The organism is Bacteroides sp. Ga6A2 (assembly GCF_000702225.1).
Classification (GTDB): domain Bacteria; phylum Bacteroidota; class Bacteroidia; order Bacteroidales; family Bacteroidaceae; genus Ga6A1.
This window is the reverse complement of the sequence record NZ_JNKX01000033.1, coordinates 1-45,528: the sequence shown is the minus strand read 5'-3', so window position 1 is coordinate 45,528 and position 45,528 is coordinate 1. Positions and strand designations below refer to the sequence as shown.

General features: G+C 45.8%; 44 protein-coding genes, 1 tRNA gene and 2 pseudogenes. 20 read left to right on the top strand and 27 right to left on the bottom strand.

Features of this window, described 5'->3' with window-relative positions; all coding sequences use genetic code 11:
* Window positions 1-272, top strand: a 272-nt coding sequence (locus T538_RS18915) for a transposase (RefSeq protein WP_031541094.1), incomplete at its 5' end; no start/stop codon positions are given.
* Between the two features lie 296 nt (window positions 273-568).
* Window positions 569-955, top strand: a pseudogene (locus T538_RS0109505) (group II intron maturase-specific domain-containing protein); the annotation flags it as partial.
* A gap of 122 nt (window positions 956-1,077) precedes the next feature.
* Here the strand turns inward: T538_RS0109505 and folD are convergent.
* The 5 genes from folD to T538_RS0109480 all read right to left on the bottom strand — a co-directional run bounded on the left by folD (window position 1,078) and on the right by T538_RS0109480 (window position 6,765).
* Complete coding sequence (folD, locus tag T538_RS0109500; protein WP_031533542.1) at window positions 1,078-1,956, bottom strand: bifunctional methylenetetrahydrofolate dehydrogenase/methenyltetrahydrofolate cyclohydrolase FolD; 879 nt, start codon at window positions 1,954-1,956, stop codon at window positions 1,078-1,080.
* 25 nt (window positions 1,957-1,981) lie between these two features.
* Entirely contained in the window at window positions 1,982-3,334 is a 1,353-nt protein-coding gene (ffh, locus tag T538_RS0109495) for a signal recognition particle protein (RefSeq protein ID WP_031533540.1), read from the bottom strand.
* A gap of 2 nt (window positions 3,335-3,336) precedes the next feature.
* Window positions 3,337-3,978 carry a DedA family protein gene (locus T538_RS0109490; RefSeq protein WP_031533539.1) on the bottom strand — a complete coding sequence of 214 codons (642 nt, stop codon included), beginning with the start codon at window positions 3,976-3,978 and terminating at the stop codon, window positions 3,337-3,339.
* A gap of 26 nt (window positions 3,979-4,004) precedes the next feature.
* The gene (locus T538_RS0109485) at window positions 4,005-5,762 is read right to left on the bottom strand and encodes a glutamine--tRNA ligase/YqeY domain fusion protein (protein WP_031533538.1); all 1,758 of its coding nucleotides are present in this window, start codon (window positions 5,760-5,762) and stop codon (window positions 4,005-4,007) included.
* Window positions 5,763-5,883: 121 nt separating this feature from the next.
* Complete coding sequence (locus T538_RS0109480) at window positions 5,884-6,765, bottom strand: glycosyltransferase family 2 protein (RefSeq protein ID WP_031533537.1); 882 nt, start codon at window positions 6,763-6,765, stop codon at window positions 5,884-5,886.
* A 245-nt stretch (window positions 6,766-7,010) separates the two neighbouring features.
* Between T538_RS0109480 and T538_RS0109475 the strand changes: the two genes are divergently transcribed.
* Genes T538_RS0109475 through T538_RS0109465 form a run of 3 tightly spaced genes read left to right on the top strand, consistent with a single transcriptional unit; the run spans window position 7,011 to window position 12,666 of the window.
* Window positions 7,011-9,626, top strand: coding sequence for a DUF5686 and carboxypeptidase-like regulatory domain-containing protein (locus T538_RS0109475; RefSeq protein WP_031533536.1), 2,616 nt, complete (start codon window positions 7,011-7,013; stop codon window positions 9,624-9,626).
* Window positions 9,627-9,633: 7 nt separating this feature from the next.
* A complete protein-coding gene (locus T538_RS0109470) occupies window positions 9,634-10,917 on the top strand; it encodes a replication-associated recombination protein A (protein ID WP_031533535.1) in 1,284 nt (427 codons plus the stop codon).
* A 24-nt stretch (window positions 10,918-10,941) separates the two neighbouring features.
* The gene (locus tag T538_RS0109465; protein ID WP_031541090.1) at window positions 10,942-12,666 is read left to right on the top strand and encodes a C10 family peptidase; all 1,725 of its coding nucleotides are present in this window, start codon (window positions 10,942-10,944) and stop codon (window positions 12,664-12,666) included.
* 42 nt (window positions 12,667-12,708) lie between these two features.
* On the opposite strand, the gene T538_RS0109460 is transcribed toward T538_RS0109465, so the two are convergent.
* The 6 genes from T538_RS0109460 to T538_RS0109430 all read right to left on the bottom strand — a co-directional run bounded on the left by T538_RS0109460 (window position 12,709) and on the right by T538_RS0109430 (window position 17,747).
* Window positions 12,709-14,733, bottom strand: a complete 2,025-nt coding sequence (locus tag T538_RS0109460; protein ID WP_051656000.1) for a YgiQ family radical SAM protein — start codon at window positions 14,731-14,733, stop codon at window positions 12,709-12,711.
* Window positions 14,734-14,737: 4 nt separating this feature from the next.
* Window positions 14,738-15,046, bottom strand: coding sequence for a hypothetical protein (locus T538_RS0109455; protein ID WP_031533531.1), 309 nt, complete (start codon window positions 15,044-15,046; stop codon window positions 14,738-14,740).
* A 633-nt stretch (window positions 15,047-15,679) separates the two neighbouring features.
* Window positions 15,680-16,168, bottom strand: coding sequence for a hypothetical protein (locus tag T538_RS0109445; RefSeq protein ID WP_155993094.1), 489 nt, complete (start codon window positions 16,166-16,168; stop codon window positions 15,680-15,682).
* A 127-nt stretch (window positions 16,169-16,295) separates the two neighbouring features.
* Window positions 16,296-16,378 (bottom strand) — tRNA-Tyr (locus T538_RS0109440).
* Between the two features lie 96 nt (window positions 16,379-16,474).
* Window positions 16,475-16,951, bottom strand: coding sequence for a 6,7-dimethyl-8-ribityllumazine synthase (gene ribH, locus T538_RS0109435; RefSeq protein ID WP_031533528.1), 477 nt, complete (start codon window positions 16,949-16,951; stop codon window positions 16,475-16,477).
* A gap of 85 nt (window positions 16,952-17,036) precedes the next feature.
* Window positions 17,037-17,747 (bottom strand): tetratricopeptide repeat protein, encoded by a 711-nt coding sequence (locus T538_RS0109430; RefSeq protein WP_031533526.1) that lies wholly within the window; start codon window positions 17,745-17,747, stop codon window positions 17,037-17,039.
* Between the two features lie 150 nt (window positions 17,748-17,897).
* Between T538_RS0109430 and T538_RS0109425 the strand changes: the two genes are divergently transcribed.
* Together T538_RS0109425 and T538_RS0109420 are read left to right on the top strand one after the other, a co-directional pair.
* Complete coding sequence (locus tag T538_RS0109425; RefSeq protein ID WP_031533525.1) at window positions 17,898-19,004, top strand: DNA replication/repair protein RecF; 1,107 nt, start codon at window positions 17,898-17,900, stop codon at window positions 19,002-19,004.
* Window positions 18,997-19,290: a DciA family protein gene (locus T538_RS0109420; protein WP_031533523.1), complete on the top strand. Its 294-nt coding sequence runs from the start codon at window positions 18,997-18,999 to the stop codon at window positions 19,288-19,290. The genes T538_RS0109425 and T538_RS0109420 overlap by 8 nt, the downstream gene beginning before the upstream one ends.
* On the opposite strand, the gene T538_RS0109415 is transcribed toward T538_RS0109420, so the two are convergent.
* The 6 genes from T538_RS0109415 to T538_RS0109390 all read right to left on the bottom strand — a co-directional run bounded on the left by T538_RS0109415 (window position 19,274) and on the right by T538_RS0109390 (window position 26,226).
* Window positions 19,274-19,810, bottom strand: a complete 537-nt coding sequence (locus T538_RS0109415; protein ID WP_031533522.1) for a 5-formyltetrahydrofolate cyclo-ligase — start codon at window positions 19,808-19,810, stop codon at window positions 19,274-19,276. The genes T538_RS0109420 and T538_RS0109415 overlap by 17 nt on opposite strands.
* Window positions 19,807-21,402 (bottom strand): S41 family peptidase, encoded by a 1,596-nt coding sequence (locus T538_RS0109410; protein ID WP_051655999.1) that lies wholly within the window; start codon window positions 21,400-21,402, stop codon window positions 19,807-19,809. The genes T538_RS0109415 and T538_RS0109410 overlap by 4 nt, the downstream gene beginning before the upstream one ends.
* A gap of 27 nt (window positions 21,403-21,429) precedes the next feature.
* Complete coding sequence (locus T538_RS0109405; RefSeq protein WP_031533520.1) at window positions 21,430-21,861, bottom strand: deoxycytidylate deaminase; 432 nt, start codon at window positions 21,859-21,861, stop codon at window positions 21,430-21,432.
* 3 nt (window positions 21,862-21,864) lie between these two features.
* Window positions 21,865-23,916 carry a M3 family metallopeptidase gene (locus tag T538_RS0109400; RefSeq protein ID WP_031533518.1) on the bottom strand — a complete coding sequence of 684 codons (2,052 nt, stop codon included), beginning with the start codon at window positions 23,914-23,916 and terminating at the stop codon, window positions 21,865-21,867.
* 196 nt (window positions 23,917-24,112) lie between these two features.
* Window positions 24,113-25,687 (bottom strand): Rne/Rng family ribonuclease, encoded by a 1,575-nt coding sequence (locus tag T538_RS0109395; protein ID WP_031533517.1) that lies wholly within the window; start codon window positions 25,685-25,687, stop codon window positions 24,113-24,115.
* Between the two features lie 269 nt (window positions 25,688-25,956).
* Window positions 25,957-26,226, bottom strand: a complete 270-nt coding sequence (locus tag T538_RS0109390; protein WP_031533516.1) for an HU family DNA-binding protein — start codon at window positions 26,224-26,226, stop codon at window positions 25,957-25,959.
* Between the two features lie 184 nt (window positions 26,227-26,410).
* Between T538_RS0109390 and T538_RS0109385 the strand changes: the two genes are divergently transcribed.
* Genes T538_RS0109385 through T538_RS0109375 form a run of 3 tightly spaced genes read left to right on the top strand, consistent with a single transcriptional unit; the run spans window position 26,411 to window position 28,919 of the window.
* Window positions 26,411-26,842: a single-stranded DNA-binding protein gene (locus T538_RS0109385; protein WP_031533514.1), complete on the top strand. Its 432-nt coding sequence runs from the start codon at window positions 26,411-26,413 to the stop codon at window positions 26,840-26,842.
* Window positions 26,843-26,865: 23 nt separating this feature from the next.
* Window positions 26,866-28,227, top strand: a complete 1,362-nt coding sequence (gene gldE, locus T538_RS0109380; protein WP_031533513.1) for a gliding motility-associated protein GldE — start codon at window positions 26,866-26,868, stop codon at window positions 28,225-28,227.
* A complete protein-coding gene (locus tag T538_RS0109375; protein WP_031533512.1) occupies window positions 28,227-28,919 on the top strand; it encodes a 4'-phosphopantetheinyl transferase family protein in 693 nt (230 codons plus the stop codon). Before gldE ends, T538_RS0109375 begins: the two co-directional genes overlap by 1 nt.
* Here T538_RS0109375 and T538_RS0109370 read toward each other — a convergent pair whose 3' ends face one another.
* The 3 genes from T538_RS0109370 to T538_RS0109360 are packed head-to-tail and all read right to left on the bottom strand — an operon-like array spanning window position 28,920 to window position 31,748.
* A complete protein-coding gene (locus tag T538_RS0109370) occupies window positions 28,920-29,954 on the bottom strand; it encodes a type I asparaginase (RefSeq protein WP_369794988.1) in 1,035 nt (344 codons plus the stop codon).
* A gap of 24 nt (window positions 29,955-29,978) precedes the next feature.
* Window positions 29,979-31,169 (bottom strand): threonine/serine exporter family protein, encoded by a 1,191-nt coding sequence (locus tag T538_RS18625; RefSeq protein WP_197025771.1) that lies wholly within the window; start codon window positions 31,167-31,169, stop codon window positions 29,979-29,981.
* A 54-nt stretch (window positions 31,170-31,223) separates the two neighbouring features.
* Window positions 31,224-31,748, bottom strand: a complete 525-nt coding sequence (locus T538_RS0109360; RefSeq protein WP_034538973.1) for an S-ribosylhomocysteine lyase — start codon at window positions 31,746-31,748, stop codon at window positions 31,224-31,226.
* A gap of 138 nt (window positions 31,749-31,886) precedes the next feature.
* On the opposite strand from T538_RS0109360, the gene T538_RS0109355 reads away from it, so the two are divergent.
* The 5 genes from T538_RS0109355 to T538_RS0109335 all read left to right on the top strand — a co-directional run bounded on the left by T538_RS0109355 (window position 31,887) and on the right by T538_RS0109335 (window position 35,856).
* Window positions 31,887-32,672, top strand: a complete 786-nt coding sequence (locus tag T538_RS0109355) for a GIN domain-containing protein (protein ID WP_081834932.1) — start codon at window positions 31,887-31,889, stop codon at window positions 32,670-32,672.
* A 73-nt stretch (window positions 32,673-32,745) separates the two neighbouring features.
* Complete coding sequence (thiD, locus tag T538_RS0109350) at window positions 32,746-33,558, top strand: bifunctional hydroxymethylpyrimidine kinase/phosphomethylpyrimidine kinase (protein ID WP_031533505.1); 813 nt, start codon at window positions 32,746-32,748, stop codon at window positions 33,556-33,558.
* Window positions 33,559-33,931: 373 nt separating this feature from the next.
* A complete protein-coding gene (locus T538_RS0109345; RefSeq protein WP_031533504.1) occupies window positions 33,932-34,255 on the top strand; it encodes a DMT family transporter in 324 nt (107 codons plus the stop codon).
* A gap of 3 nt (window positions 34,256-34,258) precedes the next feature.
* Complete coding sequence (locus T538_RS0109340) at window positions 34,259-34,756, top strand: NimIJ family nitroimidazole resistance protein (protein ID WP_031533503.1); 498 nt, start codon at window positions 34,259-34,261, stop codon at window positions 34,754-34,756.
* Between the two features lie 116 nt (window positions 34,757-34,872).
* Window positions 34,873-35,856, top strand: coding sequence for a DUF3089 domain-containing protein (locus T538_RS0109335; protein WP_051655998.1), 984 nt, complete (start codon window positions 34,873-34,875; stop codon window positions 35,854-35,856).
* A gap of 81 nt (window positions 35,857-35,937) precedes the next feature.
* Here the strand turns inward: T538_RS0109335 and trpA are convergent, their stop codons facing one another.
* The 7 genes from trpA to trpB are packed head-to-tail and all read right to left on the bottom strand — an operon-like array spanning window position 35,938 to window position 42,360.
* Complete coding sequence (gene trpA / locus T538_RS0109330) at window positions 35,938-36,711, bottom strand: tryptophan synthase subunit alpha (protein WP_031533501.1); 774 nt, start codon at window positions 36,709-36,711, stop codon at window positions 35,938-35,940.
* A gap of 24 nt (window positions 36,712-36,735) precedes the next feature.
* Window positions 36,736-37,341, bottom strand: a complete 606-nt coding sequence (locus T538_RS0109325; RefSeq protein ID WP_031533499.1) for a phosphoribosylanthranilate isomerase — start codon at window positions 37,339-37,341, stop codon at window positions 36,736-36,738.
* 3 nt (window positions 37,342-37,344) lie between these two features.
* Window positions 37,345-38,142 (bottom strand): indole-3-glycerol phosphate synthase TrpC, encoded by a 798-nt coding sequence (trpC, locus tag T538_RS0109320; RefSeq protein ID WP_031533498.1) that lies wholly within the window; start codon window positions 38,140-38,142, stop codon window positions 37,345-37,347.
* A 2-nt stretch (window positions 38,143-38,144) separates the two neighbouring features.
* Entirely contained in the window at window positions 38,145-39,140 is a 996-nt protein-coding gene (gene trpD, locus T538_RS0109315; protein WP_031533496.1) for an anthranilate phosphoribosyltransferase, read from the bottom strand.
* Between the two features lie 16 nt (window positions 39,141-39,156).
* The gene (locus T538_RS0109310) at window positions 39,157-39,720 is read right to left on the bottom strand and encodes an anthranilate synthase component II (protein ID WP_031533495.1); all 564 of its coding nucleotides are present in this window, start codon (window positions 39,718-39,720) and stop codon (window positions 39,157-39,159) included.
* Between the two features lie 26 nt (window positions 39,721-39,746).
* Window positions 39,747-41,141: an anthranilate synthase component I family protein gene (locus T538_RS0109305; protein ID WP_031533494.1), complete on the bottom strand. Its 1,395-nt coding sequence runs from the start codon at window positions 41,139-41,141 to the stop codon at window positions 39,747-39,749.
* A gap of 13 nt (window positions 41,142-41,154) precedes the next feature.
* The gene (gene trpB / locus T538_RS0109300) at window positions 41,155-42,360 is read right to left on the bottom strand and encodes a tryptophan synthase subunit beta (protein ID WP_031533493.1); all 1,206 of its coding nucleotides are present in this window, start codon (window positions 42,358-42,360) and stop codon (window positions 41,155-41,157) included.
* A 619-nt stretch (window positions 42,361-42,979) separates the two neighbouring features.
* Between trpB and T538_RS0109290 the strand changes: the two genes are divergently transcribed.
* From T538_RS0109290 to T538_RS0109270, 5 genes and pseudogenes are all read left to right on the top strand, one after another.
* Window positions 42,980-43,588, top strand: coding sequence for a DUF975 family protein (locus tag T538_RS0109290; protein WP_031541076.1), 609 nt, complete (start codon window positions 42,980-42,982; stop codon window positions 43,586-43,588).
* Between the two features lie 69 nt (window positions 43,589-43,657).
* A complete protein-coding gene (locus tag T538_RS17740; RefSeq protein ID WP_031533489.1) occupies window positions 43,658-44,455 on the top strand; it encodes a DUF975 family protein in 798 nt (265 codons plus the stop codon).
* Window positions 44,456-44,555: 100 nt separating this feature from the next.
* Window positions 44,556-44,735, top strand: a complete 180-nt coding sequence (locus T538_RS0109280; RefSeq protein WP_031533487.1) for a hypothetical protein — start codon at window positions 44,556-44,558, stop codon at window positions 44,733-44,735.
* A gap of 27 nt (window positions 44,736-44,762) precedes the next feature.
* Window positions 44,763-45,278 carry a DUF975 family protein gene (locus tag T538_RS17735; RefSeq protein ID WP_081834931.1) on the top strand — a complete coding sequence of 172 codons (516 nt, stop codon included), beginning with the start codon at window positions 44,763-44,765 and terminating at the stop codon, window positions 45,276-45,278.
* A gap of 29 nt (window positions 45,279-45,307) precedes the next feature.
* Window positions 45,308-45,528, top strand: a pseudogene (locus T538_RS0109270) (IS982 family transposase); the annotation flags it as partial.

The window sequence follows — 45,528 nt, the reverse complement described above, 5'->3', positions numbered from 1 at the left end:
CAAAGCGTCCGATAGAACCGGAAGCCGTCTTCGGACAGATGAAATACAACATGCAGTACAAGCGCTTCCGTCACTTCGGCAAGGGCAAGGTCACCATGGACTTTGCCTTCTTCGCCATAGCCTTTGACATCAAGAAAATGGCTGCCGTGATGAGAAAACAGGCACAGAACGGTCTCTCAAAGGCTGTTTTTATACCGATATACCGACTATATAACGCAAAATGCGGCTTCGTGGGTGCTTGTGACAGATTTTACATCAAAAAAGTAGCGTAGAAGGAATCTTTCCACGCCGTGCCTGTAAAAAAACAAATAAGAGGATGTGCCTATTTTGACACACCCTCATTTTGTATGCTCGGCATGAGTATTGTCTAATGGGGGGGAAGTCACCAACAATCCCTGATAGTCTCCTTGCTTTACTGCAGTTACCGTCAGAATCCTGTCCGAAGAGTTGAGAAACCTAAGGACAACGGCAAGATGCGTCAGTTGGGAAAGTAGCCCGGCCTTATACACAAATACCTTCGAAGCGGAATCATTGATAAAGGCCTATGGCATGCAAGCGAGGAAGGTTCTTATTCCTCAGGGAGAACAAGGAAAATACGGTCGTTTCATACATCAAGGGTGTGAAATACCTCGGCTACTCCTTATATGTGAACAAAGGCAAATACCAACTCACCGTACATCCAAAGTCCAAGGCAAAGATGAAGTCACGGCTAAAGTACTGACAAGCCGAAGCAACGGTTGGAGGTATGAAAAGAGGAAGCAGAAACCGAAGAAGTACATACGAGGATGGGCAGGTTACTATCACCTTGCCAATATGAAGCGTCTCTGCCAAAAAAACTATGAGTGGTTAAGACAGCGAATACGTATGTATATGGAATGTTTGGGAACTCCCCAAGACCAGAAAAAGGGACCTCATCAAAAGCGGAGTCAAGGATTACAACGCACGACAATGGGGATATTGTGGGGCTTGTCTTAAGGAGGCTTAGGTGTAGTGTGAATCTAATCAGAGTAGGTTTTATGCAAAAAAATCCCAACACCCGGAAAGTGCTGGGATTCTTCTCTATGCTTAAATATCTGTTTACTTGTAGAACTCTTTTTTGCCTGCGCTAAGAGTGTTCATCATCAGCATGCAGATTGTCATCGGACCAACGCCGCCCGGAACAGGGGTGATGAATGAGCACTTAGGGGCAACCTCGTCGAATTTTACATCGCCGTTAAGACGGAAGCCGTTCTTCTTTGTGGCGTCTGGAACGCGTGTAGTACCAACATCGATGACTGTTGCACCCTCCTTAACCATGTCGGCTGTAACGAAGTCTGGTCTGCCGATTGCAGCAATGATGATGTCAGCCTCAAGACATTCCTTCTTCAGATTCTCTGAGCGGCTGTGGCATACTGTTACGGTTGAGTCGCCGTACTGCTTTTGCATCATAAGCTGTGCCATTGGCTTGCCAACGATATTGCTTCGTCCAAGGATTACGCATTTCTTTCCGCTTGTAGGCACGTTGTAGCGGCGCAGAAGCTCGAGAATGCCCTTTGGAGTGGCTGAGATGTAGCAAGGCAGTCCGATAGCCATACGGCCCACGTTGATAGGGTGGAAGCCATCTACATCCTTGCGGTAGTCGATAGCCTCGATTACCTTCTGCTCAGAGATGTGCTTTGGCAGAGGCAACTGTACGATGAATCCGTCTACATCGGCATCCTTGTTTAGCTTGTCAACCTCGGCAAGAAGCTGCTCTTCGGTGATGTCGTCCTCGAAGCGGAGAAGCGTTGACTTGAATCCGCATTTCTCGCACGCCAGAACCTTGTTCTTAACGTATGTCTCGCTACCACCGTCGTGGCCTACAAGGATGGCTGCCAGATGCGGACGCTTGCCGCCATTTGCAACAATCTGCTCAACCTCGGCAGCAATCTCTTCTTTAATCTTGGCCGCTGTGGCCTTTCCGTCTATTAGTTCCATAAGTTAGTTGTATGTTTTGTTTTTCTTATTTCAGTTTTGGCATTCCCGGCATTCCGCCCATTCGGCTCATCATCTTTGCCATCTTGCCACCGCCGCCGCTCAGCATGTGCATCATCTTACGAGTCTGCTCAAACTGTTTCAGAAGTCTGTTAACTTCCTGAATTCCAGTTCCTGAACCTTTGGCGATGCGGTTGCGTCGTGAACTGTTAAGACATTCAGGATGAGCGCGTTCGTATGGTGTCATTGACTGGATGATTGCCTCGATGCTCTTGAATGCATTGTCGTCGATGTCGATATCCTTGATAGCCTTACCAACGCCCGGAATCATGCTTGCCAACTCCTTTATGTTACCCATCTTCTTTATCTGCTGAATCTGGTCCATAAAGTCGGTGAAGTCGAACTTGTTCTGTGCGAACTTCTTCTGAAGTCGGGCAGCCTCTTTTTCATCGAACTGCTGCTGGGCGCGCTCAACCAACGAAACGATATCGCCCATTCCGAGGATACGGTCTGCCATACGCTCTGGATAGAACACGTCGAGAGCCTCCATCTTTTCGCCTGTACCGACAAACTTGATAGGCTTGTTTACAACGCTGCGGATTGAAAGGGCTGCACCACCGCGTGTGTCACCGTCGAGCTTGGTAAGTACAACGCCGTTGAAGTCGAGTCGGTCGTTGAACTCCTTGGCCGTATTTACGGCATCCTGACCGGTCATGGCATCAACAACGAACAATGTCTCGTCTGGGTTGATGGCGTTTTTGATGGCTGTGATTTCTTGCATCAGAGCCTCGTCGATGGCCAAACGTCCGGCTGTATCGACAAGAACGGTGTCGTAGCCCTTAGCCTTTGCCTCTTTGATACCGTTGAGTGCAATCTGAACGGCATCCTTGCTGTCTGGCTCGCTGTAAACGGCAACGCCAACCTGCTCGGCAAGAACCTTCAACTGGTCGATAGCGGCTGGACGATAGATATCGCAGGCTACAACCAAAGGCTTTTTGTTCTTCTTTGTCTTGAGGAGAAGGGCGAGTTTTCCGGTGAGGGTTGTCTTACCAGCACCGTTAAGACCGGCCATGAGGATTACGGCAGGATGCTGCTTCAGTTCGAGTTCGGCAGCCTGTCCACCCATAAGTTCAGTAAGTTCATCGTGAACAATCTTTACCATGAGCTGGCTTGGCTTTACGGCTGTGAGTACGTTCTGTCCCAATGCCTTTGCCTTTACCGTATCTGTGAATTTCTTGGCAACCAAGAAACTTACATCGGCGTCGAGCAGGGCACGGCGCACGTCTTTCAGAGTCTCGGCAACATTTATCTCGGTGATTTTTCCTTCACCTTTAAGTAACTTGAATGAGCGTTCAAGTCTTTCGCTTAGATTATCGAACATATTTATTTTTCTGTTTTTCTGTTTTTACCAAAAATGTATTTTACTACGAAATAAACAACAAGTGCAGCAACCAGTCCGATGATTACGCACTTGATGTAAGTGCTGTATTCCTCGATTTTGCCGTTAAGTTGAGCCGGCTCTACGATCTTGCTCAGATAGTAGCCAAGAAGAGCAAGGATTGTGTGCCATGCTCCTGCACCGATGGTGGTGTAGAGAAGGAACTTTCCGTAGTGCATCTGAGCCAGTCCGGCAGGGATTGAGATGAGGTGGCGTATTCCCGGAATCAGTCGGCCTATAAGAGTTGATGTTACTCCGTGGTCGTCGAAATATTTTTCGGTGTGCTTTACCTTTTCCTCGTTTAGCAGGCACATCTTGCCAAGTTTGCTGTTGGCAAACTTATATACAACCGGACGACCCAGATATTTTGCTGCAACGTAGTTGATGCTTGCGCCCATGTCGGCTCCGAGTGTCGCGAAGAATATGATGAGGTAGATGTTCATATCTGCGTTCGGACGACAGGCATAGTAGGCTGCCGGGGTTACGACCAATTCAGACGGCACAGGAACGACTGTACTCTCGAGTGTCATCAGGAGAGTAATCATTCCGTAGTCGAGCTGCTCAAGTAGCTGTTGTATGAAATCCATTCAGTTTAAAATGTTTGTTAATGTTATTATTTCTTCTTCCAAGTGTCCTTCAGACCAACGGTCTTGTTGAAAATCAAGTGGTCTGGAGTACTGTCTTGGTCGATGTTGAAGTAGCCGATGCGCTGGAACTGCAAGTAACTCAGAGGCTTCAGTTCGGCAACATACTTTTCGATGTAGCAGTTTGTCTTGATGTGAAGGCTGTCTGGGTTAATCATCTGTTTCATTGCCTCTACAGCCTCGCAGTTCTGCTCCTCGCGGATGCGAGCCAGTTCGTCGCGTGGGTTCTCAACCTTCCACAGACGGTCGTACAGACGTACTTCAGCCTTCAGCGAGTGTGCGCAACTTACCCAGTGCAGAGTCTTGCCCTTAATCTTGCGGTCGGCTCCTGCGCTTCCGCTCTTGCTGTCTGGGTCGTACTCGGCATAAATCTCTACGATATTGCCGTTTTCGTCTTTCTTGCAGAAGTTCTCCTCAAGACACTTGATGATGTAGGCATTCTTCAGGCGCACTTCCTTGCCCGGAGCAAGACGCTGGAATTTCTTCTCGGCAACCTCCTGAAAATCGTCGCGCTCAATCCACAACTCGCGGCTGAACTCGATAGTGTGAGTGCCGTCTGCCTCGTTTTCTGGGTTGTTTATGGCTGTCATCTCCTCAACCTGACCTTCTGGATAGTTTACGATGACGAGTTTTACCGGGTCGAGTACTGCGCTTACGCGTGTGGCGCGGCTGTTGAGGTCGTCGCGGACCGCGCTCTCCATAAGTTCGAACTCATTGAGGGCATCGTATGTTGTGTAACCGATTTTGTTGATGAATTTGATGATTGATTCAGGACTGTAGCCACGACGGCGGAATCCGCAGATTGTAGGCATTCGTGGGTCGTCCCAGCCGTTAACCAAGCCTTCCTTTACGAGAGCGAGAAGATTTCGTTTGCTCATAAGAGTGTAGCTGAGGTTAAGTTTGTTGAACTCGGTCTGATGTGGGCGGTTGTCGTCCATGTCGCCCTCGTCGCCGCGAATCTCTTTCAGCCAGTCGATGAAGAGATTGTAAAGCGGACGGTGAACAACGAACTCGAGTGTACAGAGTGAGTGTGTTACGCCTTCGAAATAGTCGCTCTGACCGTGTGCGAAGTCGTACATCGGGTAAGCGTTCCACTTGTTGCCTGTGCGGATGTGCGGAATGTTAAGCACGCGGTAGATGATTGGGTCGCGGAAGTGCATGTTAGGGTTTGCCATGTCTATCTTGGCGCGCAGAACCATCTTTCCCGGTTCAACTGTTCCGCTGTTCATCTTCTCGAAGAGGGCAAGGCTCTCGTCGATAGGACGGTTGCGGAACGGGCTCTCTGTTCCCGGCTGTGTAGGCGTGCCCTTCTGTGCGGCGATAGTCTCGGCTGACTGCTCGTCGACATAAGCCTTGCCGCGCTTTATAAGCTCAACGGCAAAGTCCCACAACTGCTGGAAATAGTCAGATGCGTAGTATATGTTTCCCCACTTAAAGCCAAGCCATTCGATGTCTTGCTTAATTGAGTCTATGTATTCGGTGTCTTCCTTGATAGGGTTGGTGTCATCGAAGCGAAGGTTGCACACGCCGCCGTATTTCTGGGCTATGCCGAAATCAAGCGCGATTGCCTTTGCATGACCGATATGAAGGTAGCCGTTTGGCTCTGGCGGAAAGCGTGTCTGTACTCTTTTTCCGTTCTTTCCTTCTGCCAACTCTTTCTCAACAATTTGTTCGATAAAATTGAGGCTTTTTTTCTCAGCGGCCTCGTTTGCAATGTTTTCTGCCATAATAAATCAAAAATTTGGATGCAAAAATACAAAATTATGCTGAATTATCGGGCAGTTTTGTCAGATAAAATATTGAAGTAGTCCGCTGATGTTGTATTAGATAGTTTGTGACGCAGAAAAATTACTTTCTGATAGCCGAATAGTAGCACAGTTTGTATATGTTCAGAAGTCTGATGCAAGGGTGGCTGCTGCACAGATTCTTGCGCATCATCGAGCCGAAAATGCGATATGCTATTCTTGCCAGCGGAAGCATGTGAAGGGCGTTGAGTTTGTCTGTCATCTGCAAAAGCCGGGTGTAGAGCCTGAGGTCGTCGCTGAACTTGTAGAGTGTGTGTAGCGATGTCTCGACCTTGTTTACGAATTCCTCGTTTGTGCCCAGTCCGTCGTGCTGCAACGGATTGTCAATTTGATATACGCTGTAGCCTCTGGTTTTCAGGTCGATGCCGAATTTTGCATCTTCGAAACCGTATTCGCTGTATCTTTCGTCGAATTTTATCTGGTCGAAGATTTCTTTCTTTATCAGAAAGTTGAATGTCTTGAACGGTGAGCACGGGTCGCTGTCATCTGCATTCTTTACCACTTTTTTCTCCGATTCGATTTCGTAGATGTAGCGCAGAATCATGTTGGCTGGCGGAGGCGTTGTGGAGTGGCATATTCCGCCGCATACAACATCGTGCTGCTTTGCCGCCTCCAAGTATTTGGCGATGAAGTCGGGGCGTACAACGATGGCGTCGCTGTCCATAAACAAAAGAAGGCCGAATCGGGCTTCGGCTGCCAAGAGATTTCTGATTCTCGACCGTCCCACGTTCTGCGCGTTCTCAATGTATCGGCAATGGCAGAGATTTCGTAGCGTGCGGTTCTTTAGTTTGCTCTCATCGTCGGTAGAGCAGTCGTCCATCACAATGATTTCGAACTCAATACCAAATGCTTCGGCCTGCTTGTGCAGGTCGGAAACAAGTCTGTCGCAACTATTGTTGTAGACTGGTATAAGAATCGAAATCATATATAATTTAGTGGCTTCAATAATAAAAACGGTTCTGCAAAGTTATAAAAAAATAAAACATTATTGGTGTTTGCTTCGCTAATATGTCTAAAAATGTGTGTAAAATGTATGAAAACTTTTGCGCGTGTTTGAGTTTTCATTATCTTTGCGCCGCAAACCGATGCAACGCCTGCACGCAAATGCGTTTTTGGCAGAGTGACTGTGCATCAAATAATTGTTGTTAATATTAAAGGTAAAGATTTGTAATGAAGAAACTATTTATCGCCTTGGTTCTGTGCTTTGTTTATATTGCTGCGTCGGCTCAGGAGATTACCGGCGTTGTAACAGAGTCGACAACCGGCGAGCCTATTCCTTATATGAATATATTCTACGACGGCAAGGGTATCGGTACGATTTCTGATGTTGATGGAAACTTCACGCTGCCGCTTCATCCGGAGTGGAAGAAACTTACGTTCTCTGCCGTTGGATACGTTAAGAAGACGGTAACAATCAGTTCGTCAACGCGCCGACTGAAGGTTAAGATTCAGCCCGACGATGTTCAGTTGAGCGAGGTTGTGGTAAAACCGAAAAAGCAGAAGTACAGCCGTAAGAACAATCCGGCGGTAGAACTGATGAAGAAGGTTATTGCCGCTAAGAAGCAGAGCGATTTGGCTCAGCACGATTTTTATCAGTACAACAAGTATCAGAAGATAACGCTCTCGTTCAACAATATGGATTCGACAAAGATGAATGAGGGAATCTTCAAGAATATGCCGCAACTCAAGAAGCAACTCGAAGTCTGCCCCGAAACGCAGAAGCAGATTCTGCCTGTGTCGGTAAACGAGACGGTTACGCAGCGCATCTATCGCAAAGACCCTAAGAGCGAGAAGGACATCATAAAGGGAATGAACAATCAGGGTGTGAACGAGCTGCTCAACACGGGCGACATTCTCACAACCGTGATGAAGGACGTATTCACCGATGTGAACATCTACGACGATGAGATAAGACTTCTGCAATATCCGTTCAACAGCCCTGTGAGTAACGCCGGAATCGGGTTCTACAAATACTATATAATGGACACGCTGATGGTTGACAACGCCAGATGCATTGACGTTAGTTTCGTGCCTAACAATTCGCAGGATTTCGGATTTTCCGGTCACGTTTATATCTTTGCCGATTCGAGTTATCAGATAAAGAAATGCTACCTCAATATTCCGAAGAAAAGCGACATCAACTTTGTCGATAACATGCAGATTCTTCAGGAGTTCGAAACGCTGCCGTCGGGCGAGCGCGTGCTTGTGTCGGACGATATGCTTGTCGAACTGAAGGTGGCAAACTTCATGAATTCATTTCAGGTTCGAAGAATTACGAAATACAAGGATTTTGCTTTCGACGAACTTCCGAAGCAGCTCTTCAAACGCAAGGGCAGGGAGATTAAGGAGGCTGATGCCATGATGCGCGATGACAGCTTCTGGAAGGAATACCGACAGGTTGAACTGAGCAAGAGCGAGGGCGACATGGATGTGTTTGTAAAGAGTCTTCAGCAGATAAAGGGCTTCAAGTACGTCCTCTTCTGTCTGAAAGCCCTAATCGAGAACTTCGTTGAGACGGGCGACAAAGACCATCCGAGCAAGATTGATATCGGTCCGTGCAATACCATCATCACACAGAATTCGGTTGACGGATTGCGCCTGAGAGCGAGCGGACAGACAACGGCTAACCTCAACAAACATTGGTTCTTCAAAGGCTATGGCGCATACGGATTCCGCGACAGCCGGTGGAAGTACATGGGCGAGGTTGAATATTCGTTCAACAAGAAGGAGTATCTTCCGCGCGAGTTTCCAAAAAACTCTATCGCCTTCCACTATCAGTACGATGTGGTTTCGCCAAACGACAAGTTTGTGCATACCGACAAGGACAATATGTTCACCTCGTTCAAGTTTACCGATGTGAACCAGATGCTTTACGAGCGTTACGGTCAGCTTACATACGAGCGCGAGTACGAGAACGGTTTCAAGATGCAGGTTCAGTTACGTAACAGTAACAACGAGGCTTGCGACCAGCTGAAATATCGTTATCTGCCAAACCACCGCGACGTTAATTTCTACTACGACCGTAAGGATTTCACCACCAGCGAGGCGACGGTCTTCTTCCGCTTTGCGCCGGGCGAGACATTCATCAACACAAAGCAGCGACGAGTGCCTATCAACCTCGATGCGCCGGTGTTCACCATCAGTCACACAATGGGCTTTAAGGATGTGCTTGGCGGAGACTACAAGTACAATTTCTCAGAAGTGACTTTCTACAAACGCTTGTGGCTCACTTCGTGGGGAAAGATTGACACGCACATCAAGGCTGGTGCACAGTGGAACAAGGTGCCTTATCCTCTGCTTATTACGCCGGCGGCGAATCTGTCGTACATCATGGAGGACGAGACTTTCAACCTCATAAACAACATGGAGTTCCTGAACGACCGCTATGTCTCTTTGCAGACTTCGTGGGATTTGAACGGAAAGATTTTCAACCGAATTCCGCTGCTGAAAAAACTTAAATGGCGCGAGTTCATCGGCGTAAACGTGCTGTGGGGAAAGCTTACTGACAAGAACAATCCGTTCCTTGCGCAGAATCAGAATTCTGATATTCTGATGGATTTTCCGGCTTACTATAATGCCGACGGAACATATCGCATCGGCGAGGACGGAAATCCAATCTACCGCAGTTATGTTATGGACCCGAAACGGCCTTACGTAGAGGCCATCGTGGGAATCCACAATATTTTCAAACTTGTCCATGTCGAATATGTCAGAAGACTCAACTATCTCGATCTTCCGACAAGCACGAAGTGGGGCATTAGGTTTATGTTTAGGGTAACTTTCTAAAAAACATATTATGAAGCCATTAGCAGAACGCTTGCGACCTCAGTCGCTCGACGATTACATAGGACAGAAGCATCTTGTTGGCGAGGGTGCTGTGCTCCGGAAGATGATTGACGGCGGACGTATTTCGTCGTTCATCCTTTGGGGACCTCCGGGAGTGGGAAAGACTACGCTTGCCAACATCATCGCCCACAAACTCGAGGTGCCGTTCTACACGCTGAGTGCTGTCACTTCGGGCGTAAAAGATGTGCGCGAAGTAATAGAGAAAGCCCGAAACGGACGCTTCTTCACGCAGGCAAGTCCGATTCTTTTCATTGACGAGATTCACCGTTTCAGCAAGTCGCAGCAAGATTCGCTTCTCGGTGCGGTGGAGCAGGGCGTTGTAACCCTTATCGGCGCAACAACCGAGAACCCTTCGTTCGAGGTAATCCGACCGCTCCTGTCGCGATGCCAACTCTATGTTCTGAAGAGCCTCGAAAAAGACGATTTGCTCGAACTTCTGCATCTGGCAATAAAGAAAGATGATATTCTGAATAAACTGAATATCAGGCTCGAAGAAACCGATGCAATGCTCCGGTATTCTGGCGGTGATGCACGGAAACTCCTCAATATTCTCGAACTTGTCGTTGAGGCCGAAGGCGCGTCAGACGATTCGGAAATCGTCATAACCGACGATAAGGTTGTGAACCGTCTTCAGCAGAATCCGTTGGCTTACGATAAGGATGGTGAGATGCACTACGACATCATCTCTGCCTTCATTAAAAGTATCCGCGGAAGCGACCCCGATGCCGCAATCTACTGGCTTGCCCGCATGATTGAGGGCGGCGAAGACCCTGCATTCATCGCCCGACGGTTGGTCATAAGTGCGAGCGAGGACATCGGTCTTGCCAACCCGAATGCTATGCTTTTGGCAAACGCCGCCTTCGATGCCGTGATGAAAATTGGTTGGCCCGAAGGTCGCATTCCTCTTGCCGAAGCCACAATCTATCTTGCCACAAGTCCTAAGAGCAATTCAGCCTACAATGCCATAAACAGTGCGCTCCAACTCGTAAAGCAGACAGGAAATCTGCCTGTTCCGCTGCATCTGCGCAATGCTCCTACAAAACTGATGGCTGATTTGGGCTACAGCGACGGTTATAAGTACAGCCACGACTATCCCGAACATTTCGTCCAGCAGCAGTTTATGCCCGACGATTTGCAGAACGTAAGAATCTGGCACGCTCAGGAAAATCAGGCTGAGCAGAAGCACCGCGAACGGATGATGAAGTGCTGGGGAAGCCGCTACGAAAAGTAAATTTCAACACAAATAATAATGACTATGAAACGAATACTGCTTGTCTTGTTTGCCGTGCTGACTGTTGCTGTCGGCGCGCGTGCCAGTCAGCGCGATTCTGCTCAGGCACAGAGGATTGCCGTGGCTTTCTTGCAGAAGTATGCACCCGGTAAAAGTTCGTCGCTAACCCTTGCCCACATCGGGCGGAACAGCAAGCATAAGCTCGTCTACATCTTCAATAGGGCAAACAACGGCGGATATATCATGGTCTCTGCCGATACTAATACCGAAGATGTGCTGATGTACAGCGAAAGCGGAAAGTTCGATTGGGACTTGCTACCGATAAGCATGAAGACGATGATTAGCGACTATGGAAGGCAGATTTCTTTCGCTATAGAACATCCCGAACTGGCATCTAAGACGACTTCGACCCTGAAGCCTCAGACTGCCATCAAACCACTCCTGAAAACGGCTTGGGGACAGTACGAACCATATAATTCGGCTTGCCCAGTAAAGGGCGGAAAACGTTGTGCCACAGGCTGCGTTGCTACGGCTATGGCTCAGGTCATGAACTTTTACAAATATCCTGCAACAGGCTATCCGTGGCAGAGTATGCTTGGCTCGTACAATTCAAAGTCTCCGAAGGCGAATGTCGATGCCGTATCGAAACTGATGCTCGATTGCGGTCGCAGTGTCAAGGCTACTTACGGCGAGGAGACGAGTGCGCCGATGGTTGACGTTGTTTCGGCTTTGCGCGATAAATACAGCTACGACCCTTCGATGATGTATGAAGAACGAGTCTTCTATTCCGACGATGAATGGCGGAAAATCATCTGTGCCGAGCTTTCAAACGGTCGCCCCGTGGTTTACAGCATCCGCACGGAACTCGGTGCGCACACTTTTGTCTGCGACGGAATAAACCAACTCGGATATTTCCACTATAACATGGGGTGGGAGGGCGATGAGAACGGATATTATCTGATGTCGGCTCTCAAACCCGGAATGGCCGAGAAATTCACTTTTACGGGATGTCTGCACTATATCATTACAGGCATAAAGCCAAGGGCTTCGAAGTTCTACAAAAGCGAGATGCGTTGCTTCGAATCGCTCACCGGAGGTGTTGTAAAGGAAGGCGGTTCTGATGTTTTTGAACTGAAGGGAAAATTCCAGAACTATTCGATGTTCGACATGAGCGGAACATTCGGCAGCATCGTTGTAAACGAGGCTACAAAGGTTGAGACTTTCATTCCATATCAGAAATTCAGCAAACTCGAATCGCGTCATTATTTCAGTCGCATAAAACTCAGGAGCGAGGATATAACCGAGGGTGGCTCGTACCTCGTCTATCCAGCTTATATGCTCGACGGAACGAGCGTTGCCAAGAAGATGAGGCTTCAGCGTGGTTTGCAGCCTCCGCGTCTCAATATCAAGGCTGAAGGCTTCGGGGTGGTTCTCACAAGCGGCATAAAGGCTGTGAAAGGCGTTGGAAACAAAGTTGAGGTGGTTGTAAATCTGAAGGCGAACAAGCCTTTGCCCGATGCCGAAATCTACGCCTTTGTTTTCCCTGTCGAAGGTGGTAACTCGCTTGCTTACACCGTTCCGCTGAAAATCAGCATGGAGCAGGGAATGCAGAAGAATTTCGTCCTTCGCGGCGATTTTACGAGCGGAAAACCCGGACAGAAATACAACGTTGCCGTCTTTCTCGAACTTGCCGGCGAACGTATAAAACTCGCTCCAAACTACATGAATTCTACAGAATTGAAGTGGTAAGAAAAAACTCGCAACCAGACATTTAATTGGTTGCGAGTTTTTTTACTTTTTATAGCTTTTGTGAATCCTCTTTTCGAAATCCTTGTGGTAGTCGAAGTGCGACTTCTTTTTGTCTTGCTCCTTCTTTCCCTTTTTGTTGTTCGACTTTGATTTCTGAGGCTCATCGCGTCGCTTTCTATCATCCCTGTAATCTTGCGGTTGCACATCATGATAGAGCTTGTCCAGAAGGTCTTTGCGGTTCATTCGGCGGAGAGCGTTTGCAATGTTTCGTCTCTCCTCAGGCTTGTACCAAAAGAAGAATTGCCTCTGCTCAAGTTTCTCCTGCGGATTCTTCGCGCTGAAAACCTCCTCCATCGTGTACGGATGATAACCGGTGTACCAAGCCTCTGTACTCACGGTCATTGGGGTAGGAGTGAAGTCTTGAACCTGTTCCAGATGGAAGTCTAGGTCTTTCGTCAGAACCGCCAACTCTGCCATGTCTTCGGCAGTACAACCCGGGTGACTGCTTATGAAGTACGGAATAATCTGTTGGTGCATTCCCGTCTCCTTGTTTATTTGGTCGAAGATGTGCTTGAATTCGTAGAACTGCGTGAACGAAGGCTTGCGCATCAGGTACAGAACCTTGTCCGAAGTGTGTTCCGGTGCTACTTTCAGACGTCCGCTTACATGCTTTGTTATCAGTTCCTTAGTATATTCGCGATTCACTTTGTTTACTTTCTCGTCGCCCGAATCGTGTAGCAGAAGGTCGTATCGCACGCCGCTTCCAATGAAACTCTTCTTTATGCCCGGAATCTTGTCCACAGACTTGTAAATGTCGAGAAGTTGACTGTGGTCGGTGTTCAGATTCTTGCATACCGAAGGGTGGATGCACGACGGACGCTTGCACTTGTGGCAGATGTCGAGATTCTTGCCGTGCATTCCGTACATATTTGCTGACGGACCGCCCAAATCTGACAGATTTCCCTTGAAGTCGGGCATCTCGGTTATGGCTTTCACCTCTTTCATGATGCTCTCCTTGCTTCGGCTCGTAATGAATTTTCCCTGATGAGCCGAGATGGTACAGAAGGCGCATCCGCCGAAACAGCCTCGGTGAAGGTTTACCGAGAATTTAATCATGTCGTACGCCGGAATGCGCTTTCCCTTGTATTTAGGGTGGGGCAGACGAGTGTACGGAAGGTCAAAGCAGGCATCAAGTTCGCCTTGCGTCATTGGCTGGAATGGCGGAGTTACAACGACATATTTGCCGTCGGTTTCCTGAAGTATTCGCTGAGCCGAATACTTGTTGCTTTCTTCCTCGATATGGCGGAAGTTCTCGGCCTCGAACTTCTTGTTTTTCAGACACTCTGCATGCGAGTGCAGAATTAGGTCGTCGCTCCTTATTCCACCGGGAATACGGTCTTCTTTCAGCCACATAACGGTCTGGTTGACAGGGTGTCTGAAAAGAATATCGTTAAAAAGTTCGGTCGTTACCTTCTCTTCGTCGTAATGAAGTCCGTCGAGAAGAGCACGGCATAGAGCCACCGTGTTTTTTTCGCCCATTCCGTAGAGAATCATATCGGCTCCGCTGTCGCATAAAATGCTTCTGCGCAGCGAATTCTGCCAATAATCGTAGTGGGTGAGTCGGCGCAAGGATGCTTCTATTCCGCCCAAAACAACAGGGACATCGGGCCAGAGTTGCTTCAGAATCTTTGAATATACGATGCTCGGATATTCCGGACGTTTGTCGTGCCGACCATCAGGAGTATAGGCATCTTCAGAGCGAAGACGCTTGTTTGCAGTATACTTATTAACCATGGAGTCCATGCAGCCCGGCGAGATGCCGAAGAACAGACGCGGTCTGCCCAACTTGCGAAAGTCGCGCAGGTCGTCTTGCCAGTTGGGTTGCGGCACAATGGCAACTCTCAGCCCCTCGGCTTCGATTATTCTGCCAATTACTGCCGCTCCGAACGACGGGTGATCAACGTATGCATCTCCACTGAACAGGATGACATCAAGCTCATCCCATCCCCTCAAATCTAATTCCTTTTTTGTTGTAGGAAGCCAGTCTGATAATTTGAACTCCTTCATTTAGTTAATTTTGTTCTGTAGCCTTGCCGCACCACTCAATGTAAAGCAAAATGAGGTTGTGCAGTCCAAAGGCTTTCATATCGCTATTGTAAATAACGTCGAAGCAGAGGTCGAGCAGGTCTTTTCTGTCTTCTGTCTGCGACTCTATCATCGAGCGTATTGTCATTTTCAGTTTGTCAAGAACCCCTTCGTCAACGATTCCATTACTGTCTATAAGGTTCTGAAACAGTGAGTATTTGTGGATTGTGTTAAAGTGCTCGTCAAGAATGTTGATTGAGCGTGTACCTGATTCGTTAGCTTGTATTGTGTACATAATTTATTATGGTTATAGTTATTTTGTTTTAGCAAAGATAGCAATAAATTTGAACTTTATGTGGAAAATATGTAAAAAGAGTACAAAAAAGCCGTAATCAACATTCTTTGTGTGATTACGGCGCATTAGTTTTCAACTGCGTTGGTGCATTGACCAACCTGATGTCCTGCTCTCTTAGATTGCATAAGGGTTGTTCATTAAGTTCATACCATTAGCGTTCAAGCCCTTGAAAAACTCCTTTGCAAATCTTACTGCGAATTTAATCATTGTATTCATATCTCTTAAAATTTAAATTGTTTGTAACTCTTTTTTCTTCTCTTCTTCTTTCTTAATACATTTTTTGCTTCTGTCAGCCCACTTCTCTTAGAAGTTGTAAGGATACATCATGTAGTTCTTACCGTTCTCGTTAAGACCTTCTTTGATGATCTTCTTAACCTTAGCTGCTACAAATTTCATTTTCTTCATAAAGGTTCTTTTTTTAGTTAATACTCAATGTCTTTCTGTTTGACATTGCAAAGATATGAATAAAATATGTTTTACAACATAAAACAGCGAGAAATATATAAAAAAGCACCGTTTTTTTGATTATTATCAAGAAAATGGTGCTTTAAGAGTATGTTTTATAACATTATTTTATCTTTTCCGTTGTGCAATGGTCAGCGATGCATATTCATCCCACTCGTTGTATGTAACGTCAAAGTCGCCTTCGTTGTTTACGTATTCAACTCGGATTCCGCCTGCTCTTTCCTGTTCTTCGCCTGGCTCATAGCCGCGTCCCTTAAAATATTTCAGAATCTGCTTGAATGCTTTCTTGTTTGAGTGCATGTAGTTAATTTGATTTCCCTGAACCGGGTCGTATTCTATCGTAACGGTTGCGTATGGCGAATCGTTAACCTTCATGCTGTTGTCTTCGGAAACTGTAACGTTCTTTGCCCATACAATTCGCTTCGGACCATTCTCTTCGGTCTGAAACTGATATTGCAGACCTCGTGGACTAAGGAAGTTTGTTGCCTGTCTCAGCGATTTGTCCATCAGTGCAATAAGGTCTTCGGCATAGATGTCCTGAGCCTGAATAAACGTAGACGATAGGCAGAATATAAGGAGTGCAATGTATTTTTTCATCTTCTTAAACTTTTTAGAGTTGTACAATAGTTCGTTTTAATGCGCATATGCAAATATACAAATATTTTTTCATTTGCTTGTTTTGAAAAATAAAAAACACCAACAAAGTTATTGTTGATGTTTTCTGTGGGCAGGGACGGATTCGAACCGCCGAAGCCGTGAAGCAACAGATTTACAGTCTGCCCGTTTTAACCACTTACCTACCTACCCGGCCGCTTTATTTTTCAAAAGCGATGCAAAGATAGCACTTATTTTTGAAACAGCCAAGAAAATATTGGTATATTTTTCAGAATAATGCTTTTCAAATTAAAAGTTCACCATTTTTATGGCAGTAACGGCGCATTCATCGCCCTTGTTTCCAAGTCTTCCACCTGCGCGTTCTTCGGCTTGCTCCATGTTGTTGGTTGTAAGAAGTCCGTAGATAACAGGAATCTCGCCCTCGGTATTGAGTTGAGCCAATCCCTGAGTTGTGCCAGCGCAGATGTAGTCGAAGTGCGGAGTGTCGCCTCTAACAACGCAGCCTATGGCGATAACGGCGTCGAACTTTCCGCTCTTGCTCATCTTCTGAGCACCGTAGATAAGTTCGAAACTTCCCGGAACCATCTTCATTTCAATGTCGTCTTCCTTAACACCATGCTTCAGGAGAGTGTTGCGTGCTCCCTCGGCAAGTGCAAATGTTATGTTGCTGTTCCACTCGGCAACAACGATGCCGAACTTCTTGCCCTCGGCATTTGGAACTGAATCGAAGTCGTAATCCGACAGATTGTGATATTTTGTAGCCATATTAGTTTTTTGTTTGTGGGTTGAAAAATTAAAAGGTGCGTTCTATAGTCAGAGCGCACCTTTGGTATTTATAATATAAGGTATATTATTTAATATTTGCCTTTGCGCGCTCAATGTACTTGTCGATATCCTGAGCCTGCATTGACTGAACATACTTTGTCTTGATCTGCTCGTAGCACTCAAGAGCCTCCTTGTAGTTGTTCTGACTTTCGAGAATCTCGCCTGCCTGAACAAGGAAGATTGGGCTGAGAGAGTTGTTGTCGGCCTTGCTTGCAGCCTTCTTGAGGGTGCTTACTGCCTTGTCGTACTCTTTGAGTTGTGCGTAGCAGTTGCCCAGTGTTCCGAGTGCTGAAGGACCAACCATCTGGTCTTTTCCGTCGAAGTCCTCAAGATATTTTACAGCCTCTTTGTACTTGCCTGTCTGTGCGTAGCAGATGCCTGCGTAAGCGTTTGCAAGGTTTGCAGCATCGGTGCAGCCGTATGTGTCGATGATTGAAAGGAAGCCCGGAGTGCCTTTGTCGCCCTTCAGAGCCTTCTCAAAATCGCCCTCGTTAAAAAGTTGCTGTGGCTTTGCAAGCTCTGTTGATGCCTTAATCTCGCGAGGACCGAAATAAAATTCCTTGCTAAGGAAGAAGGCCGCAATCACTGCAAGAACAGCGCCTGTTCCTATAAGCAGACCCTTCTTGTGGTCACTGATGAATGCCTCAGACTTAGAGATGGTTTCTGCAAATCCGTTGCTCTCATCATTGTGCTGCTCGTTAGCAGCAGTCTCTTTCAGATTGTTATTTTCTGCCATTATTTTTTATTTTTTATTATTTTCTTAGTTTTAGCCTCTATGTCGGCGTGCAAAAATAGTTTTTTTATTCCGATTGATGAAATTTATTTGCAGTTTTTTTACTTTTTCTTGAAGATTAAGTTTATTTTTGCAGTCCGAACAAATGATGATATGCAGTTAAACCATATTTCGATTTTAAACTACAAGAATATACAGGAAGCAGGTTTGTCGTTGTCGCCCAAACTGAATTGTTTCATCGGCAGCAACGGCGAGGGAAAGACGAACATACTCGATGCGGTGTATTTCCTCTCATTCTGCAAGAGCGCAAACAATTCTGTAGATTCGCAGGTAATCCGCCACGGTGATGACTTCTTCGTTATTCAGGGACAGTATGTCTCTGAACAAAATGATGCCGAGGATATATACTGCGGAATGAAGCGCGGCACGAAGAAGCGTTTCAGACGTAACAAGAAGGATTACAAAAAGTTGAGCGAGCATATCGGACTTATTCCGTTGGTGATGGTGTCACCCGACGATGCTGAACTTATCTCGGGCGGAAGTGAGGTTAGGCGTAAGTTTATGGATGTCGTAATATCGCAGTACGACCGCGAATATCTCGACGCGCTAATCCGCTACAACAAGGCCCTTTTGCAGCGAAACACTCTGCTGAAGATGGAAGAAGAGCCTGACTGGACACTCGTCTCGTTGTGGGAAGAACAGATGGCTATCGAGGGTGACAAGATTTTCAGGGCGAGAACCGAGTTTATCTCGGCGTTCATGCCTATTTTTCAGAAGTTTTATCAACTAATATCGTCAGAGCACGAGACTGTTGAACTCGAATATGTTTCGCACGGACAGAGAGGCAATCTGCTTGATGTAATACAGCGCGACAGGGCCAAAGACAGAATCGTTGGATATTCGCTTCACGGCGTTCACAAGGACGATTTGATAATGTCGCTCGGCGGATTTCCGCTAAAGAAGGAAGGCTCGCAAGGACAGTGCAAGACATTTGTCGTTGCGCTGAAGTTTGCGCAGTTCGATTTTCTCCGCCGAACAGGTAGAAAGACGACTCCGATTCTGCTGCTCGATGATATTTTCGACAAACTCGATGCGCGTAGGGTAGAGCAGATTGTAAAACTTGTGGCGAGCGATGAATTTGGTCAGACATTTATAACCGACACAAACAAGGATAATCTCGATGCCATTCTGTCGAGCATGAATGGCGAGTATAAACTGTTTGATGTGTCGGCAGGCGAAATAAAAGAAAGACATGTTTAGACGAAAGGAACAGTCGATAGGCGAGGTGCTGAATTTTTTCTTGCGCCAGAATGGACTTGAATCTCCGCTAAACGAGTTTCATTTGATGAACTCGGCATGGCGCGATGTTTTAGGCAATGCCATTATGCGCTACACGGGCGATATGTTCATCAAAAATCAGACTTTGCATGTCGAGATTAAGTCGCCGGCTCTGAAGCACGACTTGTTTCTGCGTCGCGACAGACTTGTGCAGCAACTCAATGAAAAGGTTGGCGCTCAGGTTATTACGTCTATAATGTTCCACTGATGATTTCGTGCATCTTGATGTCGTGCTCTTCGTATGGCAGTTTGTCAAAAAACTGAAACGGAAAGCATATTCCAATTCGGTAGACATCGGGCATCTGGCACAGAAGTTTGTCGTAATATCCCTTCCCGCGTCCAAGTCTGTTGTTCTCTCGGTCGAATCCAACTCCGGGGACAATGGCAACATCAATTTCTTTAAGGTTTGTAAACGGCTCTCCGCAGGGTTCAAGAATGTTGAAACTGCCAAGTTTCAGGTCGTTGTCGCCGGTGTATCTTCTTATTTCGAGAACATCGCCAACCACGACAGGAAGTAGAACCGTCTTCTTCTTTGCCAGTAATTTTACAAAATCGTGCGTGTTCACCTCGTCGGGAAGCGAGTGATATAGCAGAATTGTCTTTGCATCGCTGAAGTGACGGTTACTTGCAAGTTGCTCCAACACTTGGTTAGAGTATTGGAGCAACTGCTGTGGAGTATACTGCTTCTTGACCGAGGCAATATGTTTTCTTATTTCTTTTTTGTTCATTCGAATTGCGAAATTGCTTTCTTTACGGTTGCGTCTTGCTTGTTCTTGAACTCTATGTAACTTTCGATGTCAAGCATATTGTAGATTACGCTTCCGATGAGTGTGTTCTCGAACAGGTTGTAACTTTTCTGAATCATCAGATTTCTGCGTTTCAAGCCTTTCTTCTCGGCATAGTTTACAAACTGATTAACCAATCCCTGATTTTTCAGATACTTGGCGAGTTCGCTGCTTGTGCCGTATTTCTGCATTTTTTCGCGGTTCTCGTCGGTGTACTGATATGCAAATTCGAGCACAAGACCTGAGTTTACGGATTCTCTATAATATGATGTTATAGATGTTGTGTCTTCTGGCACGAAGATATCTGGCATGATGCCACCACCGCCGTAAACCGTGCGTCCTTTCAGTGTCTTGAACTTAGGACCGTTCTGCTTTATGCTGTCTTGTGAGAAGAATTCTCCTCGCTCGTATCTGGTAATCAAGTCCATCTCGTAGTTTTCATCGTGTCCCTTTTCGTAAGGTTTTTGGATACATCTGCCCGAAGGACTGTAATATCTTGCTATCGTCAGACGGATTACTGAGCCGTCGCGGAAGCCCATAGGCTGTTGAACCAGACCTTTTCCAAACGAGCGGCGGCCGATGATATCAGCGCGGTCGTTGTCTTGCATTGCTCCGGCAAAAATCTCGCTTGCCGATGCGCTGCCTTCGTCAATCAGTACGCACAGCGGAATGTTTCTGTATGCGCCTTTTCCGTCGCTTCGGTAATCTTTGCGAGGATGCTTTCTGCCTTGCGTGTAAACGATAAGCTGGTTTTTCTGCAAGAATTCGTTCGACATGTTTATGGCTGCGTCCATTATTCCGCCTGTATTTCCGCGAAGGTCGATGATAAGTTGCTTCATTCCAAGTTGACTGAGTTGCGCGAGGGCAATCATCATTTCTGAATAAGTTGTCTCGGCAAACTTGTTAATCTTCAGATAGCCAACGGTTGGGGTGATGAGGTAAGAGGCATCAACGCTTCTGACAGGAATATCGCCACGGATTATGGTGAAGTAGAGCGTTTTGTTAACTCCGCGACGCTTGATGCCCAATTTAACCTTGCTGTCCTTCGGACCTTTCAGACGGCGCATTGCCTCTTGGTTCGTGACTTCTTTGCCAACGAAAGGCTTTCCGTCTACTGAGATGATTCGGTCGCCCGGCATGATTCCAATCTTCTCCGAAGGACCTCCCTTAATCACGTTGTTAACATGTATTGTGTCCTTGCGGATTGTAAACTGAATACCGATTCCGCTGAAACTGCCTTTCAAATCATCGTCGGCAGCCTGCGCGTCTTTTGCGCTGATGTAGACTGAGTGAGGGTCGAGTTCCGACAGAATCTCGGACATCGAATTCTCAACAAGTTCGGCTTCATCTACTGAATCAACGTACTGGTCTTCGATTATTCTCAGAAGGTCGTTTAGTTTATTGGAAGATGTGTTTATTATACCTAATCTGTTGCCAGTGAAGTGGTTGGTGTAGAACATTCCGATGATGATGCCCACAACAATGCTCACGGCTATTATCAGAGGTACGAAACGTGGTGAACGGTTATTGCTCATAGTGCTTAACTTTTTCTCTTTTTACTCTTATTTTTCTTCGTGAACATCGAGGAAAACTACCTCGATGCCTGCTCTCTCAAGAAGTTCGATTCCGTCGCTCAGACGATATTTCTCGCCGTAGACAACCCTTTTTATGCCAGCCTGAATAATCAGTTTTGCACATTCTATGCAGGGCGATGCCGTTACATAGAGTGTTGCTCCCTCGCTGCAACTGTTGCTCGTGCGTGCCAGTTTGGTTATGGCGTTTGCCTCGGCATGCAGAACGTAGGGGAATGTTACGTTGTTCTCGTCCTCGCAGACATTCGGAAATCCCGACGGAGTGCCGTTGTATCCGTCGGAAATTATCATGTTGTTCTTCACCATCAAGGCTCCGACCTGACGGCGTTTGCAATATGAGTTCTCGGCCCAGATGCGAGCCATTCTCATGTATCTCGAATCGAGTTCTTCTTTTTTGTTCATAGTTTATATAATGGCGTTACGCTTCAGCAGGGCATCGATGCTTGGCTCTTGTCCGCGGAAACGCTTGTAAAGTTCCATCGGATGCTCTGTTCCGCCTTTCGAAAGAACCTCGCGGCGGAATTTCTCTGCTGTTTCTGTGTTGAATATGCCTGTTTGCTTAAAGAGCGAGAAGGCATCGGCATCAAGCACCTCTGCCCATTTGTAGCTGTAATATCCGGCTGAATATCCGCCGCTCATGATGTGCCCGAACTGAACGGTCATGCAACTTTCTGGGATGACTGGCAAAACCTGAGCCTCTTTCCATGCGTTTTGCTCGAATGTCTTGATGTCCTCGTCGAAAGCCTCGGTCTTTGTATAATAAGCCATGTCGAGGAGTCCGAAACTCACTTGTCTGAGACATGCGTATGCGCAGTTGAAGTTTCGGCTTGCGATGATTCTGTCAATCAATTCCGAAGGCATCGGCTCGCCTGTTTCGAAGTGCGATGCGAATGTGTTCAGGAAATCAGGTTCAACGGCATAGTTCTCCATAAACTGCGATGGCAATTCTACGAAGTCCCACCATACGTTTGTTCCGCTCAGTTCGGCATACTTCGTATTGGCGAACATGCCGTGAAGCGCGTGTCCGAATTCGTGAAGGAACGTCTCAATCTCGCCGAGCGTAAGCAGGGCAGGTTTTGACGGCGTCGGCTTTGTCAGATTCATCACAATGCTTACATGCGGACGGTGGTTAACTCCGTTTTCATCGATATACTGCTCTTTGAATGATGTCATCCATGCACCCGAACGCTTGCTCTTGCGTGGATGGAAATCGGTATAGAGAACGGCAAGGAAAGAGCCGTCTTTGTCGAACACTTCGTATGCCGTTACATCCTGGTGATATACGGGGATATCCTTGTTTTCTTTGAATGTTATTCCGTAGAGTTTTGTTGCCAGTCCGAAGACACCTTTCTTAACCTTGTCGAGTTGGAAGTAAGGGCGCAGCATCTCAGGGTTGAGGTTGTGTAGTTCCTGCTTCAGTTTGTTTGAATAGTAGGCAAAATCCCACGGCATTATTTCGATGTCCGAGCCGGTAAGTTCCTTAGCCTTGGTTTTTACGGCTTCAATCTCCTTGTGTGCAGTTGGTTTGTAAGCCTCGAGAAGTTGGTTCAGTAACTTGTAAACGTTTTCAGAATTGCCTGCCATGCGCTCTTTCAGAGTGTATTCGGCGTATGTGCTGAATCCCAAAAGTTGAGCCTTCTCGCGACGGATGTTTACGAGCCTCTTTACAATTTCCTTGTTGTCGAATTCATCGTCGTGGAAGCATTTTGTGTTATAGGCACGATAGATTTTCTCGCGCAGTTCGCGCTTGTCTGCGTATGTCAGGAACGGACTGTAACTTGGTGCTTCGAGCGTGAATACCCAGCCGTCCAGACTGCGCTCTTCGGCAGCCTGCTTTGCCGCCTCTACCGAACTTTCGGGAAGCCCTGCCAAATCGTCTTCGTCTGTGATGTGAAGAATGAATTTTGCGTTCTCTTTCAGATTGTTCTGCGAGAACTTTATTGTTAGTTGAGACTTTTCTGCCTCGAGAGCCTTCATTTTTTGTTGGTCTTCGTCGCTTAGGTTTGCGCCGCTTCGTACAAAACTGTTGTATGTCTTGTTCAGAAGCATTGATTCCTCGGCATTGAGGGCTGGCTTCTGCTCGTAAATAGCCTTTACTCGTGCAAAGAGTTTTTTGTTGAACATAACCTCGGTGCTGTGCTCGGTTAGTTTCAGCGAAACGTTCTCTGCCACCTCGTCAATTTGGTCGTTTGTCTCGGCACTCATCAAGTTAAACAGAGTGTTGCACACGTTGTCCAGAAGTTCGTTTGGCTTAGCGAGAGCCTCGATGGTGTTCTCGAAAGTCGGTGCTTCTGGGTTTGATGTGATGCGTTCTATTTCATCATTGGCTTTGTCGAGTGCTATTTTCAGTGCAGGCTCAAAGTCATCAACATGTATCTTGTCGAACGGGATTGTTCCGTGCGGAGTAGTCCATTCTTGCAGAAACGGATTTTGTGTCTCTCTGTTTTCTTGATTCATTTTTTAGTCTATTGAATTTGATTTGCAAATTTGCAAAAAAAAAAGTAGTTGAAAAACATTTTTATTAACTTTTTATGCTGTTAGATATAAAAATGTTAGCAGGTATTTTGTTGCCGATTTCTGTTTTGAGAAAAAGAAAGAGGCTGTCGACATGATTGCAGACAGCCTCCTTAATACTTTTTTGTGCGTAATTTCTTTACATGATTTCCGATTCTTCTCTCATGTCGAGTTCCTCGCCCTTTTCGTCGATGAATTCGTACTGTAAGAATGCCAATTCCTGTGAAGGAATTACCTTGAAGCCAAAGCCGTACTTGAATTGCCATTTTCTCTTGAGCGAGATGAAGCCTTGATTTATGTAGGCAGCAATGTAAGGATGTACGTACAACTTAAACTTCTTGATTCCCAACTTGTGAACCAGATAGTCAATTTTACTCTCAATCATGTCGGTGAACAGGATAGACGACTTAATCGTGCCCTTTCCGTTGCAGGTAGGACATGTCTCATCTACCGTTACATCCATTGCAGGGCGTACTCTCTGACGGGTTATCTGCATCAGACCGAACTTGCTAAGAGGCAGAATGTTATGGCGCGCGCGGTCTTTCTGCATGTTCTGACACATGCGCTCATAAAGTTTCTGTCTATTCTCGGCTTGAGTCATATCGATGAAATCTACAACGATGATTCCACCCATATCTCTCAGTCTTAACTGTCGTGCAAGCTCATCGGCAGCACCAAGGTTTACGTCAAGGGCATTGGCTTCCTGTCCGTTTTCCGATTTCGAACGGTTTCCGCTGTTCACATCAACCACATGCAGAGCCTCTGTGTGCTCTATAATAAGGTATGCACCGTGCTTGTAGCTGATTGTCTTGCCAAAGGATGACTTTATTTGCTTTGTGATGGCGAAGTTGTCGAAGATAGGTAATTGCCCCGTGTAGAGTTTTACTATGTCGGTCTTTTCTGGTGCGATTATCGACACATAATCCTTCACTTCGTGGAACACTTTCTCATCGTTTACATAGATGTTCTCGTATGAAGGGTTGAAAAGATCGCGCAGTAAAGCCACCGTACGGCTTGTCTCTTCGTGCACAAGCATAGGCGTTTTCTGGGCGCTCATACACTTTGCAAGTGCGTCTTCCCAATGTTTGAGCAGCATTTTAAGTTCGGCATCCAGTTCGGCGGCTCTCTTGCCTTCGGCAACGGTGCGTACGATAACGCCAAAGTTTTTTGGCTTTACGCTGTGTATAAGTTGCTTAAGACGGGCTCTTTCCTCGCCAGATTTTATCTTTGATGATACCGAAACCTTGTCGTTGAAAGGAATCAGTACAAGGTAGCGTCCTGCGAATGATATTTCGCATGTTAGTCGCGGACCTTTGGTAGATATAGGCTCCTTAACAATCTGAACAAGAACCTCCTGTCCTTGCTGCAAAGTGTTCTGCACGCTGCCTCCCTTGTCTATATCGGGCAGCACAGTGGCCTTTGAAATAGGGTAGAGTTTTTTGCGGTCGCTTAAAACCTGCTTCAAATATTTGGCGTGAGAGTTGAATTGAGGACCAAGGTCAAGATAGTGTAGGAATGCATCGCGTTCAAAGCCGACATCGACGAAACATGCGTTCAGTCCCGGCATCAGCTTGCGTATCTTTGCCAGATAAATGTTGCCCACAGAAAAAGAGGCTGCGCGGCCTTCCTTCTGGAACTCAACCAAGCACTTGTCTTCGAGTAGTGCTATTGATATGTCTTTGGGGCGAACATCAACAAAAACTTCGCTTTTCATTCTACGAACTGTTTGGTTAGTACTCAAAACTACTTGTCGACTTATAAATAAAGAACAAACCTATAAGTTTCAGGGCTTACAAGTTTGTTCTTTTATAAAGTCTGACAGACTTTAGCTTTTTTACTTGCTCTTATGTCTGTTCTTTCTTAGTCTTTTTTTACGCTTGTGAGTAGACATCTTGTGTCTTTTTTTCTTTTTTCCGCTTGGCATTGCTTAGAAATTTAAATGATTAATAATTTTGTTAACTAATTCTCTTATTCTATAGACAATTACTTATCAAGAGTAAATGCCTTAGATGGCTTGAATGATGCCACATCGTGCTCTGCAACGGTGATGGCTGTACCCTTTGAGATGTTGCGGGCAATCTTAGCCTTGCGAGTCTTAACGACAAAACTGCCGAATCCGCGAAGGTAAACATTTTCCTTATTGTTAAGTGATTCCTTAACCACATCCATAAAGGCTTCAACAGAAGTTAGAACGGTTGTTTTATCGATACCTGTCTTCTTTGAAATTTCGCTTACGATATCTGCTTTAGTCATATCTAAATTATACTATTATTACTTTTCGGAGTGCAAATATAGTGCTTTTCGTCAAACCACGAAAATAAAATCATAAAAAAGTTGATTAAATGGCTAAATATTAGCATTGTAGTTGTTTTTCTTGTCAAAATACATTATATTTGCGCTGCTATATAATAATTGATAAACTTAAATTAAAGTATTTATGTCATTAAACAAGGTCATGCTTATTGGCAACTTGGGACGCGATCCTGAAGTAAGATATGTAATGCAGGACGTGCCGGTTGCAACATTTACGGTGGCTACGACCGAAAAGGGCTACCGACTTGCCAATGGTACAGAAGTTCCGGAACAGACAGAATGGCACAACGTCGTGCTGTGGAAAGGTCTGGCAAAAATCGCCGAGCAGTATCTGCACAAAGGCGACAGGGTTTATATCGAGGGCAAGATTAAATCGCGCACTTACGACGATAGAAATGGTGTGCAGAAACGTGTTATAGAGATTATTGCCGACAATATGGAATTGTTGGGAGGAGGACGACGTCCGGAACAGACGGTTGTTGCTCCTGCGGCGGTACAGCAGCCTGTGGCTCAGCCAGAGGTGCAGACATCTAACGATGAACAGACGCCGTTTTGATTGTTGAACTAAATTGATTTTAATTGGACTCCGAATCTTATTTACAGATTTTTAGTAACATAAGCCTGACTACTCCTTCTGTGGGAGTAGTCATTGCTATGATTATAACTTTGATGCTGCTGTTTATGTCGGGATTTGTCAGCGCATCTGAAATAGCTTTCTTCTCTTTAGCCCCGACAGACCTTAATAAAATAGAAGAAGGTGACAGTTCTACCGACAAAAGGATAATCACGCTGCGCTCAGATTCTGAGCGATTGCTTGCTACCATTCTTATTGCAAACAATTTTGTTAATGTGCTGATTATCATGCTGTGCAACTACATTATCTCGTGCGTTCTGCATTTTGGCGTAGGCTCTGAGGTTGCCGAGTTTGTGTTCACAACGGTTATTCTCACGTTCTTGCTGCTTCTTTTTGGCGAGATAATGCCAAAGATCTATTCGGCTCAGCACACACTTTCGTTCTGCCGGATAGCCGCGCCTGCAATCTCGTTGTTGCGTACCATTTTCTATCCGTTTTCATCGCTTTTAGTTCATTCTTCGTTCATTGCCGAGAAGGTGGCTTCGAAAGAGTCTCATTCAATAAGTGTGGAGGAACTTGATCAGGCACTCGAACTGACTGATAAAAAGGAGATTGCCGAGGAACGAAATATGCTGAAGGGCATCATCAGATTTGGCGACGAAACGGTGAAGGAGGTGCTCACATCGCGCCTCGATGTGGTTGACCTTGAGATGAGTACGCCGTTCAACGAAGTTTTAAAGTGCATCGTCGAGAACAATTATTCGCGCATTCCTGTCTATCTTGGCAACAAGGATAATATAAAAGGTGTGCTATACATCAAGGATTTGCTTCCGCATCTTGGTAAGCCGAACAACTTCAGATGGCAGTCGCTAATCCGTCCGCCGTTCTTCGTGCCTGATACAAAGAAAATCGACGATTTGCTTCGCGATTTTCAGGCAAACAAGGTACATATAGCCATCGTGGTTGACGAGTTTGGCGGAACAAGCGGAATTGTTACGATGGAGGATATAATCGAAGAGATTGTTGGCGAGATAAATGATGAGTACGACGAGGAAAATGCTCTGTTCGTAAAAATAAAAGAGAATGTTTACATCTTTGAGGCAAAGGTTATGCTTTCTGATTTTTACCGAATACTGAAACTCGAAGATGATATTTTCGAAGATGCCGAAGGCGATGCCGATACGCTTGCCGGTTTGCTTCTGGAGTTGAAGGGAGAATTCCCGAAGGTTCACGAAGTCATCCCGTACAAAAATTTCGATTTTGAGATTCTTGAAATGAACGACCGTCGTATTCTGAAGGTGAAGGTGACAATAAAATCGGCTGCCGAAGGCGACAAACCTAAATCGAAAGAGGAGGCAAAGGCTTGATGGATTTTTCGGAATGGAAAGTTGAACGCAGTCGCTTTGTTGAAGGCAAGCATTTTCTTGCTGCCCATTGCGGTGCGGTTAGGATTTATGCTATGAAGTTGAGCGAACCGCTCGACATGATGCTCGACTGTCTGCCAAACAAGGCTCGTTATCAGGCTAAGATTGACACCTTCAAGGCGTCGAGCCGAAAACTTGAATGGATTGGCGTGCGGTTTCTTCTGTATCTTGTCCGTGGTCTTGACGAGGAGATTGTGTATAAAGAAAACGGTTCTCCAATATTCAGACAATCAGATGTTTATATTTCTATTTCTCATTCAAGAGGGTGGGCTTCTGTTGCGTTGTGCAACGAGCATCCGATCGGTTTGGATTTGGAAAAGAAGTCGCCGCAGGCTTTTAGAATCCACACGCATTATATGGAGACTGATGAGCCTTTATGGATTGAAAGTCAGCAACTTCTCGAAGATTCGTCACTTGCCGTATGGTCGGGCAAAGAGGCGGCCTACAAACTTCTCGACAAGGAAGGCGTTGATTTTAAGAAACAGATGAAAGTCATTGATTATCATCGGTCAGACGGAGCGTTTACTGATGGTTTCATGATTATGAAACAATCTGTAAACGCGACTTTTGCCGACACTCTGAAAGTCTATTATCACTTTGCTGATGAGTACGTTATAACCTTGGCTGTGCCTTGATTATTCGGTTATCTCGCCGCAGATTGATTGCGTCATTTTTTCTCTTACTTCGGCTGGCGACATGCCATGACCGAGTAAGAACATCAGTTTTGTAATTGTAGCCTCGAGTGTGCAGTCGTGGCCACTCACAACGCCGGCCTCAAGCAGTTGGACACCAGTCTGATAACGGTCCATCTCAACGTTTCCTGCAAGGCATTGGCTGATGTTTACCACGACGATTCCGTTGTCCACGGCATATTTCAGGCAATTAACAAGCCATTCTTTTTGCGGAGCATTGCCCGAGCCGAATGAGCGCAGAACGATGGCATGAACCGTATTGCTCGTAACAACTTGTCTGATGATGTTTTCTTGAATTCCCGGGAAAAGCGTAAGCACAATTACGTTTGAATCATAGACGTAATGTGGGTTGAGAGGCTTGTCGCTCGGCTTTCTTATCAGCGATTCGTTGTAGTTAATGTGGATTCCTGCGGTTGCAATAACCGGATAGTTATATGAGCAGAAGGCAGAGAAATTCTCGGCATTTATCTTCGTCGTTCGGTTGCCGCGCATCAGTTTGTTGTCGAAGTAGATGCACACTTCAGGAACCATCGGCGTGCCGTCGGGATGTTTTGCCACGGCAATCTCGATGCTCGTTATCAGATTTTCCTTTCCATCGGTTCTGAGTTGTCCGATTGGAAGCTGACTTCCTGTAAGGATAACTGGTTTTGACAGATTCTCGAGCATGAAACTGAGGGCAGATGCCGTGTAAGCCATCGTGTCCGTTCCGTGAAGAATCACGAAGCCGTCGTACAAATTGTAATTGTAGGTGATTATCTGCACGATTTTCGACCAAATCTGCGGCTCCATGTCCGATGAGTCGATTGGCGGGTCGAACTGATATGTTACGATTCGATAGTTAAATCGCTTCAGCTCAGGAACCTGCTCGGCAAGATAATCGAATTTGAAACTTTCGAGAGCCCCAGTTTCGGGATTCTCAATCATTCCAATAGTTCCGCCTGTATAAATCAGCAAGACCGATGGTGTATGTGTTGTGATAAGCATAGTTTTCCTGTTTTTGTGTTATTTTGTCTTTTTACGTTTGAAGATTTGCCGTCGCATCTCCGTAATTATTATTATTCCGAAGACGATTGAGAATGTGAGTTTTACGGCCTCGAATCCGCTTGCGAGAGCAGCGGTAAGGTGGTCGCTCACTATGTTGTAACTTGTCCAGAAAATGCCGGCTCCCGGTACGAGCGGAAATATTCCGCAGATGAGGAAAACGATGACTGGGCAGCCCAGCCTGAAGGCATAGAAATAGGCTGATATAACCACCGTCATAGTGGCAAACAGAGCCGATTCTACCGTGCTTGTGCTGGCATATCTTAGCATAGCCAGATAGACAATCCAGCCGGCTGTTCCACATACGGCGCACGGAACGTAATATTTGCGTGGAACGCCATACAGAACGCCGAATGCTGCCGTGCCTACGAATGCCGATAGAATCTGTATTGGCCACGTTGCCGTGATTGGGTCAATAAGAGTGCCTTTAAGTTGAATCATATAGCCTTCTATATGGCTGTCAATCAAGAAGGTGATACACACTCCGACTGCGATGCAGAGAAAAACCATCAACGCGTCGAGCATTCGCGTTGCGCCGGCAATGTAGTCTTCGGCTCCGAGGTCGCGAATTCCATTAGTGAAGGCAACTCCCGGAATCAGCGGAATTATTGCTCCGATAAGGATGTTGTCGAGGTGTCCGATTCCGAAGTTATAGCACACTATGCTGAAAATCGTGACCAAGATGCCACCAACAATGTTGCCCGTGACTTTAGAGAAGCACGGCATACTTACATATAGCACGAAAATCCACAGAAGCACTCCCGACACGAGCGAAAGAGCACAATCTGCCAGTCCGCCGCCAAATATGGCGCAGAAAGCTGCCGAACCGAGTGCCGAACCCAAAAGTTGCTCCCATACGGGGTGGGGCGGAATGCCCTTTATCTGTTTGAGTTTTTCGTAGGCTTCCTCGATTGTGTACATTCCGGCTTCAATGTCTCTCGACATTTGGTTTATCTCGATAACCTTGTCGAGTTGCGAACCGTGAATCGGTATGAATTCAACATTGGCATAGCCTTTTCCGGTGGTGAAAATTCCGTTGCTGAGCACAAAGAATTTTCGTGAATCTGCACCGAAACTCGATGCAATCCTTTCCATAATCTCCTCAACACGCGAAATCTCAGCTCCGTTCTCAAGCATTATATGACCAGCCATACTGGCTATGTCTAATGCGTTCAAGTCCATTTTACGTTATAATAAAAAGTGTTGTTAAGCGTCGAAGAATTGCAGACCATTGTTGTCGGTTGGTCGCTCAACTCCCGGATATACGCAGCAGAATTCGTTTTTCAGTCGCTGAACGTATCTCTTTGCTTCCCATTTTGCCATCGGAAGGTCGTGCATCAGATAGTTTCCGCAGGTTGCAGCTGTTGTTCCCGGAACGGCGTTCTGATTGTCGTCGTAGTCGGCTACATACTGAAACGCTTCAATCATCAGACTGCGAATCTGCTCGCAAGGATAATTGCCTTTCAGAATGAGATAGTTTCCGGTAAGGCATCCCATTGGTCCCCAGTATATTACGTTATCCTTCCACTCGTCGTTGTTGCGCAGATATGTTGCAACGATGTGCTCGATGGTGTGAATGGCAGCAGGTGCGAGAGCCGGTTCTTGGTTCGGACCGGTCATTCGGATATCGTATGTAGTGATGAATTCGTCTCCTACTGAATCTTGTCTTGAGATGTAGATTCCCGGGCGCAAGTTGGTGTGATCAACCGCAAAACTTGGTATTGTCTCCATTATTTCAATAAAATTTTGTTTAAATATGCGTTTCTTTTACAAATATTTGTGCAAAAGTAAAAAAAATATTTGTTTTGCTGCAACGTTACCATATAGTTGTTGCGTCTAATGCACAGAAAACATTAAAAAATACATAACATGAAAAATTTACTCGTTTATCTATTGTCTGTTTTAGTACTGGTAATGCTTCCTGCGGCACGAATGTTCGCATTTGCAAATGGCGGAGACAAGTCTACTGATTTTTTTTCGGGCGAGATTGACAGCCCGTATTTTTCAAGCAATGATTCTTCCGAGCCGTCGGGCAACAACCGCATAAGCCAGGTCAGAAATGTGGGCACGTTCAGCAGCGTCTGTCTTCTCGGAAGCATAAACATCGTTTACACGCAAGGTTCTCGGTACAGCGTTAAGGTTGTTGGCAAGAAAGATGCTGTTGCCTGCGTAAAGACTCAGGTAAAGAACGGCAAACTAAGCGTTTATATTGATAATGATGGCATAAAGTTCCCGTTTTTCAGCAAAGATGTTGATTTGAGCGGACTTGTTGTCTATGTCCAGTCGCCAACCGTAAAGGATTTTTCGGTTACAGGCAGCGGCGACCTCGATGTAAGAGACCAGTTGAAGGTTGACGAACTTAAAACATCGGTAAGTGGCAGCGGCGAGGTTAAGTTGCAGAAGGTTGTGGCAACGAAAATAAAGATGAGCGTAACGGGCAGCGGCACCATCTATGCAAACGATGTTAGAGCCAACGGTGCAGAAGTGTCTGTTACAGGTAGTGGTGATGTAAAATGCAAATATATTGCAAGTTACGATGTCTCAGTTTCTGTAACAGGTAGCGGCGATGTTGAACTTGCCGGAAAGGCTCGCAAATTTAGCAAGCGCGTAACAGGCAGTGGCGACATAAATGTTAGCAAACTGATGAAAATGTAAATCTCAGCCACGATTCTTATGTCTTTCGGCTAATTAGTATTATCTTTGTGGTCTGAAAAAACAAGATGATGCAATGAAAAAATACAGAAGAGTTCTTACCATCGCCGGAAGCGATTCTGGCGGTGGCGCTGGCATTCAGGCAGATATAAAGACAATTTCGGCGTGCGGATGCTATGCTGCATCGGCAATCACCGCCGTAACGGTGCAGAATACGCTCGGCGTAAAGGCTGTTCACGCCATTCCGGTAGAGGTTATAACCCAGCAGATTGAGGCGGTTATAGAGGACATCGGCGTAGATGCCGTAAAGATTGGAATGTTACATTCTGCCGAGGTTGCCGATGCCGTTGTCCAAGTTTTGCAGAAGTATGGCGTGCAGAATATCGTTCTCGACCCCGTGATGGTTTCTACTTCGGGACATAGGCTGATTGAGGAGAATGCCATTGAGAGCCTCGTTTCGGGCTTGATGCCGATGAGTCGCGTTATTACGCCGAATATTCCAGAGGCTGAGATTCTGCTTGGCGGAGCGAAACTCGACAGACAATCGGATTTGAAGGATGCCGCTCGTGTCCTTGCCGAAAGATGTGGCACATCAGTACTTCTGAAAGCCGGACACTTGACTGAGGATAGACTTGTCGACATCTTCTGTAATGCCGAGGAAGGCGAGGTCGTTGAGCTGCCTTCGGTTCGCATCGAGACGCGAAACACTCACGGAACGGGCTGCACAATGTCGTCGGCATTTGCAAGTATGTTGGCAAAGGGCTGTTCGCTTACCGAGTCGGCAAAATTGGCGAAAGACTACATCAACTCTGCCATCATTGCCGGGGCTGATTATGAGATTGGTCACGGTTTCGGCCCGGTAAACCATTTTTATAAATTTAATATGTAATCTTGCTGATTGTGAGATGGATAAGAACATAAGTCTGGAATATTGTTGCAAAGAAATGTTCCAGACTTATGTTATATCATAAAGATTAAACTATGTGGAAAAAACGTAAGATGTCTTTGCTGTTGTGATGTCACGTTTTTGTTCATGAATACACTTCACATTTTCGAGGATGCAAAAGATCAGCAACAAGCACATTCAGTTCTGACGAAATATCGAATTCGGCAGTAAACGACCATTGAGAGAACAGTAAATTCTTCTGAATTCTCCAACATAAAATGTGATTGTTTTACGGAAAAATAGTATTTTTGCATCGTCTTAGAAGGAGTCGCCGAGATAGTCTTGCAGCCCTCAAACAGACTGTAAGGTTATTTTTATGAACTGGATTTTTTTATTTGTTGCTGGACTGTGCGAAGTAGGATTTACCTATTGCATAGGTCGTGCAAAGGCCGTAGCAGGTTTTGAATTTTGGGCATGGTGGGGCGGATTCCTTTTGTTCACGGTTCTCAGTATGATTTTGCTTGCGTGTGCCACGCGGACGATTCCTATTGGTACGGCTTATGTTGTATGGACTGGCATTGGCGCTGCTGGCACGGTGCTTGTCGGCATTTTCGTATTTGGTGAGCCTGTCACATTTTGGCGATTATTCTTCATTGCAACGCTCGTAGCATCGGTTATCGGACTAAAAATACTATCATAAAATATGGAAAATTTCAGAGAAATGAGGCGTAAACGCCAGCAACTTTCAGACGAGGAAAGTATTAGAATTTTGAAAACGGCAACCGCAGGAACATTGGCGTTGCTGGGCGATGAGGATTATCCCTATGCCGTCCCGATAAGTTTTGTTTATAACGACGGACGGCTGTATTTCCATAGTGCTTTGAGTGGACATAAGATTGATGCAATACGCAAGCACGACAAGGCTTCTTTTTGTGTTGTCGAGAAAGACGAGGTTCGCCCCGAAAAGTACACAACTTTCTTCCGAAGCGTGATTGCTTTCGGACGGATACATATCGTTGAAGATGAGGCAGAAAAGATGGAAATAATAAGACTTCTCGGCAAACACTATAATCCAAATGATGAGGAGGGCTTGGCGAAGGAGATTGAGAGCGGATTTTCTCGCATGCTTGCAATCAGATTCGACATCGAGCACCTGACAGGAAAAGAGGCGGTTGAGTTGATGAAGGCAAGGAAACAATAAAAAATAGAGGTCGTTTTTCCCAGTCAGTAATTCGACCTCTATTTTTTTGTACTTTTGTGTTGTTTTCGCGATTTCTTGTCTATCTTTGCGCTCAACGAATATAACGCAAGAATACTATGAGAAGAACAAATTTCTGTTCCATATTTGCTTTTCTGCTTTGCGGAATAATATTCTTCGCTTCGTGCGCTGAACATGGTGGCGTGACGGCGCAACGCGAGATTATTCCGCAGCAGCCCGACTATGCCGACGCGTCGCAGTGGTACATGACTAACCGTGGGGGAGAAGCCGATATTTTTTACATAATTTCCACCGAGACGGGCGACTATTCTCTGTCGATGAACGAAATCTGCCATTATGCCGATACGTACGCTGACAGCCTTCGTGCACCGATGCTAAGTGAGATGAAGGGCGTGGACGATTTGCTGGACGGGAAATTTAATTTCTACTCGCCATACTATCGACAATGCTCGCTCCAGTCGTTCGTGAACGATAGTCTTACGGCGGCGCGACTGCCGTTGGCTACCGACGATGTGCGCAAGGCGTTCGACTATTATCTGAGACACGAAAATAAAGGTCGTCCGTTCATTCTTGCCGGATTCAGTCAAGGTGCTATGATTGCTCTCGAACTGATGCGCCAGATGGACGATTCTGTTAGCAATAGGATGATTGCCGCCTACATAATCGGGGCGAGCATACCGCAGAAGATGCTCGACGAGTGCAATCAAATACGTCCTGCACAGCGAGCCGACGATGTTGGTGTAACTATCTGTTACAATTCGGTGCGCGATGCTTCGTGCGCCATCTTTCCGCGTAGTACTGTCTGCATCAATCCTGTGAACTGGCGAACCGATGCCACTCCAGCTAATCTTGTTACTGAGCCGTCGCCTTTCATCCCTCTGAATCAGCAAAAGAAAGATAATCTTACGGTTACGCTCGATACGGTTTCGAATCTTCTGCTTGTCGATGGTTTCTCGGCAACCGACTATGTTCTGCCGCTCATTGGCAAGGAGGGCAACTACCACTCGCGCGAAATCTGGCTTTATCGCGACCAACTGCGCGAGAATATGCAGGTTCGGGCAGCGCGATGGCTAAACAAATGAATTAAATGAAAGCGTTCTGCTATGACGGCAGAACGCTTTCTTCTCATCTTTACAGATGCTATCTTCGATGTATTTGTGTTGTCAGTGCTTTAAGTCTTCGAGAAGTTGGTCGATAGCCTTGGCAGGGTCTTGAAGTTGGTCGAACAGCGTCACGAAGCGGCTGCCGATGATTGCGCCGGCGGCATTTTTCTGCGCACTCTCGAGAGTCTGTTTGTTGCTAATGCCGAAGCCAATCATTCGCGGATTTTTCAGGCTCATGGCATTAACCTTGTTGAAGTAAGCCTGCTTTGACGCGTCGAACTCCTTCTGCGCGCCCGTTGTGGCTGCTGACGAAACCATGTAGATGAATCCGTTTGTGTTTTCATCGATGAAGCGGATTCGGTCGTCGCTCGTTTCCGGAGTTATCAGCATGATGGTGCGAACGTCGTTCTTGTCGGCAATCGGCTTTACTGTTTCCTGATAGTCCTTGAACGGAAGGTCGGGGATTATCACGCCGTCGATGCCGATTGTGGCGCAGTCGGCAAAGAATTTCTCCAGTCCGTACTGATAGATTGGGTTGAGATAGCCCATCAGCACGAGCGGGATGTTAACGCTCTTACGAATGTCATTCAGTTGGCCGAACAGCAGACGGAGCGACATTCCGTTGCGCAGAGCCTTTGTTGCAGCATCCTGAATAACAGGACCGTCTGCCATTGGGTCGCTGAAAGGGATTCCGATTTCAATCATGTCGATGCCCTTTTTCTCCAACTGTTCTATCGTGTTAACCGTTCCGTCGAGTGTAGGATGTCCTGCACAGAAGTAGATTGAAAGAATGTTCTCCTTCTTGCTACTGAAAAGTTGATTTATCCTGTTCATAATTTTTAAGATTTTCTTGTCTTGTTAAAGTGATTCGAAGAATGAGCGGAGCAATTCGACGTCTTTTAATGCCGGTTCGACCTCGAATTTGCTGTTTACGTCGATTCCTGCCCATTTGTTATGACTGAATGCTTTCAGAGCCTCCACGCTACCGATGCCTATTCCGCCGCTGAGTATGAACGGCGTGTTGCCCTTGTAACTCTCGAGCAGCGACCAGTCGAACATCTTGCCGCTTCCTCCTGCGTTTGGGGTGGGAGTGTCGAACAGAAAGTAGTCGCACGCACCTTCATATTCGTTGGTTTTTGCAACATCTTCAGCAGTTTTGAAACTGAAAGCCTTCATTACCGTTGTGCCGAGTCTTTTCTTCACCATATTGCAGAATTCGGGCGATTCATTTCCGTGCAACTGAATGATATTCAGCCCGAAATCTTTCTGCTTCTGCTCGATGAAATCGATGTCGGCATCGACAAATACGCCCACGCGCTTGCATTTCTCGGGCAGATAGTCGGGTTTATGTGCAACGTTTCGTTTTGTCTTCTCCCAAAAGATGAAGCCCATCCAGTCAATGCCCAAAGCCTCAACGTCGCGAATGTTCTGAGCCTCGCGCATTCCGCATACCTTACGAATCATGGCTTATCTTATTTTTGAGATGAACTCGGCAAGTGCCGCGCCCGGATTTTCTGTCTTCATGAAATTCTCGCCGATGAGGAAGCCTCTGAATCCTGCCTGTCTCAGTTCGTTCACCGTGTCGGGATTCGAAATTCCGCTTTCCGACACGCGGAGCATGTCTTTTGGCAGAAGTTCGGATAGTCTGAACGAGTTCTGCACGTCGGTGTGGAATGTGCCGAGGTTGCGGTTGTTCACTCCAACCATGTCGATGCAGTCGCCAACATATTCCAGTTCGCTTTCGCTGTGTATCTCGAGTAGCGTTTCGAGTTGAAGTTCGTGCGCCGTGTGTGCCAGATTCCTACATTCGTCCTTTGTAAGGTCGGCGGCGATGAGCAGAACTGCGTCGGCTCCGATTATCTTAGCCTGATAAAGCTGATATTCGTCTATGATGAAATCCTTGCGCAGAATAGGCGTTTCGACCAGTTTGCGCGCTGTTTTCAGAAACGCCATACTGCCTCCGAAGTAATTCTCGTCGGTTAGGATTGAGAGTGCCGCCGCGCCGTTTTCTGAGTATGATGGCGGAATGATTTCGGGCTTGCCGTCTTCCTTAATCCAGCCTTTCGACGGCGATTTGCGCTTGAACTCGGCAATGATTCCGCTTTTCGATTCTTCGAGCGAGCCTCGCATCGAGCGTATCGGACTGCCGTCTTCAGCCATCAGTTTACCTGCCATCTCAACAATGGTGTCGAACGGCACGGCTTCTTTCTGTTTGGCAACTTCGATGCGCTTGTATGCACATATTTCGCTTAGGATATCTTTCATAATCAAGAGTTTATCTCAATGAATTTCTTCAATGTGGCAAGAGCCTTTCCGCTTTCGAGCGATTCGCGCGCTATTGCGATTGTTTCTTCCATCGACAGATTCTTCTCCATGATGCTTATTCCACATGCAGCGTTTGCAATCACTACGTTTTTCTGGCTCTCTGTGGCTGTTCCGTCGAGCACGGCATCGAAAATCTTCATTGCCTCTTCTGCCGTTTCGCCGCCGTAGATTTCGCTCTGCTCAACGTAGTTCAGACCAAGTTCCTTTGGAGTATAAACCTTTTCGAAGTTGTTTGTACAGATTTTGAATCCGCTTGTGAGCGAAATCTCGTCGTAGCCATCGTAACTTGTAATAACTCCGTAGTTGTCGCCAATTTTCTGGTGAATGTTGGTGTAGAGTCGCATCTGGCTCTGGTTTGCCGTTCCGTGAAGCGAATTCTTTGGATGACAAGGATTTACCAACGGACCGAGCAGGTTGAAGCATGTCGGCACGCCGAGAGCCTTTCTTGTAGGACCAACGAACTTCATTCCGTAGGCAAAGAGTGGCGCGTGGAAGTAGCAGATGCCGGACTCTTCGATGCTTCGGCGCAATTTGCTCTCGTCATCGGTGAATTTTACTCCGTGTCCTTGCAGAACGTTGCTTGCGCCGCTAACCGACGATGAGCCGCCGTTTCCGTGCTTGCTTACTTTGTAGCCTGCACCGGCAATTACGAATGCCGAACAGGTTGAGATGTTGAAGGAGTTTTTTCCGTCGCCGCCTGTTCCAACGATGTCGAGCGTGTTCAAATCCTCAAAATTGATGTACTTTCCGGTTTCAAGAAGAGCCTGACGGAAGCCAAGTAGTTCGTCAACGCTTACGCCGCGTGTCTGCAAAGCCATCAGCAAGGCTGCAATCTGATGCTCGTTGTACTGTTCGCTGATGATGTTGAGCATTATGTTGTGGGTGTCTTCCTGCGACAGAATGTCACCCTCAATCAGTCTTAATAGATATTTTTTCATAATGTGTGTTGTGTTTTTAATGATTTAACCAGTTTTTCAAAATTGTCTTTCCGTCGGGAGTAAGAACACTCTCCGGGTGATACTGAATTCCGCGTATGTCGAACTGCTTGTGGCGGAGTGACATAATGTAACCTTCATCGCTCACCGAGGTTACTTCAAGACAGTCTGCCAGATTCTCCTTGTCTACCACCCAAGAGTGGTATCTGCCAACCTCGAATGTCTTAGGCAGATTCTCGAAGAGATAGTCGTCGGCAATCGTAGTAGATGGTGTTGCCACGCCGTGGAATACCGAACTGAGGTTTGTAAGGCTGCTGCCGAAACTTTCGCCTATAGCCTGATGTCCGAGGCACACGCCAAGGATTGGCTTTTTTCCGGCATAGGTCTTTATTACATCGAGCAGCAGACCAGCCTCGCTTGGGATTCCCGGTCCGGGCGAGAGTATTATCTTATCGAACGCCTCAAGTTGTTTCAGTTCGAACTTGTCGTTGCGGAAAACCGTTACTTCTGCGCCCAATTCCTTTACCAAGTGGCTCAGATTATATGTAAACGAGTCGTAATTATCTATTATTACAATTTTCATTGTGCCTATGGTTTGTAGTTGTTTTCTTATAGTTTCTCTGCCATTGCAATAGCCTTGCGTAGTGCTCCGAGTTTGTTGTTTACCTCCTGAAGTTCGTATTCAACGTCGCTCTTTGCAACTATGCCGCCGCCAGCCTGAAACCACAGTTCGTTGTTGCGGCTGACAAATGTGCGGATGGTTATTGCCTGGTTAAGGCTTCGGTTAAAGCCTATGAAACCGATGCAGCCGCCATATGCTCCGCGGTTATGAGGCTCGTACTCGCTTATAAGTTGCATTGCTCTTACCTTTGGCGCGCCGCTCAGAGTGCCGGCAGGGAAGGTGTCGATGAATGCCTGAATTGGGTCGGCATCATTGTCGAGTTCTCCGCAAACGCGGCTCACAAGATGGATGACGTGGCTGTAGAACTGCATGTCTTTGTAGAATTCAACATGAACGTTGTGACAGTTGCGGCTAAGGTCGTTTCGGGCAAGGTCTACAAGCATAACGTGCTCGGCATTCTCCTTAGGGTCTTTTTGCAGATATTCGGCATTCTTACGGTCCTGCTCGGCATCGCCTGTGCGCTTGGTTGTTCCGGCAATAGGGTCGATGTATGCCTTGTTACCCTCAATTCGACAATGGGTCTCGGGCGATGAACCGAAGATTCTGAATCCGCCAAAGTCGAAGTAGAAAAGGTAAGGGCTTGGGTTGATGCTTCGCAGGGCGCGATACAGTTTGAAGTCGTCGCCCTCGTATCTCTGTTTGAATCGGCGTGAAAGAACAATCTGGAATACATCGCCTCTCAGACAATGGGCAATACCCTTGCGGATATTCTCGCGATGCTCATCGTCGGTAAGAGTGCTCCAGAAGTCTCCCACAGGGCGGAAACCGTAGGCCTGATAAGGACGTTGAGTAATGTCGCGCTCCAGAACGTCGAGGTCATCCTCTTCGCCGTCGGCAAGCAACTCGATGATTGTCAGCTGGTTGTTGAAGTGGTCGAAAACAATGACATCCTTATATAGAATGTAAAGAAGGTCGGGTGCATCGTTCTTCTCAAGAGTCTCGTCCTTGACGTTGATATTCTCGAAATATCTTACGGCATTGAACGATGTGTAGCCATACAATCCGCAGTAGTTGCTGTTATCGCCTGTAATCTCGAAGGCATCGAGAAACTCGTTTATAACTTGAGCCGAACCGTAGTTCTCGTCAATTTTGTGCTCAGTCTGAGTTCCGTCGGGGAACTTTATTTTTCCCGTGCCGTGCTCTATGCTTACCTGTGCGATTGGGTGAAGTCCGATGAACGATTTGCTGTTCTCGCCTCCGTGGTAGTCCGAACTTTCCATCAGAACCGACTGTGGATAGGCGTCTCGAACCTTCAGATATGTTGATACCGGCGTGTTAAGGTCGCCGAGTATTGTTTTGCTGGCTGTGTGATATTTGTACATTGTGTGTTGTTGTTTAGTCGTTAATACCTTCGTCGTCTTTGTGAGCCAAGTAAGTTGCCAAATCCTTGTCGCCTCGTCCGCTCACGGTAAGCACCACCACGTCGTCGGGCTTGAAAATGTTCTTTACTTTTGGCAGCGCGCCAAGTGCGTGCGAACTTTCAAGAGCCGGAATGATTCCTTCGAGGCGTGTAAGTTCGAATGCTGCGCGCAGAGCCTCATCGTCGTTTACAGGAATTACCTTGGCGCGTCCCTTGTCTGCAAGATTGCAATGCAGCGGTCCTGTGCCCGGATAGTCGAGTCCGGCAGAGATTGAGTAAGGCTCAATGATTTGTCCGTCCTCAGTCTGCATCAGTTTTATGCGCGAGCCGTGCAAAATTCCAGGTGTTCCGATGGTTATTGATGCGGCTGTCTCCTTCGTGTCGATGCCCATTCCGCCGGCCTCCGACAGGATTATCTTTACTCGCTCGTCGTCGATGTAGTGGTATATTGTTCCGGCAGCGTTCGAGCCTCCGCCCACGCATGCCATCAGATAGTCTGGATAGTCGCGTCCTGTTTTCTCCTTAATCTGCCATTTTATCTCTTCTGAAATAACGCTCTGCAGGCGAGCCACCATGTCGGGATAAGGATGAGGGCCGACTGTTGAGCCGATTATGTAAAAAGTGTCGGAAGGGTGGCAGCACCAGTCGCGGATTGCCTCGTTAGTAGCGTCTTTCAGCGTCTTGTTTCCGCTCTGAACAGGGAACACCTCTGCGCCCAGCATCTTCATTCTTTCTACGTTAACATGCTGACGCTCAACATCGAGTGCGCCCATGTAAACGCGGCAAGGCATATTCATAAGCGCGCAAACGGTAGCGGTTGCCACGCCGTGCTGTCCGGCTCCTGTCTCGGCAATGATGCGGGTCTTGCCCATTTTCTTTGCCAGCAGAATCTGACCGATGGCATTGTTAATCTTGTGTGCTCCCGTGTGGTTCAGGTCTTCGCGCTTAAGATAGATGTGGCAGCCGTACTTGTTGCTCAGTCTGTTTGCGTAGTATAGTGGCGAAGGGCGGCCAACATAGTCTTTAAGCAATGAGTGGTACTCTTTCTTGAACTCTTCGCTCTCGATTATCGGCAGATAAGCCGCCTCGAGGTCTTTAACCGTCTTGTAGAGGATTTCGGGAATGTAGGCACCGCCAAACTCTCCGTAGAAACCATTCTCGTCAACCTGATATGTTTTCATATTCTATTTTGTTTTTTATTGTTGTTTTTACTATTGTCTCGGTTTGTCTTAAACAAGAAAGAAGGCTTGCCGCAAGTACGACAAGCCTTCTTTGTAATATCCTGAAAAACAGTTTACTTATATATACAAGGCTGTGACTCACGACCGTTTGAAGTCTGAGAGCGCCACCACCAATATGTATTAACTGTAAACTGCATGATTCTTTCTGTTGTAAATTGTTGTTTAATTCGATTGCAAAGTTACAGATTATCATCAAACCGCCAAACAAAAAAGCGATTTTTTTTGTTTGAGATGTATTTTTAGTTCATTTTGCTATATATACATTATATATTTAACTACGAATGTAGTTGACGATGCCAAAATGACGCCGATTACTTAAATTTTGTGTCTGTTTGTCTTTTGCGGAATTTGTGTGATGTATGGCTGATTTATCTGTTCAAACGCTTTCGGCTTTCAGAGTAAAATTCTGCATCTGCCGATGTTGCCTTCGTAGCCAAATGATGTTATTTTGAAATATAATTTAACATTTTTTCATGTTTTATTCTTGTTCATTATTAAGAAAAGCGTTATTTTCGCAGAAATATTTTATAACAATTAACTTTTAATTTATTATTTTCGTATGAAACAAGCTTGTGAAAACAGAGAGGCAGCGCGTGCTGCCTTGTCAAATCGATGGGCGACAGCTTCTATTTATTGTTTCCTGTTTGGGGTGATTATTTTTTTCTTGATCTTATTTTCTTTGTGTCTCCCATTAGCAGGATTAGTGTTGGTTCTTCCTGTACATATGGCTTTTGAGATATCTTTTCTTAAATGTTTGCGAAAGGATGAAAGAGCTTTTGAATTTGGTGATTTGTTCAATTATTATGGAAAATATTTTGGAGCAGCAGCTTTGAAGTTTGTTTATCTTCTATTGTGGTCTCTTTTGTTTGTTGTTCCCGCAATTGTAAAGTCATATTCTTATTCAATGACTTCGTATATTGTTCATGATAATCCGGGAATCGGTGCAGATGCTGCGATAGAGGCAAGTAAGAAGATGATGAGTGGACATAAGTTGGAGTTATTCTGGCTTTACCTTACGTTTATAGGATGGTGGTTTTTGGCATGGTTTACATGTGGTATAGGTTTTTATGTCTTGACATCTTATATTGAAACAGCTAAGGCTGATTTTTATCAGTCTCTCCTGAATGAGGGTAACATTACTTCTGAAATAGAACAGAAGCAGATTTAATTATTAGTAAATGAATATTTAAGCCAGCAAAACGTATAGTATTGCTGGCTTTTACAAAAATAAAGTTGTATGATTAAACCAGTTGAAGGATACAAGGCTTGTGCTTTGGCTGAACTAAGTGGAAAGTGGGGTAGTGCTATTTTGATGATGCTTGCATATCTTGTATTGCAACTCATTGTTGGTTTTGTCTTTGGCCTTATTATAACCGTGGTTTCTATTGGCGCTATGGCTGCCTATGGAGAAATTGGTGGAGGTGTGGTAAATATAGCAGAAAGAATAATTGCAAGTTTTATATATGTTCCTTTCGCCTTTGGAATCTCAATGTCGTTCATTGGTTTTGTGAGACATAAGAATTCCCTGCTAATAGAGAGAGCTTTTGCAGATGGCTATGATAGGATGGCAGTTGCAATTTTGAGAAATCTATATACGATTTTGTGGGCTTGTTTGCTTTTTGTTCCTGGAATAATCAAGGCATATTCGTATATTCTTACTCCTTATATTGTCTGGGAAAATCCAGGTATTAGCGCAAATTCTGCCATAGATATGAGTCGTTCTATGATGAAGGGACATAAATTTGAGATGTTCTTGGTTCACTTGCATATTTTATGGTGGTGGATTCTATTGATGCTTGTTGCAGGAATAGGTGTTTTTATCTGTTATGCTTCGATTTCTTCTGGATATAGTATTGTGTCTATTTTGCTATTATTATTGTTTTATGGACTCATTATGTTGGGGGTGGTAATAGGTGTATTTTATCTTATGCCAATTGTTGAGTGTGCCCAGGCTCTTTTCTATGAAGATCTTTTGGAGGAGAAAAAAGAATATTCAACAACAACTTCTGCATCTTCTTCAGAGATGAAGTTTTGACGTAAAGTAATGATATCAGTTTAATAACCAAATAATTGTCACGGCTTTATAGTTTCATAGAAAAAGAAATCTGTAAAGCCGTGATTTTATATCAGAAAATATGGAAAGACATCCGCAGTTTTATAAAGATATAGCCCTTTCAGCCATGAAAGGTAAGTGGAACAAGGCTGCATTGTTGGCTTTTGTGCTCTTTTTAAACATGGCATTAGTGTTCCTTGTTCCGATGCTGTATTTGGCATTTATGATCTTTCATTTAGTAACAGGAAAAACCGTTTTCTGATTGTTTTAGTCTTAATTTATAGAGAGTATGGCGTTTCTTTTTGCTGTGTTTTTCCTAATTCCTATAATGCTTGCGTTTGCCGGCTTCATATTTTCTTTATTTATCCTCGATTTTGGTATTGACGGTATTTCCCTCGACAATCTCAGAGGAAGGGATACAACGCTTAAAATAAGGAAGATTCGTTCTTATAGTATCTGCTGGGCTTCGTTTCTCCGATTCTTTTATCTTGCCTTGTGGGCTATGTTGTTTTTCTTTCCTGCGGTGGTCAAGTACTACTCTTATATCTTTGTTCCGTATATTGTAAGAGATAATCCGGGCATCGGAGCAGATGAAGCCATCAATTTAAGTTGTGCTATGATGAGCGGTCGCAAGATGGAATTGTTTTGCCTTCATCTTTTGTTTTTGAAATGGGCTGTCTTGGCAACCATTCCGCTTGGCATTGGATGGCTGTGGCTCTATCCGTACATACATACGCCAGTTCGGGATAAGAAAAGTCAAATAAAAGTTGGTAATCTCGCTATTTATTTGTATCTTTATAGTTGAAAACAAACAAGTTACAAAATATAATAGCAATGATTACCAGAGACAAAGTTACAGAAATTTTCTGTATTATCGACGAGTTTGACAAGAATTTGAACGAGGAATTGAAGAAAAACCTTCGTCTGCCATCCAAAGACGGCAGCGGAAAACGTCACAGAAACCGTAAGGGAAGACTCTCCGAAAGCGAGATTATGACCATCCTCGTATGCTATCATTTTGGCACATACAAGAACTTCAAGGAGTATTATCTCAG

Excerpts from the sequence above, each read along its gene's own strand:
- T538_RS0109475 (WP_031533536.1), top strand. The coding sequence starts at position 7,011 with ATGAAGAAACTATTTATCGCCTTGGTTCTGTGCTTTGTTTATATTGCT.
- T538_RS0109325 (WP_031533499.1), bottom strand. The coding sequence starts at position 37,341 with ATGATTCGTAAGGTATGCGGAATGCGCGAGGCTCAGAACATTCGCGAC.
- T538_RS18625 (WP_197025771.1), bottom strand. The coding sequence starts at position 31,169 with ATGGCTGGTCATATAATGCTTGAGAACGGAGCTGAGATTTCGCGTGTT.
- T538_RS0109390 (WP_031533516.1), bottom strand. The coding sequence starts at position 26,226 with ATGACTAAAGCAGATATCGTAAGCGAAATTTCAAAGAAGACAGGTATC.
- T538_RS0109480 (WP_031533537.1), bottom strand. The coding sequence starts at position 6,765 with ATGATTTCGATTCTTATACCAGTCTACAACAATAGTTGCGACAGACTT.
- T538_RS0109445 (WP_155993094.1), bottom strand. The coding sequence starts at position 16,168 with ATGAAAAAATACATTGCACTCCTTATATTCTGCCTATCGTCTACGTTT.
- T538_RS0109485 (WP_031533538.1), bottom strand. The coding sequence starts at position 5,762 with ATGGCAGAAAACATTGCAAACGAGGCCGCTGAGAAAAAAAGCCTCAAT.
- trpC (WP_031533498.1), bottom strand. The coding sequence starts at position 38,142 with ATGAAAGATATCCTAAGCGAAATATGTGCATACAAGCGCATCGAAGTT.
- T538_RS17735 (WP_081834931.1), top strand. The coding sequence starts at position 44,763 with ATGGCGTTTCTTTTTGCTGTGTTTTTCCTAATTCCTATAATGCTTGCG.
- trpD (WP_031533496.1), bottom strand. The coding sequence starts at position 39,140 with ATGAAAAAATATCTATTAAGACTGATTGAGGGTGACATTCTGTCGCAG.
- T538_RS0109395 (WP_031533517.1), bottom strand. The coding sequence starts at position 25,687 with ATGAAAAGCGAAGTTTTTGTTGATGTTCGCCCCAAAGACATATCAATA.
- T538_RS0109460 (WP_051656000.1), bottom strand. The coding sequence starts at position 14,733 with ATGAAGGAGTTCAAATTATCAGACTGGCTTCCTACAACAAAAAAGGAA.
- T538_RS0109405 (WP_031533520.1), bottom strand. The coding sequence starts at position 21,861 with ATGAACAAAAAAGAAGAACTCGATTCGAGATACATGAGAATGGCTCGC.
- T538_RS0109420 (WP_031533523.1), top strand. The coding sequence starts at position 18,997 with ATGTTTAGACGAAAGGAACAGTCGATAGGCGAGGTGCTGAATTTTTTC.
- T538_RS0109415 (WP_031533522.1), bottom strand. The coding sequence starts at position 19,810 with ATGAACAAAAAAGAAATAAGAAAACATATTGCCTCGGTCAAGAAGCAG.
- ribH (WP_031533528.1), bottom strand. The coding sequence starts at position 16,951 with ATGGCTACAAAATATCACAATCTGTCGGATTACGACTTCGATTCAGTT.
- T538_RS0109400 (WP_031533518.1), bottom strand. The coding sequence starts at position 23,916 with ATGAATCAAGAAAACAGAGAGACACAAAATCCGTTTCTGCAAGAATGG.
- T538_RS0109290 (WP_031541076.1), top strand. The coding sequence starts at position 42,980 with ATGAAACAAGCTTGTGAAAACAGAGAGGCAGCGCGTGCTGCCTTGTCA.
- T538_RS0109340 (WP_031533503.1), top strand. The coding sequence starts at position 34,259 with ATGGAAAATTTCAGAGAAATGAGGCGTAAACGCCAGCAACTTTCAGAC.
- thiD (WP_031533505.1), top strand. The coding sequence starts at position 32,746 with ATGAAAAAATACAGAAGAGTTCTTACCATCGCCGGAAGCGATTCTGGC.
- T538_RS0109305 (WP_031533494.1), bottom strand. The coding sequence starts at position 41,141 with ATGTACAAATATCACACAGCCAGCAAAACAATACTCGGCGACCTTAAC.
- trpB (WP_031533493.1), bottom strand. The coding sequence starts at position 42,360 with ATGAAAACATATCAGGTTGACGAGAATGGTTTCTACGGAGAGTTTGGC.
- T538_RS0109360 (WP_034538973.1), bottom strand. The coding sequence starts at position 31,748 with ATGGAGACAATACCAAGTTTTGCGGTTGATCACACCAACTTGCGCCCG.
- T538_RS0109430 (WP_031533526.1), bottom strand. The coding sequence starts at position 17,747 with ATGGCAGAAAATAACAATCTGAAAGAGACTGCTGCTAACGAGCAGCAC.
- T538_RS0109465 (WP_031541090.1), top strand. The coding sequence starts at position 10,942 with ATGAAACGAATACTGCTTGTCTTGTTTGCCGTGCTGACTGTTGCTGTC.
- T538_RS0109355 (WP_081834932.1), top strand. The coding sequence starts at position 31,887 with ATGAAAAATTTACTCGTTTATCTATTGTCTGTTTTAGTACTGGTAATG.
- T538_RS17740 (WP_031533489.1), top strand. The coding sequence starts at position 43,658 with ATGATTAAACCAGTTGAAGGATACAAGGCTTGTGCTTTGGCTGAACTA.
- T538_RS0109335 (WP_051655998.1), top strand. The coding sequence starts at position 34,873 with ATGAGAAGAACAAATTTCTGTTCCATATTTGCTTTTCTGCTTTGCGGA.
- T538_RS0109425 (WP_031533525.1), top strand. The coding sequence starts at position 17,898 with ATGCAGTTAAACCATATTTCGATTTTAAACTACAAGAATATACAGGAA.
- folD (WP_031533542.1), bottom strand. The coding sequence starts at position 1,956 with ATGGAACTAATAGACGGAAAGGCCACAGCGGCCAAGATTAAAGAAGAG.
- T538_RS0109385 (WP_031533514.1), top strand. The coding sequence starts at position 26,411 with ATGTCATTAAACAAGGTCATGCTTATTGGCAACTTGGGACGCGATCCT.
- ffh (WP_031533540.1), bottom strand. The coding sequence starts at position 3,334 with ATGTTCGATAATCTAAGCGAAAGACTTGAACGCTCATTCAAGTTACTT.
- T538_RS0109410 (WP_051655999.1), bottom strand. The coding sequence starts at position 21,402 with ATGAGCAATAACCGTTCACCACGTTTCGTACCTCTGATAATAGCCGTG.
- T538_RS0109345 (WP_031533504.1), top strand. The coding sequence starts at position 33,932 with ATGAACTGGATTTTTTTATTTGTTGCTGGACTGTGCGAAGTAGGATTT.
- T538_RS0109455 (WP_031533531.1), bottom strand. The coding sequence starts at position 15,046 with ATGTACACAATACAAGCTAACGAATCAGGTACACGCTCAATCAACATT.
- T538_RS0109310 (WP_031533495.1), bottom strand. The coding sequence starts at position 39,720 with ATGAAAATTGTAATAATAGATAATTACGACTCGTTTACATATAATCTG.
- trpA (WP_031533501.1), bottom strand. The coding sequence starts at position 36,711 with ATGAACAGGATAAATCAACTTTTCAGTAGCAAGAAGGAGAACATTCTT.
- T538_RS0109280 (WP_031533487.1), top strand. The coding sequence starts at position 44,556 with ATGGAAAGACATCCGCAGTTTTATAAAGATATAGCCCTTTCAGCCATG.
- T538_RS0109375 (WP_031533512.1), top strand. The coding sequence starts at position 28,227 with ATGGATTTTTCGGAATGGAAAGTTGAACGCAGTCGCTTTGTTGAAGGC.
- T538_RS0109490 (WP_031533539.1), bottom strand. The coding sequence starts at position 3,978 with ATGGATTTCATACAACAGCTACTTGAGCAGCTCGACTACGGAATGATT.